The organism is Streptomyces sp. NPDC040405 (assembly GCF_055595765.1).
Genome location: NZ_JBVIVI010000002.1, coordinates 1478368 through 1528072 on the forward strand (window position 1 = coordinate 1478368; position 49705 = coordinate 1528072).

General features: G+C 70.3%; 38 protein-coding genes. 28 read left to right on the plus strand and 10 right to left on the minus strand.

Features of this window, described 5'->3' with window-relative positions:
- Nucleotides 1–23 precede the first annotated feature (23 nt).
- A complete protein-coding gene (locus ACZ59A_RS13920; protein WP_470957660.1) occupies nucleotides 24–2930 on the minus strand; it encodes a glycoside hydrolase family 3 C-terminal domain-containing protein in 2907 nt (968 codons plus the stop codon).
- Between the two features lie 265 nt (nucleotides 2931–3195).
- Here ACZ59A_RS13920 and ACZ59A_RS13925 point away from each other — a divergent pair, with 265 nt between their 5' ends.
- From ACZ59A_RS13925 to ACZ59A_RS13945, 5 genes are all read left to right on the plus strand, one after another.
- Nucleotides 3196–4878 carry an extracellular solute-binding protein gene (locus ACZ59A_RS13925; RefSeq protein ID WP_470957663.1) on the plus strand — a complete coding sequence of 561 codons (1683 nt, stop codon included), beginning with the start codon at nucleotides 3196–3198 and terminating at the stop codon, nucleotides 4876–4878.
- The gene (locus tag ACZ59A_RS13930; RefSeq protein ID WP_470957666.1) at nucleotides 4878–5873 is read left to right on the plus strand and encodes an ABC transporter permease; all 996 of its coding nucleotides are present in this window, start codon (nucleotides 4878–4880) and stop codon (nucleotides 5871–5873) included. The genes ACZ59A_RS13925 and ACZ59A_RS13930 overlap by 1 nt, the downstream gene beginning before the upstream one ends.
- On the plus strand, nucleotides 5870–6838 hold the full coding sequence (locus tag ACZ59A_RS13935; protein ID WP_470957669.1) for a carbohydrate ABC transporter permease: 969 nt from the start codon (nucleotides 5870–5872) through the stop codon (nucleotides 6836–6838). Before ACZ59A_RS13930 ends, ACZ59A_RS13935 begins: the two co-directional genes overlap by 4 nt.
- Before the next feature lie 62 nt (nucleotides 6839–6900).
- Nucleotides 6901–8892, plus strand: coding sequence for a beta-galactosidase (locus tag ACZ59A_RS13940; RefSeq protein WP_470957671.1), 1992 nt, complete (start codon nucleotides 6901–6903; stop codon nucleotides 8890–8892).
- Between the two features lie 55 nt (nucleotides 8893–8947).
- Nucleotides 8948–9652, plus strand: coding sequence for a GH12 family glycosyl hydrolase domain-containing protein (locus ACZ59A_RS13945; RefSeq protein WP_470957674.1), 705 nt, complete (start codon nucleotides 8948–8950; stop codon nucleotides 9650–9652).
- Between the two features lie 51 nt (nucleotides 9653–9703).
- Here ACZ59A_RS13945 and ACZ59A_RS13950 read toward each other — a convergent pair whose 3' ends face one another.
- Nucleotides 9704–11764, minus strand: coding sequence for a glycoside hydrolase family 31 protein (locus ACZ59A_RS13950; protein ID WP_470957677.1), 2061 nt, complete (start codon nucleotides 11762–11764; stop codon nucleotides 9704–9706).
- 90 nt (nucleotides 11765–11854) lie between these two features.
- Nucleotides 11855–12862, minus strand: a complete 1008-nt coding sequence (locus tag ACZ59A_RS13955; RefSeq protein WP_470957680.1) for a LacI family DNA-binding transcriptional regulator — start codon at nucleotides 12860–12862, stop codon at nucleotides 11855–11857.
- A gap of 213 nt (nucleotides 12863–13075) precedes the next feature.
- Between ACZ59A_RS13955 and ACZ59A_RS13960 the strand changes: the two genes are divergently transcribed.
- The 7 genes from ACZ59A_RS13960 to ACZ59A_RS13990 all read left to right on the plus strand — a co-directional run bounded on the left by ACZ59A_RS13960 (nucleotide 13076) and on the right by ACZ59A_RS13990 (nucleotide 22473).
- Entirely contained in the window at nucleotides 13076–15010 is a 1935-nt protein-coding gene (locus tag ACZ59A_RS13960) for an acyl-CoA dehydrogenase family protein (protein WP_470957683.1), read from the plus strand.
- Between the two features lie 226 nt (nucleotides 15011–15236).
- Nucleotides 15237–16502 carry a 1-deoxy-D-xylulose-5-phosphate reductoisomerase gene (gene dxr, locus ACZ59A_RS13965; protein WP_470957686.1) on the plus strand — a complete coding sequence of 422 codons (1266 nt, stop codon included), beginning with the start codon at nucleotides 15237–15239 and terminating at the stop codon, nucleotides 16500–16502.
- Nucleotides 16499–17800: a M50 family metallopeptidase gene (locus ACZ59A_RS13970; protein ID WP_470957689.1), complete on the plus strand. Its 1302-nt coding sequence runs from the start codon at nucleotides 16499–16501 to the stop codon at nucleotides 17798–17800. The genes dxr and ACZ59A_RS13970 overlap by 4 nt, the downstream gene beginning before the upstream one ends.
- A 140-nt stretch (nucleotides 17801–17940) precedes the next feature.
- Nucleotides 17941–19098, plus strand: coding sequence for a flavodoxin-dependent (E)-4-hydroxy-3-methylbut-2-enyl-diphosphate synthase (gene ispG, locus ACZ59A_RS13975; protein WP_470957691.1), 1158 nt, complete (start codon nucleotides 17941–17943; stop codon nucleotides 19096–19098).
- Nucleotides 19099–19238: 140 nt separating this feature from the next.
- On the plus strand, nucleotides 19239–20084 hold the full coding sequence (locus ACZ59A_RS13980) for a GNAT family N-acetyltransferase (protein WP_470957694.1): 846 nt from the start codon (nucleotides 19239–19241) through the stop codon (nucleotides 20082–20084).
- A 30-nt stretch (nucleotides 20085–20114) separates the two neighbouring features.
- Nucleotides 20115–20681, plus strand: a complete 567-nt coding sequence (locus ACZ59A_RS13985; RefSeq protein WP_470957697.1) for a GNAT family N-acetyltransferase — start codon at nucleotides 20115–20117, stop codon at nucleotides 20679–20681.
- Between the two features lie 82 nt (nucleotides 20682–20763).
- Nucleotides 20764–22473 carry a proline--tRNA ligase gene (locus ACZ59A_RS13990; protein WP_470957700.1) on the plus strand — a complete coding sequence of 570 codons (1710 nt, stop codon included), beginning with the start codon at nucleotides 20764–20766 and terminating at the stop codon, nucleotides 22471–22473.
- Between the two features lie 986 nt (nucleotides 22474–23459).
- Here ACZ59A_RS13990 and ACZ59A_RS13995 read toward each other — a convergent pair.
- From ACZ59A_RS13995 to ACZ59A_RS14005, 3 genes are all read right to left on the minus strand, one after another.
- Nucleotides 23460–24392, minus strand: a complete 933-nt coding sequence (locus tag ACZ59A_RS13995) for an aminoglycoside phosphotransferase family protein (protein WP_468042422.1) — start codon at nucleotides 24390–24392, stop codon at nucleotides 23460–23462.
- 39 nt (nucleotides 24393–24431) lie between these two features.
- Complete coding sequence (locus ACZ59A_RS14000; RefSeq protein WP_468042424.1) at nucleotides 24432–24905, minus strand: ferritin-like domain-containing protein; 474 nt, start codon at nucleotides 24903–24905, stop codon at nucleotides 24432–24434.
- A 61-nt stretch (nucleotides 24906–24966) separates the two neighbouring features.
- Nucleotides 24967–25530, minus strand: a complete 564-nt coding sequence (locus tag ACZ59A_RS14005; RefSeq protein WP_470957937.1) for a hypothetical protein — start codon at nucleotides 25528–25530, stop codon at nucleotides 24967–24969.
- Between the two features lie 191 nt (nucleotides 25531–25721).
- Between ACZ59A_RS14005 and rimP the strand changes: the two genes are divergently transcribed.
- The 8 genes from rimP (at nucleotide 25722) to ACZ59A_RS14045 (ending at nucleotide 33951) form a co-directional block, all read left to right on the plus strand.
- Complete coding sequence (gene rimP / locus ACZ59A_RS14010; protein ID WP_468042425.1) at nucleotides 25722–26228, plus strand: ribosome maturation factor RimP; 507 nt, start codon at nucleotides 25722–25724, stop codon at nucleotides 26226–26228.
- 2 nt (nucleotides 26229–26230) lie between these two features.
- Nucleotides 26231–27223, plus strand: a complete 993-nt coding sequence (nusA, locus tag ACZ59A_RS14015; protein ID WP_468042427.1) for a transcription termination factor NusA — start codon at nucleotides 26231–26233, stop codon at nucleotides 27221–27223.
- Between the two features lie 117 nt (nucleotides 27224–27340).
- Nucleotides 27341–27631, plus strand: coding sequence for a YlxR family protein (locus ACZ59A_RS14020; RefSeq protein ID WP_470957706.1), 291 nt, complete (start codon nucleotides 27341–27343; stop codon nucleotides 27629–27631).
- Nucleotides 27632–27784: 153 nt separating this feature from the next.
- The gene (infB, locus tag ACZ59A_RS14025) at nucleotides 27785–30931 is read left to right on the plus strand and encodes a translation initiation factor IF-2 (RefSeq protein WP_470957708.1); all 3147 of its coding nucleotides are present in this window, start codon (nucleotides 27785–27787) and stop codon (nucleotides 30929–30931) included.
- A gap of 122 nt (nucleotides 30932–31053) precedes the next feature.
- Nucleotides 31054–31350, plus strand: a complete 297-nt coding sequence (locus tag ACZ59A_RS14030) for a DUF503 domain-containing protein (RefSeq protein ID WP_468042433.1) — start codon at nucleotides 31054–31056, stop codon at nucleotides 31348–31350.
- A gap of 87 nt (nucleotides 31351–31437) precedes the next feature.
- Nucleotides 31438–31956, plus strand: coding sequence for a 30S ribosome-binding factor RbfA (rbfA, locus tag ACZ59A_RS14035; RefSeq protein ID WP_470957711.1), 519 nt, complete (start codon nucleotides 31438–31440; stop codon nucleotides 31954–31956).
- Nucleotides 31953–32873 (plus strand): tRNA pseudouridine(55) synthase TruB, encoded by a 921-nt coding sequence (gene truB / locus ACZ59A_RS14040; protein ID WP_470957713.1) that lies wholly within the window; start codon nucleotides 31953–31955, stop codon nucleotides 32871–32873. Before rbfA ends, truB begins: the two co-directional genes overlap by 4 nt.
- 121 nt (nucleotides 32874–32994) lie before the next feature.
- Nucleotides 32995–33951: a bifunctional riboflavin kinase/FAD synthetase gene (locus tag ACZ59A_RS14045; RefSeq protein WP_470957716.1), complete on the plus strand. Its 957-nt coding sequence runs from the start codon at nucleotides 32995–32997 to the stop codon at nucleotides 33949–33951.
- A gap of 97 nt (nucleotides 33952–34048) precedes the next feature.
- Here ACZ59A_RS14045 and ACZ59A_RS14050 read toward each other — a convergent pair whose 3' ends face one another.
- The 4 genes from ACZ59A_RS14050 to eccE all read right to left on the minus strand — a co-directional run bounded on the left by ACZ59A_RS14050 (nucleotide 34049) and on the right by eccE (nucleotide 40057).
- Nucleotides 34049–37045 (minus strand): SCO5717 family growth-regulating ATPase, encoded by a 2997-nt coding sequence (locus ACZ59A_RS14050; RefSeq protein WP_470957718.1) that lies wholly within the window; start codon nucleotides 37043–37045, stop codon nucleotides 34049–34051.
- Nucleotides 37046–37597: 552 nt separating this feature from the next.
- Nucleotides 37598–37828, minus strand: a complete 231-nt coding sequence (locus ACZ59A_RS14055) for a DUF397 domain-containing protein (RefSeq protein WP_358633906.1) — start codon at nucleotides 37826–37828, stop codon at nucleotides 37598–37600.
- Nucleotides 37829–37925: 97 nt separating this feature from the next.
- On the minus strand, nucleotides 37926–38714 hold the full coding sequence (locus ACZ59A_RS14060) for a hypothetical protein (protein ID WP_470957721.1): 789 nt from the start codon (nucleotides 38712–38714) through the stop codon (nucleotides 37926–37928).
- Nucleotides 38714–40057: a type VII secretion protein EccE gene (gene eccE, locus ACZ59A_RS14065; RefSeq protein ID WP_470957724.1), complete on the minus strand. Its 1344-nt coding sequence runs from the start codon at nucleotides 40055–40057 to the stop codon at nucleotides 38714–38716. The genes ACZ59A_RS14060 and eccE overlap by 1 nt, the downstream gene beginning before the upstream one ends.
- 182 nt (nucleotides 40058–40239) lie before the next feature.
- Between eccE and eccB the strand changes: the two genes are divergently transcribed.
- The 8 genes from eccB (at nucleotide 40240) to ACZ59A_RS14105 (ending at nucleotide 49563) form a co-directional block, all read left to right on the plus strand.
- Nucleotides 40240–41814 (plus strand): type VII secretion protein EccB, encoded by a 1575-nt coding sequence (gene eccB / locus ACZ59A_RS14070; RefSeq protein ID WP_470957727.1) that lies wholly within the window; start codon nucleotides 40240–40242, stop codon nucleotides 41812–41814.
- A 39-nt stretch (nucleotides 41815–41853) separates the two neighbouring features.
- On the plus strand, nucleotides 41854–43116 hold the full coding sequence (mycP, locus tag ACZ59A_RS14075; RefSeq protein WP_470957729.1) for a type VII secretion-associated serine protease mycosin: 1263 nt from the start codon (nucleotides 41854–41856) through the stop codon (nucleotides 43114–43116).
- A gap of 89 nt (nucleotides 43117–43205) precedes the next feature.
- Complete coding sequence (locus tag ACZ59A_RS14080; RefSeq protein WP_470957731.1) at nucleotides 43206–44480, plus strand: alpha/beta hydrolase; 1275 nt, start codon at nucleotides 43206–43208, stop codon at nucleotides 44478–44480.
- Between the two features lie 153 nt (nucleotides 44481–44633).
- Nucleotides 44634–45095 (plus strand): hypothetical protein, encoded by a 462-nt coding sequence (locus tag ACZ59A_RS14085; protein ID WP_470957734.1) that lies wholly within the window; start codon nucleotides 44634–44636, stop codon nucleotides 45093–45095.
- Nucleotides 45096–45449: 354 nt separating this feature from the next.
- A complete protein-coding gene (locus ACZ59A_RS14090) occupies nucleotides 45450–45923 on the plus strand; it encodes a hypothetical protein (RefSeq protein WP_470957737.1) in 474 nt (157 codons plus the stop codon).
- 1500 nt (nucleotides 45924–47423) lie between these two features.
- Complete coding sequence (locus ACZ59A_RS14095) at nucleotides 47424–48668, plus strand: S8 family serine peptidase (protein WP_470957740.1); 1245 nt, start codon at nucleotides 47424–47426, stop codon at nucleotides 48666–48668.
- A gap of 151 nt (nucleotides 48669–48819) precedes the next feature.
- Entirely contained in the window at nucleotides 48820–49194 is a 375-nt protein-coding gene (locus tag ACZ59A_RS14100) for a WXG100 family type VII secretion target (RefSeq protein WP_470957742.1), read from the plus strand.
- Nucleotides 49195–49266: 72 nt separating this feature from the next.
- Nucleotides 49267–49563, plus strand: a complete 297-nt coding sequence (locus ACZ59A_RS14105) for a WXG100 family type VII secretion target (RefSeq protein WP_470957745.1) — start codon at nucleotides 49267–49269, stop codon at nucleotides 49561–49563.
- Nucleotides 49564–49705 lie beyond the last annotated feature (142 nt).

Below are 49705 nucleotides of genomic sequence, written 5' to 3' on the forward strand. Positions count from 1 at the left end.
CGCCCCGGGCTTCTTCCGGACCCTCAGCCGGAGAAGCCGAGGCGGGCCAGCCGGAGGGCCCCGCGCAGCGTGACGTGGAGGTCGTGCACGCCGGTCGGGGAGGTGGCCGGGCCGGTGCGGACCGTGGCGTACGCGTAGCGGCCGCCGGTGGGCGGGACGGCGACGGTGGCCACGGGCGTACCGTCGGCGAGGTGCAGTTCCACCGTCGCCGCCTCCGCCCCCTCGAGGGCCGCCTCGACGGTGACCTCCGCCGCGCCCGCGCCGAAGTCGCAGGTGCGGAAGAGCAGTCGGCCGACCGCCTCGTCGCCGCAGGCCACCGCGTCGCCGCGGGCCTTGGTGCGGTCGACGAGCAGCGTGCCGTCCGCCGCGTCGTAGTCCGCGGCCGCCAGCCCGTGCGTCAGTACCGGGCGCGGGGCGGGCGGCGGGCCGTCGAGGGTGAGGTCGGCGGTGCGGCGGATGTCCGCGCTGGAGGCGCCCGCGTGGATCTCGTAACGGCCCGGGTCGACGGTCCAGCGGCCGTGGGCCACGTCCCAGAACCCCAGCGCCTCGGCCACCGGCACGGTGAAGAACAGCCGCAGCATCTCGCCCCGGCGCAAGGTCACCCGGCGGTGGGCGATCAGCCGTCGGTGCGGGCGCGGTACGCGCGCCCCCGGGGCGCTCGCGTAGATCTGCACCACCTCGTCGCCGTCGCACGGGCCGGAGTTGGTGACCGTGCACTCGACGGCCAGCGCCCCGTCCCCCGTCTGCCGCACCGACAGGCCGTCGTAGCCGAAGCGGGTGTACGACAGGCCGTGCCCGAAGGGGAAGAGCGGGGCGCCGTCGAAGTAGAGGTAGGTGGCGCGGGAGGCGATGATGTCGTAGTCCAGCAGATCCGGCAGCTCGTCCTCGGACGCGTACCAGGTCTGCGGCAGCCGCCCGGCCGGTGAGACGTCGCCGAACAGCACCCGGGCCAGCCCGTCTCCCGCCGCCTGGCCGCCGTGCGCGGCCCACAGCAGGGCGGGCAGCGCGTCGGCCGCGTCCCCGACGGCGTACGGATAGCTACTGGTCAGCACCAGTGCGGTGCGCGGGTTGGCGGCGTGGGCCGCGCGCCACAGCCGGTCCTGTCCGGCGGGCAGGGCGAGGGTGGTGCGGTCCTCGGTTTCGCGGCCGTTGATGTGCGGATCGTTGCCCAGGACGACGACGACCGCGTCGGCGCCGGAGGCGGCGCGCGCGACGGCGTCCTCGCCGCGTTCGACGACCTCGCGGTGGAAGACCTCGGCCCGGGACCGGTCGGCAACCTTCAGGCCCTCGGCGGCGACACAGACATACCCGCCCGTCCCGCCGTGTCTGAGGAGATGTCCGTCACCGTGCCGCTCCAGCGCGAACGTCTCCTGGACGACCCAGCCCCCGGGCTGCTCGGCGGCGGCGCGCACGAAGCCGTCGTCGGCGACCGTCAGATAGCGGCCGGAGGGGGCGCGCAGCGTGCACACGCCCCCGCCCCAGTCGGCCAGGGCCAGGTCGGTGGGGGTGTCGCCGAGGGTCAGCGGCGGCAGATCGGTGCGTCCCGCGGTATGCGCCGGGTTGAGCGACGCCTCCCGCGACGCCTCCCGCGACGCCTCCCGCCCCCGCTCCTCCGCCGCGTCCCCGGGCGGCACCCGCACCCAGCCCGCCGCGGCGCGCAGCCGTACGGTGTCCGTCCCCTCCGCGAACACCACCCGGTCCGCGCCGAGCCGCGCGGCCAGCGCCTCCCGCGGCGAGCTGCGGCGCAGCAGACTGCCGCTGTACCAGTCGAGTTTGCACTCGTCGGCGAGCGGGCCGACCACGGCCAGGGTGCCGGTGGCGGACGCCGACAGCGGCAGCAGGCCGTCGTTCTTCAGCAGGACGACGGCCTGTTCGGCGGCCTCCAGGGCGAGCGCCCGGTGCGCGGGCGTGTCGAAACCGGTGCCGCGCGGGTCGGCGTACGGATCGTCCGCCCCGTCGAACTCGCCCAGCGCGCACCGCATCGTCAGCAGCCGCCGCACCGCCGTGTCGACGGCGGACGCGTCGATGAGCCCGCGCTCCAGCGCGCCCCGCACCCGGCCGATCGTCTTCGAGGCGTCCTGGTCGTGGTCGGTGAAGCTGTCCACCCCGGCCAGCAGGGCGGCCGCCGCGCCCTCCTCGTGGGTGTCGAAGTAGTGCTCGGAGTCGACCAGGTTGGAGGGCGCGCCCGCGTCCGAGCAGACCACCAGCTCCCGGTCGGTCCAGGTGCGCAAGTGCTCCCGCAGATACGGGGAGACATGATTGGGCCGCCCGTTGACCAGGTTGTACGCGGGCATCACCCCGGCCACCGCGCCCGCCCGCACCGCGCCGCGGAAGGCCGCGAGGTCGTACTCGTGCAGGACGCGCGGCCGCACGGAGGACGACGTGGTGTCGCGGGCGGTCTCGTTGTTGTGCGCCAGCCAGTGCTTGAGGACGGGGGCGGTGCGCCAGCGGTCCGGGTGGTCGCCGCGCAGGCCGCGGGTGTACGCGGCGGCCAGGGCGGAGGTGAGGTACGGGTCCTCGGCGTACCCCTCCTCGTTGCGGCCCCAGCGCGGATCACGGAGCAGATTGACCGTCGGCGCCCACACGTTGAGCCCGACCAGGGGCTCGCGGGCGCGCATGGCCCGTACCTCGGTGCCGACCGCCTCGCCGATCCGCCGCAGCAGGTCCGGGCTCCAGGTGGCGCCGAGCCCGACGGCCTGCGGGAACACCGTCGCCGGTCCCATCCAGGCGACGCCGTGCAGCGCCTCCTGCCCGGTGTGGAAGGCGGCGAGGCCGAGCCGTTCCACCGCGGGGGCGTACTGGTGGAGCATCGCGATCCGCTCGTCGGGCGTCAGCCGGGCGAGCAGATCGTCCACGCGGGCGCCGACCGGCAGCCGGGGATCGCGGAAGGGCGGACGGGTCGTCGGCTCACCGGGCTCGCAACCGCTCACGGGTCTCCTCGCGGAGGTCGGAGATGGGATTCGAAGCGCTTCGATGCTGAGGGTCGGAGTCCGTCCTGTCAAGGCTCGGCGAGTTCCGGCGGCTCAACATCCCTTTTCCGCCACCCGGTTGTGAGGATGCGGGAATCCACGGACCCTCAACGACTCTTTCCCGCCCGGCCCTTGCGCGCCCCGACCCCCCGACTTAATCTCAGCGCAATATCGAAGCGCTTCGACCATCGGTCGTACGGCGGGCTCGCCACGAAGGGTTGACGCAATGCCGAACTCCCAGGCTTCGGCCTCCACTTCCCCTCCCAGCCGGAGAACCTTCCTGGCCTCCACGGCGGTCGCCGCGGCGGCCGTGACGGGAGGCGTTCCGCTGTTGTCCGCGTGCTCCACGGAGGACGGCGGGAACAAGAGCGGAACCACCTCCGGCAAGGACTTGAAGAAGCTGCTGCCGACCTATGTGGCCTCGAAGGTGGCGGACCCGGATATTCCGAGTGTCAACGGCTCCAGCCCCGGATACACCAAGGCCCCGCCCCCCGCCGCCCTGGTCGCCTCCGTGAAGGGCAAGCCCGGCCACGGCGGCAGCTTCACCATGTTCGAGCCGCTGTGGGGCACTCCGCCGCCCAAGAACAACGCCTATTACAAGGCGGTCGACGACGCGCTCGGCGCGACGATCAAACTCCAGCCGCAGGACGGCAACACCTACGGTGAAAAGCTGAGCGCGGTCCTCGCCTCCGGCGACATCGCCGACATCGTGATGATTCCGCTGTGGGAGATGGGCGGAAAGATCCATGGCGCGGTCAGCGCCAAATTCGCCGACCTCGGCCCGTATCTCTCCGGGGACAAGGTCAAGAAATACCCCAACCTGGCCGCCATTCCCACCGCCGCCTGGCAGATTTCCGTCTTCGGCGGCAAGCTCCGCGGTCTGCCGATGTCCTCCCGCCCGCTCGCCGGGGTCATCCCGTACTACCGCGAAGACCTCTTCGAGAAGAACGGATATCAGGTCCCGAAGAGCCCGGACGAATTCCTCGCCCTCGCCAAGGAGATCACCCGGCCGAAGAGCAAGGTGTGGGCCTGCGACGACATGTGGTGGTCGGCGCAGCGATTCTTCGGCTGCCCCGGTGAAAAGCCGTACTACTGGGTGGAGAAGGACGGGAAGCTCGTCCACAAGGTGGAGACCGACAACTATCTGGAGGCGCTGGAGTGGTGCCGAAAGCTCTTCGCCAAGGGCTATGTCCATCCCGACGCCATCGCGGGCAAGGCCAATGACGCGCTGACCCGCTTCACCTCCGGCCAGACCCTCATCTACAACGACGGTGACGCCAAATGGTACGGCGCCACCTTCGAACAGGCCGGGCCCAACCCCGATTTCAAGATCCAGGGAATGGACTGGTTCGGCCCCGACGGCGGCGACCCGGTCATCTATCTCGACCCGCCCGCCCAGATCTGGTCCTTCCTCAACAAGAGCCTCTCCAAGGAGCGGATCGAGGAAATCCTCGCCCTCGCCAACTTCATCGCCGCGCCCTTCGGCACCAAGGAACAGCGCCTCATCGACTACGGCGTCGAAGGCGTGCACCACACCCTGAAGAACGGCCTCCCGGTCAAGAACGCCACCGGCGTACGGGACGTCCAGGACACCTACCGCTTCATCGCGTCCCCGCAGGCCAGCGTCGCCTACCCGGACTTCCCGCAGATGGTCAAGGACTACTGCGGCTGGATGCGGCGCATGGGCGAGTTCGCGAAGAAGCCGCTCTTCTACGGCATGCAGATCCAGGAGCCCAACCGGTACGCCTCCCTCTACACCCCCTTCGAGGACCTGGCCAAGGACGTCACCCGCGGCCGCAAGTCGGTCAAGGACGCCCAGCGGGCGATCAGCGACTGGCGCAGCGGCGGCGGCGACCGGCTCCGCGACTGGTACGCCAAGCTCCTGGAAGAGAACGGCAGCGGCGCCTGATGGCGGTGGACCTCCGCGACCGGAATCCCCGCGACCGCACGGCGACCGGCGACCGCACGGAGCCCCGCGGCCGCCGCGGGGACGGCGTCCGGTGGTGGCACCGGCTGCGCCGCGACCGCGCCCTGCTGCTGATGACGGCCCCCACCGTGGGGCTGCTCGTGCTGTTCACCTACGTCCCGCTGCTGTGGACCACCGTCGCCTTCAAGGACTACGACCCGTTCACCCAGGGGCTGTGGACCAGCCCCTGGGTCGGGTTCGACAACTTCACCCTGCTCTTCGAGGACAGCCGCTTCTGGGACGCCTTCGCCAACACCCTCAGCATCACCTTCCTCCAGCTGGTGCTGTTCTTCCCGGTGCCGGTCGCGCTCGCGCTGCTGCTCAACAGCGTGCTCAGCGACCGGATCCGGGGCCTGGTGCAGTCGATCCTGTACCTGCCGCACTTCTTCTCCTGGGTGCTGGTCATCACGATCTTCCAGCAGATGCTCGGCGGCGCCGGGCTCCTCTCCCAGCGGCTGCGCTCCCACGGGTACGAGGGCTTCGACCTGATGACCGACCCGGGCGTCTTCAAGTTCCTGGTCACCGCCCAGCTGGTGTGGAAGGACGCGGGCTGGGGCGTGATCGTCTTCCTGGCCGCGCTGTCCGCCGTCAACCAGGACCTGTACGAGGCGGCCGCCGCGGACGGCGCGGGCCGCTGGCGCCGGATGTGGCACGTCACGCTGCCCGCGCTGCGCCCGGTGATCGCCCTGCTGCTGGTGCTGCGCGTCGGCGACGCGCTGACCGTCGGCTTCGAGCAGATCCTGCTCCAGCGGGACGCGGTGGGGCCGGGCGCCTCGGAGGTCTTCGACACCTATGTGTGGTGGGTCGGCATCGCCAATACGGACTACGGGATCGCCGCCGCGGGCGGCCTGATCAAGGGCGTCTTCAGCCTCGTCCTGGTGCTGATCGCCAACAAAGTCGCCCATATGCTCGGCGAGCAGGGGGTTTACCGGAAATGACGCCGGAAGTGACCGTGACCGAGCGGCCCGCCGCCCCCGCCGCGACGCCCTCCGGGCAGCCCCTGCGCCGCCGCGGCGGGGAGAAGCGCCCGGTGTGGGAGGAGGAGCCCGGCAAGGTCGGCCAGGGGCTCAAGGGCCTCACCCTCACCGGGGTGTGCCTGGCGATCCTCGGCCCGCTGTGGGTGGTGATCGTCACCAGCCTCTCCGACCAGAGGACCATCACCGACGCGGGCGGGCTGGTCATCGTCCCCGAGACGATCACCTTCCGGGCCTACACCGAGCTGCTGAGCGGCGGCACGGTCACCCGCGCGACGCTCGTCAGCCTCGCGCTCACCGCCGTGGGCACCGCGATCAGCACCGTCGTCTCCGTGCTGTGCGCCTACGGACTGTCCCGGTCGGGATCGTTCCTGCACCGGCCGATCCTGATGCTGCTGCTCGTCACGATGTTCTTCAACGCCGGGCTGATCCCCACGTATCTGCTGGTCACCGGGGTCGGGCTGGAGGGCAGCTACTGGTCGATGATCCTGCCGAGCGCCATCTCGGTCTTCAACGTGCTGGTGCTGCGCGCGTTCTTCCAGAACACCGCGCCCGAGCTGGTCGACAGCGCCCGCATCGACGGCGCGGGGGAGTGGCGGATCCTCTTCCAGATCGTGATGCCGCTGTCCCGGGCGGTGATCGCGGTGGTGTCGCTGTTCTACGCGGTCGGCTACTGGAGCCAGTGGTTCAACGCGATGCTCTACCTCAACGACCAGCAGATGTGGCCGCTGCAGATGATCCTGCGCCAGCTCGTCATCAAACAGCAGGCGCCGCAGGGCATGTCCCAGATGATCGCCACCCAGCAGATCCCGGGCCTGGCCGTCCAGATGGCCGTCATGGTGCTCGCGCTGATCCCGGTCGCGATCCTCTACCCCTTCGTCCAGAAGCACTTCACCAAGGGCATGCTCATCGGCGCCGTCAAGGGCTGAGCCGCCCGCCCCGTACCGCCGCCCGCCCCGTACCGCCAGCCGACCGACCCGAAAGAGCAGGTATGCCCGACCTGAACGACGCCACCCGCGGCCGCGTCCTCTACGGTGCCGACTACAACCCCGAGCAGTGGCCCGAGAGCGTCTGGCACGACGACATCCGGCTGATGCGCGCGGCGGGCGTCACCACCGTCACGGTCGGCGTCTTCTCCTGGGCGACGCTCGAACCGCGCCCCGGGGCCCGTGACTTCGACTGGCTCGACCGGGTCATGGACCTGCTCCACCAGGGCGGCATCGAGGTGTGCCTGGCCACCCCGACCGCCTCCCCGCCGCCCTGGATGGGCGCCCGCCACCCCGGGACCCTGCCGCGCGACGAGACCGGCTCGGTCGTCTGGTACGGCTCGCGGAACCAGTTCTGCGCCTCGTCCCCCGTCTACCGCGACTACGCGCTGCGGATCACCGAGGACCTGGCCGAGCGCTACGGCGACCACCCCGCCCTGCGGATGTGGCACGTGGGCAACGAGTACGGCACCCACTGCTGGTGCGACACCACCGCCGCCCACTTCCGCCGCTGGTTACGCACCAGGTACGGCCGCCTCGACACACTCAACGAGGCGTGGGGGACCGCCTTCTGGAGCCAGCGCTACGACTCCTGGGAGGAGATCATTCCGCCGCGCCGGGCCCAGTACCTGGGCAACCCCGGGCAGGCGCTGGACTTCCGCCGCTTCACCAGCGACGCGCTGCTGGAGTGCTTCACCGCCGAGCGCGACGCGCTGGCCGCACGCACCCCGCACATCCCGGTCACCACCAACTTCATGCCGCTGTTCATCGGCCAGGACGGCTGGGCCTGGGCCGCCGAGGAGGACGTCGTCTCCGTCGACGTCTACCCCGACCCCAAGGACCCGCACGGCGGCGCGTACGGAGCGATGATCCACGACCTGACCCGCTCCCAGGCCGGTGGGCCGTGGCTGCTGATGGAACAGGCCGCGGGCCCGGTGAACTGGCGCGGCGTCAACCACCCCAAGCCGCCGGGGCTGATGCGGCTGTGGTCGCTGCAGGCCGTCGCGCGCGGCGCCGACGGCGTGTGCTTCTTCCAGTGGCGGCAGTCCCGGCAGGGATCCGAGAAGTTCCACTCCGGCATGGTCACCCACGCCGGGGAGCACAGCCGCACCTACCGCCAGGTGCGCGAACTCGGCGCGCAGCTGCGCGAGCTGGGCGGCGCCGTCGGCAGCGACGTCCCCGCCCGGGCCGCGCTCCTGCACGACTGGCACGCCTGGTGGGCGAGCGTGCAGGACGGCCGTCCCTCCTCCCGGCTCCACTACGACCAGGTGCTGCGCGCCTGGCACCAGGCCCTGTGGGAGCAGAACCTCACCACCGACTTCGCCCATCCGCACGCCGACCTCGCCGACTACGCCCTGGTCGCCGTCCCCCATCTGTATCTGCTGACCGACGAGGCGCTGGAGAACCTGGCCGGTTACGTCCGCGGCGGCGGCACCCTCGTCTGCGGCTTCTTCACCGGCGTCGCCGACGAGGACGACCGGGTCCGCCCCGGCGGGGTCGACCAGCGGCTGCGCGACATCCTGGGCCTGCGGACCGTCCACGAGTGGTGGCCGCTGGACGAGGGCGAGACCGTGACCGCCGAGAGCCCCTCGCTCGGCCCGTTCACCGGCACCCTCTGGTCCGAGGACCTGGAGGCGGACACCGCCGAACCCGTCGCCCGGATCAAGGGCGGCGAGCTGGACGGCCTGCCCGCCGTCACCCGCAACGCCTACGGCGACGGCACCGCCTGGTACGTCTCCACCCTCCCCGAACCCGCCGCCCTGCGCGCCCTGCTGGGCCGCGCCGCCGACGACGCCGGGCTGGCGCCGCCGCTGCCCGGCATCCCCGAGGGCGTCGAGGCCGTACCGCGCGGCGACCTCCTCTTCCTCCTCCACCACGGCCGCTCCCCGGCGGTCGTCCCCCTCCCGTCCGCGCGCACCGATCTGCTGACCGGCCGCGTGTACGACACCCAGGTCAGGCTGGACCGCTTCGCGGTCGTGGTCCTGGCGCCGCTCTGATCCCCACCCGTCCCCGGGATCCCCGGAATCCCCCCACCCGAAAGGAATCGGCATCGTGCAAAGACGAGCCGTGCGTTCGCTTCTCCTGACCCCGTTACTGGCGCTCCTCACCGTCGTCGGCTTCGCCGCCGCCCCCGCCCAGGCCGCCACCTGGTCCTCCTCCGAACAGTGGGGCAACTGGTCCACCGGCGGCTACACGCTCTACAACAACATCTGGGGCTCCGGCGCGGGCGCCCAGAGCATCTGGGCCAACTCCGCCAGCGACTGGGGGGTGTGGGCCAACCACCCGAACACCGGCGGCATCAAGTCCTACCCCAACGCCAAGAAGGTCGTCGGCAAGAAGATCAGCGCCATCAACAGCCTCACCAGCAACTACAGCGTGACGGTCCCGTCCTCGGGCGCCTACAACACCTCGTACGACATCTGGGACAGCAACTACGCGTACGAGATCATGCTCTGGGTCAACAAGACCGGCGCGGTCGGCCCCCTCGGCACCTCCCAGGGCACGGTCACCCTCGGCGGCCACACCTGGACCGTCTACAAGGGCAGCAACGGCGCCAACCAGGTCTTCTCCTTCATCCGCAGCTCCAACTCCAGCTCCGGATCCGTGGACATCAAGTCCATCGTGAACTGGATCAAGAACACCAAGGGCTGGTTCGGCGATGTGACCATCGGCGACGTCCAGTTCGGCTACGAGATCACCTCGTCGGCCGGTGGCCTGGACTTCCGCACCAAGAGCTTCGGCGTCAGCGCCAGCTGACCCCCCGCGTACCGCCGCCCCACCCCGCGGCGGCGGTACGCGCCCGGGCGGTCAGTCCCGCACCGGCAGCCGGGCGCCGTCCCGCAGGAACAGCGGGATGCGGTCCAGAGGAGCGGGGACGGTCACCGACCGGCCGCCGTCGTACTCCTCGCCCGTCCAGGCGTCCGTCCAGCGCGCACCCGCCGGGAGGTACGCCGTCCGCTCGACCGAGCCCGGCTCCAGGACCGGGGCGACCAGGAGGTCCGGGCCCAGCAGGTAGGAGTCGGCGATGTCCCAGGCGGCCGGGTCGTCGGGGAACTCCAGGAAGAGCGGGCGCAGCGGCGGCAGCCCCTCCTCGTGGGCGGTGCGCATCTGGTCCAGCAGATACGGCTTCAGGCGCTCGCGCAGCCGCAGATACGCGGCCAGGATCTGTTCGGCCTCCTCGCCGTACGACCACACCTCGTTCGGGCCGCCGGTCATGTGCGGGCCGAGCGGCAGCCCCGGGGCGCGGTAGCCGTGCAGCCGCATCACCGGGGACAGCGCGCCGAACTGGAACCAGCGGATCAGCACCTCGCGGTAGGCCGGGTCGTCCGGGTCGCCGCCGTGGAAGCCGCCGATGTCGGTGTTCCACCACGGGATGCCGGACAGCGCCACATTGAGCCCGGCGGCGATCTGGCGGCGCAGGGTCGCGAAGTCGGTGCCGATGTCGCCGGACCACAGGACGGCACCGTAAGCCTGGCTGCCCGCCCAGGCCGAGCGGATGAGGGTGACGACGTCCTCCTCGCCCGCCGCCCGCATCCCGTCGTACAGCGCGCGGGCGTTCTCGCGCGGGTAGAGGTTGCCGACCTCCAGGCCGGGACCCGCGTGGTAGCGCAGATTCGCGGCGAAGCCGGGCTTCGTCTCGGGCTCGCAGGCGTCCAGCCAGAAGGCGCGGATCCCGTACGGCTCCAGATAGTTCTGCCGCACCCGGGACCAGACGAACTCCCGCGCCCCGGGGTGGGTGGCGTCGTAGAAGGCGACCTGGACCGGCTCGCCCTCCCGCCGGTCGGGCCAGTCGGCGTGCGCCACGGGTCCGTACTCGGTGCCGATCAGGAAGCCGCGCTGCTCCATGGTGGCGTGGTTCTCGCTGAGCGGCGAGACCGACGGCCACACCGACACCATCAGCCTGATGCCCAGCCCGTCCAGCTCCCGCACCATCGCGGCCGGATCGGGCCAGGCGACCGGGTCGAACGCCCAGTCGCCCAGATGCGTCCAGTGGAAGAAGTCGCACACGATGACGGACATCGGCAGCCCGCGCCGCCGGTGCTCGCGGGCGACGGTCAGCAGCTCCTCCTGGGTGCGGTAGCGCAGCTTGCACTGCCAGAACCCGGCCGCCCACTCGGGCAGCATGGGGGCGCGGCCGGTGACCGCGGTATAGCGGCGCTGGGCGGTGGCCGGGTCCCCTGCGGTGATCCAGTAGTCGATCTGGCGGGCGCTGTCGGCGACCCAGCGGGTGCCGGTCGCGCCCAGCTCGACACGGCCGATCGCCGGGTTGTTCCACAGCAGCGCGTAGCCGCGGCTGGAGGTCAGGACGGGGATGGTCACCTCGGAGTTGCGCTGGACGAGGTCGACGACGGCGCCCTTCTGGTCCAGCAGCCCGTGCTGGTGCTGCCCGAGCCCGTACAGCTTCTCGCCCTCGTACGCGCGGAAGCGCTGCTCCAGGCGGTGGTAGCCGTTGCCGGTCGCGGTCCGCAGCCGCGGCCCCGGCCACCAGAAGTGGGCGCGCTCCTCGGCCAGCAGCTCCCCGCCGTCCGCGGTCCGCACGAAGCGGATCATGCCGTCGGCGGTCATCTCGGCGGTGAGCGCGCCGTTGGTCAGCGAGGCGTGCCCGTCCGCCACCTCGACGGCCGCGGCGGACGGCGGCGGGGCGTCCCGGAGCGCCCCGGGCAGCCCGTCGAGGACCGGCCCGCCGAGCCGGGCGCGCACCCGGATCGCGTCGGGGCCCCACGGTTCGAGCCGTACGGTCTCCTGGCGGCCGCTCCACTCCAGGGCGCCGCCGCGCGCGGCGAACGAGCCGACGGTGGGGGAGGTCTCGGCGAGCGAGGAAGAGGCGGGCGAGACGGAAGAGGCGGGCGAAGACGGCGACGGGTTCACGGATGCGCTCCTCGGGGGTGCGGCGGTGAGGGGGCGTGCGGTCGGTGCGTACGGGTCGCGGCGTCGGCGGCGTCGGCGGCCTCGGCGTCGTCAGGAGGGGGCCGGGCCCGAGCTGGCCCGTACGGTCAGCTCCGGGGGCAGCAGCGCCACCTGCTCGGAGCCGTCGCCCTGCAGCTTGGCCGCCACCAGCTCGACGGCCCGCCGCCCCATCTCCTGCGCGGGGATGGCGACCGAGGTGAGCCGCACGGACGCGCTCGTGGCCACCTGGTCGGGGCAGATGGCGACCACCGAGACGTCCTCGGGGACCGCCCGCCCCTGCCGTCGCAGCAGGCTCAGCAGCGGATCGATGGCGGCCTCGTTCTGGACGATGAAGCCGGTGGTGCCGGGGCGCTCGTCGAAGATCCGGGACAGGGTGCCGTCCATCGACTCGTAGCTGCCCTCGCACGGGCGGTGCAGCAGCCGCAGCCCCAGGTCGCGGGCGGCCGTGCGCAGCCCGTCGAGGGTCCGCTCGGCGAACCCGGTGTGGCGCTCGTAGACGGCCGCCGCCTCGCCGATCACGGCGATCTCCCGGTGGCCGAGGGCGGCCAGATGCTCGGCGCACAGCGCGCCGGTGGCGGTGAAGTCGAGATCGACGCAGGTCAGGCCGATGGTGTCGGCGGGCAGCCCGATCAGCACGGTGGGCTGGCGGGCCGCGTGCAGCAGCGGCAGCCGCTCGTCCTCCAGCTCGATGTCCATCAGGATCATGGCGTCGGCGAGCCCGCTGCCGGTGACCCGGCGCACCGCCGCGGGGCCCTCCTCGCCGGTGAGCAGCAGCACGTCGTACCCGTGCGCGCGGGCGGTGGTGGCGACCGCGATGGCGACCTCCATCATCACCGGTACGTAGATGTCGGTCCGCAGCGGCACCATCAGCGCGATGATGTTGGAACGGCTGCTGGCGAGGGCGCGGGCTCCGGCGTTCGGGTGGTAGCCCAGCTCCTTGATGGACCGCTCGACGCGCTCCCGGGTGGGCGCCGAGATCGAGCGCTTGCCGCTGAGGACATAGCTCACCGTGCTGGCGGAGACTCCGGCGTGGCGGGCGACCTCGGCGAGCGTGACCATGCGGGAGACTCCATCCGGCGGGGGAGGGGTGGTGAAGCGCTTCGATGCTGACAGTAGACCTGCCCGGCGTGGGCTGTCCATAGAATGTCGAAGCGCTTCACCACGTCGCATCACCGCCGCACCACTTTGCCGACCCGGCCCACCGGAGGCACACTGAACAGCGGTACGTGCCGGTAATGTCACGAGATCGTCATTTGCGGCAAGGGAGCACCGATGACCGCATCATCAGTCCGGCCGGTGTCCGAGCGTGAAGCGCGCCAGGTCGCCGAGGCCGCCCGCGAACAGAAGTGGCACAAGCCGAGCTTCGCCAAGGAGCTGTTCCTCGGCCGCTTCCGCCTCGATCTGATCCATCCCCACCCCGCCCCCGCACCGGACGACGTGCGCCGCGGCGAGGCGTTCCTCGCCAAGCTCCGCGAGTTCTGCGAGACCCGGATCGATCCCGCCCGCATCGAGCGCGAGTCGCAGATCCCCGACGAGACCATCAACGGCCTCAAGGAAATCGGCGCGCTCGGCATGAAGATCGACACCAAGTACGGCGGCATGGGCCTCACCCAGGTCTACTACAACAAGGCCCTCGCGCTGGCTGGCTCCGTCAGCCCCGCCATCGGCGCGCTGCTCTCCGCCCACCAGTCGATCGGCGTGCCGCAGCCGGTCAAGCTGTTCGGCACCCAGGACCAGAAGGACCGCTTCCTGCCGCGCTGCGCCCGCACCGACATCTCGGCCTTCCTGCTCACCGAGCCGGACGTGGGGTCCGACCCGGCCCGGCTCGCCACCACCGCGGTCCCCGACGGGGACGACTACCTGCTCGACGGCGTCAAGCTGTGGACCACCAACGGCGTGGTCGCCGACCTCCTCGTCGTCATGGCCCGGGTGCCGAAGTCCGACGGCCACAAGGGCGGGATCAGCGCCTTCGTCGTCGAAACGGCCGCCGAGGGCGTCACCGTCGAGAACCGCAACGCGTTCATGGGGCTGCGCGGCATCGAGAACGGGGTGACCCGCTTCCACCGGGTCCGGGTCCCCGCGGCCAACCGCATCGGCCCCGAGGGCGCGGGCCTGAAGATCGCGCTGACCACGCTCAACACCGGGCGGCTCTCGCTGCCCGCGATGTGCGCGGGCGCCGGGAAGTGGTGCCTGAAGATCGCCCGCGAATGGTCCGCGGCCCGTGAGCAGTGGGGCAAGCCGATCGCCCGGCACGAGGCCGTCGGCGCCAAGGTCTCCTTCATCGCGGCGACCACCTTCGCGCTGGAGGCGGTCATCGACCTCGCCTCCCAGATGGCCGACGAGGACCGCAACGACATCCGCATCGAGGCGGCGCTCGCCAAGCTCTACGGCAGCGAGATGGCCTGGCTGATGGCCGACGAGCTGGTCCAGATCCGCGGCGGCCGCGGCTTCGAGACCGCGGCCTCGCTCGCCGCCCGCGGCGAGCGTGCGGTCCCCGCCGAGCAGATTCTCCGCGACATGCGCATCAACCGGATCTTCGAGGGCTCCACCGAGATCATGCATCTGCTGATCGCACGGGAGGCCGTGGACGCGCATCTGTCGGTGGCGGGCGACCTCATCGACCCCGACAAGTCCCTGTCCGACAAGGGCCGGGCGGCCGCCAAGGCGGGCGGCTTCTACGCCCGCTGGCTGCCGGGCCTGGTCACCGGCCCCGGCCATCTCCCGCGCGCCTACGCCGAGTTCGCCCCGCCCGGCCATCGCGACCTGTCCCCGCATCTGCGCTACGTCGAGCGTTCGGCGCGCAAGCTCGCCCGGTCGACGTTCTACGCCATGTCCCGCTGGCAGGGCCGGATGGAGACCAAACAGGGCTTCCTCAGCCGGATCGTGGACATCGGCGCGGAGCTGTTCGCGATGAGCGCGGCCTGTGTGCGCGCCGAGATGCTGCGCAGCCGCGGTGACCACGGCGCCGAGGCGTACCAGCTGGCCGACGTGTTCTGCCGGCAGGCCCGTATCCGCGCCGACGAACTCTTCGGCCGCCTGTGGACCAACACCGACGACCTCGACCGCAAGGTGGTCTCCGGAGTGCTCTCCGGCTCGTACGAGTGGCTGGAGGCGGGCGTCCTCGACCCCAGCGGCGACGGCCCGTGGATCGCGGACGCCACCCCCGGTCCGTCGGTCAGGGACAACGTCCACCGCCCCATCAGGTGACCGCGGTCCCGGCGGGCTGGATCCGGGTGACGGAATCCAGCCCGCCGGTTCACCCGCCGGTTCAGCGGGCGCGTCCCGGCAGCGGCCCGGGGAGTCGCGGGCCGGAGCCCGCCGGAGCCTTCGGCCGTCGCGGGCTGGAGCGACGGACCGGCCCCGGCGGGCCCGGAGACGCACCAGGCCCAGGGTCCGGTCATCCGCGAACAGCGGCACCGGCAACAATGGGCAGATGACGGATTCCCTGGCTGACCCGCATCTGCGCCCCCCGGCAGCCCCCGCCGACCCCGGCAGCCCCCGCGACCTCGTGATCCTGGGCTCCACCGGATCGATCGGCACCCAGGCCATCGATGTGATCCTGCGCAACCCGGACCGCTTCCGGGTGACCGCCCTGTCCGCCGCCGGAGGGCGGGCCGGGCTGCTCGCCGAGCAGGCCCACCAGCTGAAGGCGGCCACCGTCGCCGTCGCCCGCGAGGACGCGGTGCCCGAGGTGCGCGCGGCGCTGTCCGCGCGGTACGGCGCGGGCGAGCCGCTCCCGGAGGTCCTGGCCGGGCCCGACGCGGCCACCGAGCTGGCCCGCTCCGAGTGCCACACCGTGCTCAACGGCATCACCGGCTCCATCGGCCTCGCGCCCACCCTGGCCGCCCTGGAGGCGGGCCGGGTGCTGGCGCTGGCCAACAAGGAATCCCTCATCGTGGGCGGGCCGCTGGTCAAGGCGGTCGCCAAGCCGGGCCAGATCGTGCCCGTCGACTCCGAGCATTCCGCGCTCTTCCAGGCCCTGCTGGGCGGCGGCCGCCAGGAGGTCCGCAAGCTGGTCGTCACCGCGTCCGGCGGCCCGTTCCGCGGGCGTACGAAGCGCGAGCTGGCCGGGGTCACCCCGGACCAGGCGCTGGCCCACCCCACCTGGGACATGGGCCCGGTCGTCACGATCAACTCCTCGACCCTCGTCAACAAGGGGCTGGAGGTCATCGAGGCCCATCTGCTGTTCGACATTCCCTTCGAGGAGATTGAGGTGGTCGTACACCCTCAGTCGTATATCCACTCGATGGTTGAATTCACCGATGGCTCGACGCTCGCCCAGGCGAGCCCGCCGGACATGCGGATGGCGATCGCGCTCGGCCTCGGCTGGCCCGAGCGGGTGCCGGACGCCGCCCCCGGCTGCGACTGGACCAAGGCCCACACCTGGGAGTTCTTCCCCCTCGACGCCGAGGCCTTCCCCTCGGTCGACCTCGCCCGGCACGTCGGCGGCCTCGGCGGCACCGCCCCGGCCGTCTTCAACGCGGCGAACGAGGAGTGCGTGGACGCCTTCCTCGGCCGGAAGCTGCCCTTCAACGGAATTGTCGATACGGTCGCGGAAGTGGTCGCCGAGCACGGCGCCCCCTCCGCGGGAACTCAGCTCACCGTCGCGGACGTCCTCGAAGCCGAGACGTGGGCCCGTGCCCGCGCCCGTGAACTGGCCGCCCGCGCGGCGAAGGCGACCCCGGAGGGTCACGCATGACGACATTGATGACGGTCCTCGGCATAGTCGTATTCGCCGTGGGCCTGGGGATCTCGATCGCCTGGCACGAGCTGGGCCATCTCTCCACCGCCAAGTGGTTCGGCATCCGGGTCCCGCAGTACATGGTCGGCTTCGGGCCGACGGTCTTCTCCCGTAAGAAGGGGGAGACCGAGTACGGCATCAAGGCGATCCCGCTCGGCGGCTTCATCCGCATGATCGGGATGTTCCCGCCCGGCGACGACGGCAAGGTCACCCAGCGTTCCACCTCGCCGTGGCGCGGCATGATCGAGGATGCCCGGTCGGCCGCCTACGAGGAGCTGGAGCCGGGCGACGAGAAGCGTATGTTCTACACGCGCGCGCCGTGGAAGCGCGTGATCGTGATGTTCGCCGGGCCGTTCATGAACCTGATCATGGCGGTGGTGATCTTCGTCGGCGTGATGATGAGCTTCGGCGTCAACACCCAGACCACCAGCGTCGGCACCGTCTCCGCCTGTGTGGTCCCGGCCTCGTCCGCGACCGACAAGTGCCCCAAGGACGCCAAGGACTCCCCGGCCAAGGCCGCGGGGCTGCAGCCCCGGGACAAGATCGTCGCCTTCAACGGCCACCGCGTCTCGGACTGGGGCACGCTCCAGAAGGACATCCGCGAGACCACCGGCCCCGCGACGATCACCGTCGAGCGGGACGGCGCCCGGAAGACCCTGCGGGCCAACCTCATCACCAACAAGGTCGCCAAGTCCGACGGGAACGGCGGCTACGTCGAGGGCCAGTACGTCAGCGCCGGGTTCCTCGGCTTCACCCCGGCCAACGGCGTGGTGAAGCAGTCCTTGGGCCAGTCCGTGGACCGCATGGGCACCATGGTCGAGGACGGCGTCCAGTCCCTGGTCGACCTGCCCTCCAAGGTGCCCGACCTGTGGAACGCGGCCTTCGGGGACGCGCCCCGCAAGGCGGACTCCCCGATGGGCGTCGTCGGCGCCGCCCGGGTCGGCGGCGAGGTCGCCAACCTCGACATCCCGCCCTCGCAGCGCATCGCGACGATGCTCTTCCTCGTCGCCGGGTTCAACCTCTCGCTGTTCCTGTTCAACATGCTGCCGCTGCTGCCGCTGGACGGCGGCCACATCGCGGGCGCGGTGTGGGAGTCCCTGCGGCGGCGGCTCGCACGCCTGGTGCGGCGCCCCGACCCCGGTCCGTTCGACGTGGCCAAGATGATGCCGGTCGCCTATGTGATCGCCGGTATCTTCATCTGCTTCACGCTGCTCGTTCTGGTGGCCGACGTCGTGAACCCCGTGCGAATTTCCTGATGATCTGAACTGTCCCGAAGTTCGCCTTTGGGTGGACTTCGGGGCCGGAGTGTGCTCCGGCGCCACCCGGTGCCGTAATCTCGGATCCGGAGCCCGCTGATCTCGGGCCACTCAAACACCTTCTTGGGGCTACGAACCAGATGACTGCGATCTCGCTAGGAATGCCGTCCGTACCGACCAAGCTCGCCGACCGCCGGGTCAGCCGGAAGATCCAGGTCGGGGCGGTCGCCGTGGGCGGCGACGCACCGATCTCGGTGCAGTCCATGACGACGACGGTGACCGCGGACATCGGCGCGACGCTCCAGCAGATCGCGGAGCTGACGGCGTCGGGCTGCCAGATCGTGCGGGTGGCCTGCCCGTCACAGGATGACGCCGAAGCGCTGCCGGTGATCGCCAAGAAGTCCCAGATCCCGGTCATCGCGGACATCCACTTCCAGCCGAAGTACGTCTTCGCCGCGATCGACGCCGGGTGCGCCGCCGTGCGCGTGAACCCGGGGAACATCCGGCAGTTCGACGACAAGGTCAAGGAGATCGCGAGGGCGGCCTCGGACGCGGGCGTGCCGATCCGTATCGGCGTCAACGCGGGATCGCTGGACAAGCGGCTGCTGGAGAAGTACGGCAAGGCCACGCCCGAGGCGCTGGTCGAGTCGGCCCTGTGGGAGTGCTCGCTGTTCGAGGAGCACGGCTTCCGGGACATCAAGATCTCGGTCAAGCACAACGACCCGGTGGTCATGGTCAACGCCTACCGTCAGCTGGCCGCCCAGTGCGACTACCCGCTGCACCTCGGCGTCACCGAGGCCGGGCCCGCGTTCCAGGGCACGATCAAGTCGTCGGTGGCCTTCGGCGCGCTGCTGAGCGAGGGGATCGGCGACACGATCCGGGTCTCGCTGTCGGCTCCCCCTGCGGAGGAGGTCAAGGTCGGCATCCAGATCCTGGAGTCGATGAACCTGCGGCAGCGGCGGCTGGAGATCGTCTCGTGCCCGTCGTGCGGGCGTGCGCAGGTCGACGTCTACAAGCTGGCCGACGAGGTCACGGCCGGGCTGGACGGCATGGAGGTCCCGCTGCGGGTCGCCGTGATGGGCTGCGTCGTGAACGGCCCGGGCGAGGCGCGCGAGGCGGACCTCGGCGTGGCGTCCGGCAACGGCAAGGGGCAGATCTTCGTGAAGGGCGAGGTCATCAAGACCGTGCCGGAGTCGAAGATCGTGGAGACCCTGATCGACGAGGCCATGAAGATCGCCGAGCAGATGGAGAAGGACGGCATCGCCTCCGGCGAGCCCGAGGTGTCCGTCAGCGGCTGAGGCCCCTCCCAGCGGTGGCTGGGGGAAGGCTTTTCCGCCCCGGAGGCCCACCGTGCCCTCGAAAGAGGGCACGGTACAGTGCGGAGGATCGACTCCCCCTCCAGCCCGCAGGCCCCGCAACCGGTGAGGCAATCCGACACGTGCTGACGACGTCCACCACCAGGGTCCTCGAGCCCCAAGAGCTCGACTCGGCCCTCGCGGTGCTCAACCGCGATCCCGTCTCCAACGCCTTCGTCGCCGCCCGCGTCCAGGCCGCCGGGCTGGACCCGTGGCGGCTGGGCGGCGAGATGTGGGGCTGGTACAGCGGCGGACGGCTTCAGTCGCTCTGCTACGCGGGGGCCAACCTGGTGCCCATCTGCGCCACCCCGGAGGCCGTGCGCGGCTTCGCGGAGCGCGCCCGCCGGTCCGGGCGGCGCTGCTCCTCGATCGTCGGCCCCGCCGACACCACGGCCGAGCTGTGGTCCCTGCTGGAGCCGAGCTGGGGCCCGGCCCGGGAGGTCCGCTCGCGTCAGCCGCTCATGGTCGCCACGTCGATGCCCGCCGACGTCCCGCCCGATCCGCGGGTGCGCCGGATCCGCAAGGAAGAGCTGGACGTGATCATGCCCGCGTGCGTGGCGATGTTCACGGAGGAGGTCGGCGTCTCACCGCTCGCGGGCGACGGCGGACTGCTCTATCAGGCGCGGGTCGCCGAACTCGTCGCCGCCGGGCGCTCCTTCGCCCGCGTCGAGAACGGCCGCGTCGTCTTCAAGGCCGAGATCGGCGCCGCCACCCCGCACGCCTGCCAGATCCAGGGCGTCTGGGTCGCCCCCGAATACCGCGGCCGCGGGCTCTCCGAGATCGGCATGGCCGCCGTGCTGAACTACGCGCTGAACGAGATCGCGCCGGTGGCGAGTCTCTACGTCAACGACTACAACACCGCGGCCCGCGCCGCGTACCGCCGCGTCGGCTTCCAGGAGGTCGGCGCGTTCATGAGCGTGCTGTTCTGATCGCCGGACCGGGCCAGTAGGGTGCCGCCCATGCTGCAGATGCCAGGGGGCCATCCCCCGGACCCCCGAGGTGTCGTCGTCGGCCCGCTCGACCTCGCCGCGCGCGTGGACGACGCGCTCGCCGTGCAGGCCGTGGCCTTCGGGCTGACACCGGAGGAGATGGGCGTACGGCGGCACATCGTGCTGCGCCACCTCACCAGCCCCGGCGCCCGTGCCTTCGGCGCGACCACCCCGGACGGGCGGCTCGTGGGCTTCGTCTACGGCATGCCCAACGACCGCACGCACTGGTGGTCCACCATCGTCCAGCCCTATCTGAGCGCGTCCGGGTACGAGGACTGGCTGGACGACGCCTTCGTCATCACCGAGCTGCACGTCCACCCCGACTACCAGAACCGCGGCGTCGGCCGTCGGCTGATCACCGCCATCACCGACGGGGCCGTGCAGCCGCGCTCGATCCTCTCCGCCATCGACACCGACAGCCCGGCCCGCTGCCTCTACCGTTCGCTGGGCTACCACGACCTCGCCCGCCCGGTGCTCTTCCCGAGCGCGCCGAGCCCGTACGCCGTCATGGGCGCCCCCCTGCCGCTCCGCCGTTAGCGCTCCCGGATAGCGCATTTCCGGGTTGCGTCCCCGGGCGGCTAACCTCCTGACATCCGTCTCGTACGCAGGAGAAGACCCCATGGCCAACGCCGCCCACGTCCAGCGCATGTCCACCTTGATGCTGAAGACACTGCGCGAAGACCCGGCCGACGCCGAGACCGCCAGCCACAAGCTGCTCGTCCGGGCCGGCTACGTCCGCCGCGCGTCCGCGGGCATCTGGACCTGGCTGCCGGTCGGCAAGAAGGTCCTGGACAACGTCTCCCGCATCGTCCGCGAGGAGATGGACGGAATCGGCGCCCAGGAGGTGCTGCTGCCCGCGCTGCTCCCCAAGGAGCCGTACGAGGCGAGCGGCCGCTGGGAGGAGTACGGCGACCTGCTGTTCCGGCTCAAGGACCGCAAGGGCGGCGACTACCTCCTCGGCCCCACCCATGAGGAGATCTTCACCCAGACGGTCAAGGACCAGTGCACGTCCTACAAGGACCTGCCGGTGATGCTCTACCAGATCCAGACCAAGTACCGGGACGAGGCCCGCCCGCGCTCGGGCGTGCTGCGCGGCCGCGAGTTCCAGATGAAGGACTCGTACTCCTTCGACACCAGCGACGAGGGCCTGGCCGAGTCCTACCGGCTGCACCGCGAGGCATACCAGCGCATCTTCGAGCGCCTGGGCCTCGACTACCGCATCGTCTCGGCGGTCTCCGGCGCGATGGGCGGCTCCGCCTCCGAGGAGTTCCTGGCCCCCGCGGCGGCCGGTGAGGACACCTTCGTGGACTGCCCGAACTGCGACTACGCGGCCAACACGGAGGCGGTCACGACCACCGTCCCGGCCGTCGAGGGCGCCGAGCACGGGCCGGTCGAGGAGCTGGACACCCCCGACACCCCCACCATCGAGACCCTCGCCGAGCACCTGGGCGTCCCGGCCTCCGCGACCCTCAAGAACCTCCTGGTCAAGGTCGACGGCGAGATCACCGCGGTGGGCGTCCCCGGCGACCGCGAGGTCGACCTCGGCAAGCTGGGCGAGCACCTGGCCCCGGCCGTGGTCGAGCTGGTCACCGCCGAGGACTTCGAGGGCCGCCCCGACCTGGTCCGCGGCTACGTCGGCCCGCAGGGCCTGGCGGGCAAGTCCTTCCGCTACATCGCCGACCCGCGGGTCGCCCCCGGCACCGCCTGGGTGACCGGCGCCAACAAGCCGGACACCCACGCCCGCAACGTCGTCTGCGGCCGCGACTTCGAGGTCGACGACTACCTGGACGTGGTCGTCGTCGAGCCGGGCGACCCCTGCCCCCGGTGCGGCGCGGGCATCGCACTCGACCGGGCCATCGAGATCGGCCACATCTTCCAGCTCGGCCGCAAGTACGCCGACACCTTCCAGCTCGACGTGCTCGGCCAGAACGGCAAGCCGGTGCGGGTCACGATGGGCTCGTACGGCATCGGCGTCTCCCGCGTGGTCGCCGCCCTCGCCGAGCAGACCTACGACGAGTCCGGCCTCTGCTGGCCCCGCGAGGTGGCCCCGGCCGACGTCCACATCGTCGCGGCGGGCAAGGCCCTCCAGACCGAGCTGGCCCTCGACATCGCCGAGAAGCTGGGCACGGCGGGCGTCCGGGTCATGGTGGACGACCGCGCCAGCGTCTCCCCGGGCGTGAAGTTCACCGACGCGGAGCTGATCGGCGTCCCGACGATCCTGGTCGTCGGCCGCGGCGCGAAGGACGGCGTGGTGGAGCTGAAGGACCGCCGCACCGGCGACCGCGAAGAGCTCCCGATCGACGAAGCGATCACCCGCCTCACGGCCTGACCGCCCCGGCCCCCTTCTCTGACCGGAACCAAGCCCCCGACCCCCACCGGGCCGGGGGCTTCGCCGTCGCCGAAGCAGCAAGCCCCCGAGGGCACGAGGCCCGCCCCGACCGCCCCGGCGCCCCTCCCGGCGTCCCTCCCGTCGCCCTGCGCCAGACGCGCTCAGCCGGGGCGCTGCCCCGCGCCGAGGGGCCCTGCCCTGCTTCCGGCCAGGGTCCGTCTCCGCCCGGACCGGACCGGGCCCCTCGGCGGAGCGCACCGGTCCCGCATCGGGGTCCGGGGGCGGTCGGCCGTCCCGGCGCTCTCCCGTCGCCCTGCGTCCGACGCGCTCGGTCGGGGCGCTGCCCCCCCGCGCCCAGGGGGCCCGCTCTGTTCCCGGCCGGGGTTCGTCTCCACCCCGGACGGGACCGGACCTCTAGGCGGAGCGCACCGGTTCCGCATCGGGGTCCTGAGGCGGTCGGCCGCCCCGGCGCCTCTCCCGTCGCCCTGCGTCCGATGCGCTCAGCTGGGGCGCTGTCCCGCGCTCGGGGGCCCGTCCTGTTCCCGGCCGGGGTTCGTCTCCGCCCTGGACCGGGCTCCTCGGCGGAGCGCACCGGTCCCGCATCGGGGTCCGGGGGCGGTCGGCCGTCCCGGCGCTCTCCCGTCGCCCTGCGTCCGATGCGCTCAGCTGGGGCGCTGCCTCGCGCTCGGGGGCCCGTCCTGTTCCCGGCCGGGGTTCGTCTCCGCCCTGGACCGGGCTCCTCGGCGGAGCGCACCGGTCCTGCATCGGGGTCCGGGGGCGGTCGGCCGTCCCGGCGCTCTCCCGTCGCCCTGCGTCCGATGCGCTCAGCTGGGGCGCTGTCCCGCGCTCGGGGGCCCGTCCTGTTCCCGGCCGGGGTTCGTCTCCGCCCCGGACCGGGCTCCTCGGCGGAGCGCACCGGTGCCGCATCGGGGTCCAGGCGCGGAGTCCCTGGGTTCGGGGAGGGGCGGGGTGGGGGAGAGAGCCGCCTACAGCCAGCCCGCGAACTCCAGCAGGAGCTCGGCGCGTCGCCGGTCACCGGCCGCGCCGTATCGCAGGCCCGTTTCCACGGCGCGGAAGAGCGACCAGCCGCGCAGTCGGTCGCGGTCGACGTCGAGGGAGTCGGCCAGCTTGGCGATCCGGCGGCGCACGGCCGCGGCCGGGCCGGGGCCCGCGGCCAGGTCTTCGCAGCGGTCGAGGACCAGCCGCGCCAAGTCGTACGCGCGCTCACCGACGACCGGGGCCGGTCCCACCGCGAGCCATGGCGCGCGCTCCCCGGCCAGCACCTTGCCCTGCCGGAAGTCGCCGTGCAGCAGCAGCCGTTCGGGGGGCTGGGCGGTCAGCCCGGAGCGCAGCTCCAGGGCCTCGTCGGCCAGCGGGCGTACGTCGGCCGCCCAGGCGCCCGAGGCGAGTATCGGCAGCACCTCGGCGGCCGCCCCGGTACGCCCCTCGACGGAGTCGAACGGATCCCCGTCGGGCGGCGGCACCCACAGCCGCCGTACCGTGCCCGACGCCTCCAGCAGCGCCTTCGCCTCGGGCAGCGAGCGCAGCGACACGGCGGACTGGAGCCGCTCGATCAGCAGCGCGCCGTCCTCCTGCGCGGTGCGCAGGAGCCGGGCCGCGCCCCAGCCGTTCCAGTGGGCGAGCGCGGCGGCCTCGTCGCCGTCGCCCGGACCCGGCACGGGGAACTTGAGCGCGGCCGGGGTGCCGTCCGGCTGACGTACGAGCACGACGAGGGCGCTGCGGCCGCCGGGGGTGACCACGCGCTCGGGGGTCAGCTCCCATTCCCGCAGCCGCCTCCCGGCCAGCTGCGGCAGGGTGTCCAGCCAGCTCCGTACGGGCTCGGCCGGATCGTCGCCCACCGCGTCCAGCAGCCGCTTCGGCACCTGGAGTGGTCTCGTGTCCCCCGTGTCCGCTGCCATTCCCGGGCTGCCCCCTGTCGCCAACGTGCTCTCGAACTGTCAGACCCCGTCGGCGGCTCCGCTCGCCGACGCGGTCGGGGCGGCGGGCGCGGCGCGCTCGGTGAGCCCAGGGAAGGCTACGCCGCCGCCCCGCCAGCGCACCGACCGGACCGCCGCCTCGCGCAGCGCGCCCGCCGCCTGCCGCCGCAGGGCGCCGTCGGAGGTCCGTACGAGGTCGGCGTAGACGGCGGCCACCCGGTTCTCCAGCTCGGCGGCGAGCCGCACCGCGGCGGCCGAGTCGGGCACCGCGAACGGCAGCGCGTACGCGGGGGCCGCGCTCTGCGGCGTACCGCCCATGTCGCGTACGGAGCGGACGAGGTCGTCGCGGCGGGCACGGTGCGCGGCGTACCCCTCGCGCGCCTCGGCGAGACGGTCGTCGCCGATCCGGCCGCCGACGACGCCGTATCCGTACACGGCGGCGTGCTCGGCGGCGAGCGCGGCCTGCGTGGCCTTGAGCGTCGCGGCACGGTTCATCCGGGTACTCCTTCCGCGCGGAGAGGGCTGAGGAGGGGGCTGACGAGGCGGGCGGGGACCGTCATCGGTCCTGGCTGCCCTGGGTGAGGAGATACACATGGGCGGCACCGCAGGCCGCGACGGAGGCCAGCAGCCGGGCCAGCTCGGGCGGCGCGCCGGCGAGCGCCGTGGTGCGGCTGTCGGCGGTGTGCCGCTCGGCCTGGGCGAGGGCGCTGAGGGCCTTCTTCTCGTCCTCGGGCACCGTGGGCAGCCGCCGCCCGCCCGCGGCCGGTGAGCGGGAGGCGGTCGCGGAGGCGGACGCGGAGGGGGCCTTGGAGCCCAACGCCGCCATGTGCGCCGCCGTCTCCGCCCGCAGTGGCCGCAGCCGCTCCGCGAGCCCGCCGTGGGCATCGATGGTCGCGTCGTAGCGCGCGAGGAGCGCGGCCGAGTCCCGCACGCCCCGGGCGCGCAGCGCCGCGGCGTCCGCGGAACCGGATGAGCGGGGTCCGTCGTCCGAGCCACCGGAACAGGCGGCCAGCAGCGCGGCGGCCCCCGCCGAACCGCCGGCCAGCAGCAGACTTCGCCGCCGCGGGGACGTGGTCCGGGGGAGGGAGGCGGACGTGGGGCGAGGTGGGGGATTCGTGATCGACACGTTCCTCTTTCCGGGCTGCGGCCGCTCCCGGCCGCCGTTAGTGATCACAGCAGGCGAGCGTACCCGCGCGAGGCCGGAAAGCCGGGCAGCGGCCACCGAATCGTCAGCCCGCCGCCGGAACAGATAGGCTTTGAGCTGACACGCGACCTTCCCACAACAGCACACGCGGCCGAGGAGTCACCCGGATGAGCACGACCCAGAGCGAAAGGCTGCGCGGACTGCTGGAACCGCTCGTCAGCGCACGGGACCTGGATCTGGAAGAGGTCGAGGTGACACCGGCCGGGAAGCGGCGCGTCCTTCGCATCGTGGTGGACTCCGACGACGGCGTGCAGCTGGATACGTGTGCTGAGCTGAGCCGGGAGATCTCGCAGACGCTCGACGAGTCGGACGCGATGGGCCAGACCCCGTATGTCCTGGAGGTCACCTCCCCCGGCGCCGAGCGCCCCCTGACCGAGCAGCGCCACTACCACCGTGCCACCGGCCGGCTGATGAAGGCGCAGCTGGTGGAGGGCGGCGAGCTCATCGCCCGGATCGTCTCCGTGGATGACGAGGGACTGGATCTGGAAGTCCCCGGCGTGAAGGGGCGCAAGCCCACCGCCAGGCGGCTGGCCTTCAAGGAGATCTCCAAGGCACGAGTGGAGATCGAGTTCAACCGCAAGCCCGAGGGCGACGAGAGCAAGGAGGAGGCGTAGCCGTGGACATCGACATGAGTGCCCTGCGGGGTCTGGTGCGGGAGAAGGAGATCTCGTTCGACCTGCTGGTCGAGGCGATCGAGTCGGCTCTCCTCATCGCTTATCACCGCACCGAGGGAAGCCGTCGGCGGGCCCGCGTGCAGCTGGACCGCAACACCGGCCATGTGACGGTGTGGGCCCAGGAGGACGCCGACGACATCGAGGAGGGCGAGGAGCCCCGCGAGTTCGACGACACCCCCTCCGGGTTCGGCCGGATCGCCGCCATGACCGCCAAGCAGGTCATCCTGCAGCGGCTGCGGGACGCCGAGGAGGAGATCACCTTCGGCGAGTACGCCGGGCGGGAGGGCGATGTCGTCGCGGGCGTCGTCCAGCAGGGCAAGGACCCGAAGAACATCCTGGTGGACATCGGCCGCCTTGAGGCGATCCTGCCGGTGCAGGAGCAGGTGCCCGGCGAGGACTACGCCCACGGCACCCGGCTGCGTACGTACGTCGTACGAGTGGTCAAGGGGGTGCGCGGGCCGTCGGTGACTCTTTCGCGTACGCATCCCAATTTGGTGAAGAAGCTCTTCGCGCTCGAGGTGCCGGAGATCGCGGACGGCTCGGTGGAGATCGCGGCGATTGCCCGTGAGGCGGGTCACCGCACCAAGATCGCTGTCCGGTCCACCCGTTCGGGTCTGAACGCCAAGGGCGCCTGTATCGGCCCCATGGGCGGCCGGGTACGCAGCGTGATGGCCGAGCTGCACGGCGAGAAGATCGACATCGTCGACTGGTCGGACGACCCCGCCGAGCTGGTGGCCAACGCGCTGTCGCCCGCCCGGGTGAGCAAGGTCGAGGTGGTGGACCTGGCGGCCAGGTCCGCGCGGGTCACCGTGCCCGATTACCAGCTGTCACTGGCGATCGGCAAGGAAGGGCAGAACGCCCGGCTCGCGGCCCGGCTCACGGGCTGGCGGATCGACATCCGGCCGGACACCGATCAGTCCGCCGAGCAAGGCTGATCAAGCCCGATCAAGGCGGGTTCAAGCCGCGGACACCCGGGATCCGGCCGAAATCGTGTGACGGTTCGATCACTCCCCCCAAGGGGTGAGGTCGCCGCAGGGAGGTAGACTTAAGCAGTGTCTGGCCGCACGCGTGCCCGTGCCTGCCCTGAGAGAACCTGTGTGGGATGCCGGGAGCGGGCGGCCAAGAACGATCTGCTGCGCATCGTGGCGGTCGAGGGCGTTTGCGTCCCCGATCGGCGCGGTACGCTGCCCGGTCGGGGAGCTTATATGCACCCCACACGGGTCTGTTTCGACCTGGCGGTCCGCCGCCGGGCCTTTCCCCGGGCCTTCAGGGGACCGGGGGCGCTCGACACCACGGCACTGCGCCGTTATGTGGAGCATCAGGGTGACCAGTCACCCTCGTAAGAAGCTGGAAGAACGGCACGGGACACCCGTGCGGTCAGGTACCTCGCGAGTCGGAAGTAGGTCGAGATTGCGATGAGCACTCGATGAGTACGCGATGAGTACGCCCATGAAGTAGCGACGGTCCGGCGGTAACCCGGACCTAAAAGGAGCGAAGTGGCTAAGGTCCGGGTATACGAACTCGCCAAGGAGTTCGGCGTTGAGAGCAAGGTCGTCATGGCCAAGCTCCAAGAGCTCGGTGAATTCGTACGATCGGCGTCCTCCACCATCGAGGCGCCGGTGGTCCGCAAGTTGACTGATGCTTTCCAGGGTGGCAACGGCTCCGGCCGTGCCTCCGGCAAGCCCTCGGCGCCGCGCAAGGCGACGCCCAAGCCCCCGACGCCCGGTCCGGCGTCGGCGGCCCGTCCCGCTGCCCCGAAGCCCCCGACGCCCGGCCCCAAGCCGGCCGCCGCCGAGGGGCCGCAGAGCACGCCGTCCGCGGCGCCCACTCCGGGTCCGCGCCCGACTCCGGGCGCCCGCCCGACGCCCGGCCCCAAGCCGGGTCCGGCGCAGCCCGCGGCTCCGGCGCAGCCCGAGTTCACCGCCCCGCCGGCCACCCCCGGCCCCAAGCCCTCCCCGGCCAAGCCGGGCCCCGGCGCCCCGGCCAAGCCGGCCACGCCCGGCCCGCGCCCCGGTGCCCGTCCCGGCCCCGGTGGCCAGGGCGGTCAGGGCCAGGGTCAGGGTGGCCAGGGCCAGGGCGGTCAGGGTCAGGGCGGCCAGGGCGGCCGTTCCGGCGCCCCGCGTCCGGGGCAGGAGCGCCCGCGTCCGGGTGGCGGCGGCCGTCCGGCCGGTCCGCGTCCGGGTAACAACCCCTTCACCTCCGGTGGCTCCACCGGCATGGCGCGCCCGCAGGCGCCCCGTCCCGGCGGCGGTGCCCGTCCGGGCCCCGGCGGCCAGGGTGGCGCCGGTCCGCGTCCGCAGGGCGGCGGCCAGGGTGGTCCCGGTGCCGGTCGTGGTGGCCAGGGTGGCGGCGGTCCCCGTCCCACTCCGGGTTCGATGCCGCGTCCGCAGGGCGCCCAGGGCGGCGGCCCGCGTCCCGGCGGCGGCGCCGCCGGTTCCGGCGGTCCGCGTCCGAACCCGGGCATGATGCCTCAGCGTCCGGCCGCGGGTCCGCGTCCGGGCCCCGGCGGCGGCGGTCGCGGTCCCGGCGGTGCCGGTCGTCCCGGTGGCGGCGGCGGTGGCCGTCCGGGTGGCGGCGGCGGTTTCGCCGGTCGTCCCGGTGGCGGTGGCGGCGGCGGTCGTCCGGGTGGCGGCGGCGGTTTCGCCGGTCGTCCCGGTGGCGGCGGTGGCCGTCCGGGCTTCGCCGGTCGTCCGGGTGGTCCCGGCGGCCGTGGTGGCACGCAGGGTGCGTTCGGCCGTCCCGGCGGTCCGGCGCGTCGTGGCCGTAAGTCGAAGCGGCAGAGGCGCCAGGAGTACGAGGCCATGCAGGCCCCGTCCGTCGGCGGCGTGATGCTGCCGCGCGGCAACGGCCAGACGGTCCGGCTGTCGCGTGGTGCGTCGCTCACGGACTTCGCGGAGAAGATCAACGCCAACCCGGCGTCGCTCGTCGCCGTGATGCTCAACCTGGGCGAGATGGTCACCGCGACCCAGTCCGTCCCGGACGAGACGCTGCACCTCCTCGCCGACGAGATGAACTACAACGTCGAGATCGTCAGCCCGGAGGAGGAGGACCGCGAGCTTCTCGAGTCCTTCGACATCGAGTTCGGCGAGAACGAGGGCGGCGAGGAGATGCTCGTCGCGCGTCCGCCGGTCGTGACCGTCATGGGTCACGTCGACCACGGTAAGACGCGACTGCTGGACGCGATCCGCAAGACCAACGTGGTCGCGGGCGAGGCCGGTGGCATCACCCAGCACATCGGTGCCTACCAGGTCTCGACCGAGGTCAACGACGAAGAGCGCAGGATCACCTTCATCGACACCCCGGGTCACGAGGCGTTCACCGCCATGCGTGCCCGTGGTGCCAAGTCGACCGACATCGCGATCCTCGTGGTGGCGGCCAACGACGGTGTGATGCCCCAGACGATCGAGGCGCTGAACCACGCCAAGGCGGCCGACGTGCCGATCGTGGTCGCGGTCAACAAGATCGACGTCGAGGGCGCGGACCCGACCAAGGTGCGCGGTCAGCTGACCGAGTACGGCCTGGTGGCCGAGGAGTACGGCGGCGACACCATGTTCGTCGACATCTCCGCCCGTCAGGGTCTGAACATCGAGGAGCTGCTCGAGGCCGTGGTCCTCACCGCGGACGCCTCGCTCGACCTGCGCGCCAACGCGGAGCAGGACGCGCAGGGCATCGCGATCGAGGCACACCTGGACCGCGGCCGCGGCGCCGTGGCCACCGTGCTGGTCCAGCGAGGCACCCTGAAGGTCGGCGAGACGATGGTCGTCGGCGACGCGTACGGCCGCGTCCGGGCGATGCTCGACGACAACGGCAACCAGCTCCAGGAGGCGGGTCCCTCGACCCCGGTCCTGGTGCTCGGTCTGACCAACGTGCCGGGCGCGGGCGACAACTTCCTCGTCGTCGACGAGGACCGCACCGCCCGTCAGATCGCCGAGAAGCGCGCCGCGCGTGAGCGCAACGCCGCCTTCGCCAAGCGCACCCGCCGGGTCTCCCTGGAGGACCTGGACAAGGTGCTCAAGGCCGGTCAGGTCCAGCAGCTCAACCTCATCATCAAGGGCGACGCGTCCGGTTCGGTGGAGGCCCTCGAGTCCTCCCTGCTCCAGCTCGACGTCGGCGAAGAGGTCGACCTGCGCGTCCTGCACCGCGGTGTGGGTGCGGTCACCGAGACCGACATCGACCTGGCGACCGGCTCCGACGCCATCGTCATCGGCTTCAACGTGCGCGCCGATGGGCGTGCCACGCAGATGGCCGAGCGCGAGGGCGTGGACGTCCGCTACTACTCGGTCATCTACCAGGTGATCGAGGAGATCGAGGCGGCCCTCAAGGGCATGCTCAAGCCGGAGTACGAAGAGGTCGAGCTGGGCACGGCGGAGATCCGCGAGGTCTTCCGCTCGTCCAAGCTGGGCAACATCGCGGGTGTGCTCATCCGCTCCGGCGAGGTCAAGCGGAACACCAAGGCCCGCCTCGTCCGCGACGGCAAGGTCATCGCGGAGAACCTCAACATCGAGGGCCTGCGCCGCTTCAAGGACGACGTCACCGAGATTCGCGAAGGCTTCGAGGGCGGTATCAACCTCGGCAGCTACAACGACATCAAGATCGACGACGTCATCGCGACGTACGAGATGCGCGAGAAGCCGCGCGGCTGACGCGCTGCCTCTCATCCGGGGCCGGTCGGCGGAGAATTTCCGTCGATCGGCCCCGGCCCTTGCGTGTACGGTTCGAGAAGCCTGACCCTCGAAGGCCCCACGGGTGGCTTGACCCGGACTGCATGTATGTAGGGACGTTGTCCTTCGACCTGCTCCTCGGCGACGTACGGTCGCTGAAGGAGAAGCGCTCCGTCGTCCGCCCGATCGTCGCCGAGCTGCACCGCAAGTACGCGGTGAGCGTGGCGGAGGTCGGCGACCAGGATCTCTACCGCAGGGCCGAGATCGGCCTCGCGGCGGTATCCGGGGACGCGGGCCACCTACGGGACGTCCTCGACCGCTGCGAGCGGCTGGTCGCGGCGAGACCGGAGGTGGAGCTGCTGTCGGTACGACGGCGGTTCCACGGTGGCGACGACGAGTGAGGGCCGTGGACCGGCGGCCGGTCGACGACCGGCCCCCGAACGTCCCGGACCATTGACGACTGAAGCGAAGAAGAGAGAAGAAGACGCATGACCGACACCGCGCGGGCACGCAAGCTGGCGGACCGCATCCGGGTCGTGGTCGCGGAGACGCTGCAGCGGCGGATCAAGGACCCGCGGCTCGGCTATGTGACCATCACCGACACCCGGATCACCGGTGATCTGCGGGAGGCGACCGTCTTCTACACGGTCTACGGCGACGACGAGGAGCGCGCGGCCTCGGCCGCCGCCCTGGAGAGCGCCAAGGGCGTGCTGCGGTCGGAGGTCGGACGGCAGACCGGGGTGCGGTTCACCCCGACCCTGACGTTCGTCCCGGACGCGCTGCCGGACAACGCCCGTACGATCGACGACCTGCTGGCCAAGGCCAAGGCGGCCGACGCCGAGGTCCGGGAGGCGTCCTCGGGCGCCACGTACGCCGGTGAGGCCGATCCGTACCGCAAGCCCGGCGAGGAGGAAGAGGCGGCGGACGACGAGTCTCCCTCCGGCGACGAGTCCCCTTCCGACAGCAAGGGTTCCGCTTCCGACGGCAAGGGTTCCGCGGACGCATGACACGCAAGGGAAGGGCCGGATCCGGCGCGCCGGACGGCCTGGTGATCGTCGACAAGCCGGCCGGGTTCACCTCGCACGACGTCGTCGCGAAGATGCGCCGCTTCGCCGGTACGCGCCGGGTCGGGCACGCCGGGACGCTGGACCCGATGGCCACGGGCGTGCTCGTGATCGGCGTCGAGAAGGCGACCCGGCTGCTCGGCCATCTGGCGCTGACCGAGAAGGAGTACACGGCCACGGTCCGGCTCGGCCAGACCACGGTCACCGACGACGCCGAGGGCGAGATCACCGCCTCGGACGGGGCGGCCGGGACCGCGCTCGACGCCGTGCGGACCGGGATCGGCGAGCTGACCGGGGACATCCAGCAGGTGCCGTCCAAGGTCAGCGCCATCAAGATCGACGGGAAGCGGTCCTACACTCGGGCCCGGGAGGGCGAGGAGTTCGAGATCCCGGCCCGGCCGGTCACCGTCTCGTCGTTCGTCCTCCACGAGAGCCGCGAGGCGAAGGCGGAGGACGGCACCCCCGTCCTCGACCTCGACGTCACGGTCGTGTGCTCCTCGGGCACGTACATCCGCGCCCTGGCCCGCGACCTCGGCGCCGGGCTCGGCACCGGCGGCCATCTGACGGCGCTGCGCCGCACCCGGGTCGGCCCGTACGGGCTGTCGGCCGCGCGGACGCTGGAGCAGCTGGAGGAGTCCGTCCAGATCATGCCCATCGCCGAGGCCGCGGCCGCCGCCTTCCCGCGCTGGGACGTCGACGCGGACCAGGCCCGGCTGCTGGGCAACGGCGTACGGATCGACATGCCGCCCCGCGAGGGCGCCGGGCCGGGTCCGGTGGCGGTCTTCGGGCCGGAGGGGCGCTTCCTGGCCCTGGTGGAGGAGTCGAAGGGCCGGGCCAAGAGCCTCGCCGTCTTCGTATGAGGGTTCCGCGGGTCCCCCGCCGACCGGCCTCCGGTGCACGGCGGGGGCAGGCGGCATGGCAGTCTTAGATCTGCGAAAGCGATAAGTCGGCAGTCAAAGGTTCGGGCGAGGAGCGGGCATAGTGCAGCGCTGGCGTGGCTTGGAGGACATCCCCGAGGACTGGGGGCGCAGCGTCGTCACAATCGGTTCCTACGACGGAGTGCACCGCGGGCATCAGCTGATCATCGGCCGCGCGGTGGCTCGCGCGCGGGAGCTGGGCGTACCGGCGGTGGTGGTCACCTTCGACCCGCATCCGAGCGAGGTCGTGCGGCCCGGCAGCCATCCGCCGCTGCTCGCCCCGCACCAGCGGCGTGCGGAGCTGATGGCGGAGCTGGGCGTGGATGCGGTGCTGATCCTTCCGTTCACCCAGGAGTTCTCGCGGCTGACCCCCGCCGACTTCGTGGTGAAGGTGCTGGTCGACAAGCTCCACGCACGGGTCGTGGTGGAGGGCCCCAACTTCCGGTTCGGCCACCGGGCCGCCGGAAACGTCGACTCGCTGCGCGAGCTGGGCACCACCTACGACTACGAGGTCCAGGTGATCGACCTGTACGAGCGCGGCGCGGCGGGCGGCGGCGAGCCGTTCTCGTCCACCCTGGTGCGCAGGCTGGTCGCCGAGGGGGACGTCACCGGCGCCATGGAGGTCCTGGGGCGGCCGCACCGCGTCGAGGGCGTCGTGGTCCGCGGCGCGCAACGCGGCCGCGAACTGGGCTTCCCCACGGCCAACCTGGAGACGCTGCCGCACACCGCGATCCCGGCCGACGGGGTCTACGCGGGCTGGCTGACGGCCGAGGGCGAGTCCATGCCCGCGGCCATCTCGGTCGGCACCAACCCGCAGTTCGACGGGACCGACCGGACCGTGGAGGCGTACGCGATCGACCGGGTCGGTCTGGATCTGTACGGGCTCCATGTCGAGGTGGACTTCCTCGCCTTCCTGCGCGGCCAGGAGAAGTTCGACTCGATCGAGGCGCTGCTGGAGCGGATGGCGGCCGATGTGAAGCGGGCGAGCGAGCTGGTGGAGGAGTACGACGGCCGACGCTGACGAGCCCCCGACGTACCCTGGGCGTAAACAGGCGATCGCCCCGTCGGAACCGGTTGAACCACCGGTTCCGACGGGGCGATCGCCTTTGTGTACGGGCCTACTGCTGGGGCGGGGGCGGCGGCTGGTGCTGCCATGGCTGCCCCTGCTGCGGAGGCGGCTGCTGTCCCTGTTGCTGGGGCGGCTGCTGCTGAGGCGGCTGGCCCTGCTGCGGTCCGGGCTGCCAGGGCTGCCCCGGCTGCGGCTGCTGCTGCGCCTGGTTCGGCTGCTGCGGGGGGTACCAGCCCTGCTGTGGTCCGGGCTGCCCCGGCTGACCGGGGTAGCCCGGCTGTTGCGGCGGCGGTCCCTGCTGCGGATAGCCGTATCCGTACGGCGGCGGCTGCTGGCCCTGCTGCGGCGCGTACGCCCCCGGGTAGGGCTGCTGGCCGTGCCCGGGCAGCGGCGGGGCCATCTGCGGCGGCTGGGTGCTGTTGTCGGCCGTCCAGAGCCCCTGTGCCTGCTGCGCGCGGGAGAAGTCCTCGGCAACCATGGCGGAGAGGTTGAAGTACGCCTCCCGGGTCTTCGGGCGCATCATGTCGAGGTCCACCTCGGCGCCCGCCGACAGATGCTCGTCGAACGGCACGACGACCACGCCGCGGCAGCGGGTCTCGAAGTGCGACACGATGTCATCGACCTTGATCATCTTGCCGGTCTCGCGAACCCCCGAGATGACCGTGATCGAGCGCGACACGAGGTCGGCGTACCCGTGCGCGGACAGCCAGTCGAGCGTGGTGCTCGCGCTGCTCGCACCGTCGACGGAGGGCGTGGAGATGATGATCAGCTGGTCGGCGAGGTCGAGCACCCCGCGCATCGCGCTGTAGAGCAGACCGGTGCCCGAGTCGGTGAGGATGATCGGGTACTGCTTGCCCAGGATGTCGATGACGCGGCGGTAGTCGTCGTCGTTGAAGGTCGTCGAGACCGCCGGGTCCACGTCGTTGGCGAGAATCTCCAGCCCGGAGGGCGCCTGCGAGGTGAACCGCCGGATATCCATGTAGCTGTTGAGGTACGGGATCGCGGTGACCAGGTCGCGGATGGTCGCGCCGGTCTCGCGCCGCACCCGGCGGCCGAGCGTGCCCGCGTCGGGGTTGGCGTCGATCGCGATGACCTTGTCCTGGCGCTCGGTGGACAGGGTCGAGCCGAGCGCGGTGGTCGTCGTGGTCTTGCCGACGCCGCCCTTGAGGCTGATCACCGCGATGCGGTAGCACGACAGCACCGGCGTACGGATCAGCTCCAGCTTGCGCTGCCGCTCCGCCTCCTCCTTCTTGCCGCCGATCTTGAAGCGCGAAGCCGCGGCGTTGTTCTTCTTAGGCTTCTGCTTCCCGCGGATGAGCCGGTCCGAGGACAGCTCGACCGCCGCCGTGTACCCGAGTGGGGCGCCCGCGTTGCCCTGCCCGGCGCCCGGGCGCTGCCGCTGGTCGGGCGTGGCGACGGGCCAGTCGCCCGTACGGGGATCGGCCGGGGCGCCGGCGTCGGGGCGCGGGTAGCCGTAGCCGTCCTGCGGCTGCGGCAGTTGCTGCGACTGTTGGTACTGCGGCTGCTGGGGCTGCTGGGGCTGCTGCGGGGCGGGCGGCGGGTACGGCCCCTGGCCCTGGCCCTGCGGGTGGCCGGGGTACGGCGGCTGCTGGCCGGGCGGACCCGCGTCGGGGCGCGGGTAGCCGTAGCCGTCCGGCACGGGCGCCGGGGGCTGCCCGGCCTGCGGATAGCCGTACTGCGGGGCATGCGGGGCCGGGGGAGGAGCCTGGGGCCCCTGCGGGTGCTGCGGTTGCTGCTGCGGGGCCTGCGGGTGCTGCGCACTCTGCGGCCCCTGGGGACCTTGCGGACCCCGGGGTCCCTGCGGACCCGGCGCGGGAGGACCGCCCTGAGGATAACTCCCCTGCGGGGCAGCCTGATGCGGCGCCGCGGGCTGCGGCCCCGGCGCTCCGGCGTCCGGACCCGGGCCGGGCTGGCCCTGCGCACCCGTGGTCGGCGGCGCCCAGGGACCGGCCTGCGGCGGCAGCGGGCCACCGGCCGCGCCGGGCCCGCCCGTACGCTGCTCCGGGACCGGGGCCGGGCCACCGCCCGTACCGCCCGACTCCGGCGCGGCGGGCTGGAAGTCCGGTGGCAGCGGCGGCAGCCCGGACTGCGGCGCGGCGGGCGGCGCCCAACCGCCACCGGTCTCCTGCGGCGCCGCGCCGGAACCGGGCCCCGCGTCCTGCGGCTCGCCCTCGGTGCCCGCCGCCTTGGCGCGCTCCTCGGCCTCCCGGCGCAGCGATGCCGCGGAGAAGCGCATGGTGCCCTCGCTGCGCACCTCGCCGCTCCCGGCCTCGGCGTCGCCGTCCGCCCCGGCGTCGCCGGATTCCGCGTCGGCGGCCTCCTTCCGCTCCGCGATCTCGCGCTGCAGCGAGGCGGTGGAGAACCGCACGGTGGAGTTGCCCCCCACGGCGCCGCCGTCGCTCTCGTCGGCGTCACCGCCCGTTTCGGGCGTCTCGGGGGAGGCGACCGGCGGCGGAGCGGCGGGCGCCAGCGCGTAGTCGTCGTCCTCGTCCGCGGCGTCGGGAAGGTCGGACGCGTGCTGCTCGACCCGGTCGCCTCCCCGCTCGCCGTCCTCGTCTGTCCCGGCGTCAGCCGGAGCCGAGGCGGCCGGGTGCACGGCGAAACCAGGCAAAGAGGGCGTTCCATCAGTCGCGTCGTCCCGCGACCCGGCCCCCGACTCCGCGCCGCCCGCGTTCTCGGCGGCCCCGTCCGGCGCGGCCTGACGCACGGAAGCATCGACCGGCGCGGGCTCGGGGGACGGCGGCGCGGGCGGCGGCGGCCACGCCCCCTGGAAGCTGTTCGACTCCGGCGGCCCGGACATGGACACCGGGTTCCCCGTCGGCGGCGGGGGCGGCGGAGGCGTCGCCCCGCCCCCCGTGTCCGCCCCGGTCCCCGCGGCGGGTGCCGACGGCGCAGCGTTCTGCGTGTACCAGGCAGGTGGGGTGTAGTCGATGGTGAACTCGCCCGTGTGCTCGGTCTCGGCGTCGGACCGATCATCGCCGGGTGTGGTTCCGCCCGTGCGGATCTCGTCCCGATCGCTGCTCACAATGCCTCCTGGTGTGGTCGAACACCCTTGAAATTCATGGCGAGGCCGATCTGTTGCCGATCGCTACTGTCGTCCGACCGTTCGGCTTTCCCCTTTTATGGCGCCGGGGACACCTGATCAGGTTCGTCACCGTGCGCACACCAAGCCTAATCACCATGAGCGGCCCCATGGCAGGCCCGTCCCAGTACTCACCCTGTCCGCTACCTCACGGCCAGGCGGAGGGACCGTGACCTGGTTGCACTCGACAACCGCAGGACCACCAAGCAGGAGCTCATGACCTGCCGATAATCGCACGGCGCGGTTCGAGATCTCGCCGCCGCGTACTCGTCGGCACGGCGAGAGGGCAAGCTCACTCAGGAGGGAATCGCCGCGTTCAGGGGCGACAGCGGCGGAATGAGGACAACGGCTGCGGAAAGCGATGGACCGCGCATATCACCGGCAGGGATGCCGCACAGGAGGAGATGCGGGTGGCCTGTCCCCGACTCCGGCCCTTCAACAGCAAAGGGGGCGCACCCGGTGATGTCCGCCCCCTCAACACTTCACCGAACCGGCTCAGCGCACGTCGAACTCGCCGTCCCGCGCACCGAGCACGAACGCACGCCACTCGGCTTCCGTGTAGCGCAGCACTGTGCCGGGGTCGGCGGAATTCCGCATGGCCACGGCCCCGTTCGGCAGATAAGCGATCTCCACGCGTTCTTCGGTGGTGCTGTCCGGCGCGCTGTGCCACGTGACATCGGAGATGTCGAGCGCGTACAGCTCAGCCTTCTCTTTGGCGTCAGCCATCGGTGGAGAATCCCTTCCCGTTACTGCGGGCGCGCGCACCCGCACAGACCTTGCCGACAGTCTCATCCACCCTGCACCCGGCGGCAATCGAACACTGTCAGTCCATCCGCCGGGCCGCCCCCAGCAGGCCGGATTCCATGTCAGTTGGATGCGTCGCCACGTACACCCGTGACTGACGATCACACCAAAGAGTGACTCCGTCCGGCAGGGAGGACAGCGACTCGACGTCTGCCGACGGCAGCCTCATGATCCGCCCGACTTGAGCGGCCTCGTCAGGAGACACCCGCTGGACGCCGACCAGGTCGGCGTTCTCCATCAACCGCGGGGCGGCCGAGCTGAGGTACGGCAACAGGGTCAGCACCGATTGCCAGGGAGCCGATGTCACCCGCCCGCGGGGCGGCCGCATGCCCGCGTCACGGATCACCAGTACCGGGCTGCCGATCGAGGGCCCCTGCGGTGGCACCCGGCCCACGTCATGAAGCGTGAGGCTCTGATGGCCGCTGTTCGCCGCCTGCGCCAGCGATGTCCACATGTGCTGGCGACCGGTCTCGACGGTGACCCGGGCGCCCGTGGCGACCGTGCGCATCCCGATCACTTGCGCCGTCCACAGCCCCCCGATCAGCACGACGTTGAAGGGCTCGGGGCGGTGCAGGCCGAGCACCGCGGGTTGGTCACGAGCACCGACCCCGATGATCACGCCGTCGTCGCCGACGGGCAGCGCCAGCGCGTCGAACTGCTCGGGGGACAGTTCGTGCCGCTGCCGCCGCGGCCCGATGAGCCCGAATCCCCTCCGCTGCCTGCGCGGCGTGGTGGTCGCTTGACCAGGGACGGGTCCTGTTGCCGGTGCGGGCGACAGCCCGTTGAAGACGCTCGTGGGCGTGGCCATCAGCGAGTCCCTCCCAGAGGCAGAGTGGCGAGCACACCGGGCACCTGCTCGCGATCCAGCCGTACGAGCCCCATCCGCACCCCTCGAGCGGTGCGCTGAAGCTCCCGCCGCAAAGCGACCAGGTCGTCCGCGCTGCGGCCGGTGATCCGTACGTGCCCGGCCACCGTCGGGGCGTGCCGACCGCCCTGCGTGCTGCCCCGGCGCAGAGTGAGGCTCAGCGTCGTCGCGAGGGCGGGCAGGGAAGTCAGCAGTGCCGCCAGTTGCGGCAGCGGCGCGCCGCCCGCCCCCAGCTGTGGCCAGCGGCCGATCCAGTACGTGGTGTGCCAGCGGTCGTCGCAGCGCCAGGCCCGTGCGCTTTCCAGCGTGCGCCGGTTGTGTGTGTTGGTCTGCCGAGCCTGGGCGGTTGCCCTCGGATTCACGCTCGCCGCGGTCGCGACCGCGGCGGTCACGCCTTCCTCCGACAGGAGTGTCACGCGGAAACCGGCCCCTTGGAGCCTGCTCGACAGCTGATCCGCAGCACGCAGCACGCACCGCTGTGCGCCTTCCAGGCCCCCGCCGCGCGCGGCGACGGCCTCCGGGCAGAGCTCCGGATCGAATTTCAGAGCCACCCAGGTCAGGCGGACTGAGGGCGCGCCGGTCTGCTCCTGCAGCGGCGCGTAGTTGCGCACGGGGACGGTCTGCGCCGACAAGTCGGGCGTGGGCGCGGGCAGTACGTGCTGCACGACCTGCACCGACTCCAGCAGAATTCCGTCCACGTCCATGGCGTCGCGCAGCAGCGCCAACGGCAGAGGACGCTGCGCGCGCTGCGGGCGCAGCGGCGATTCCGTCGCCTCGACCTGCAGCACGATGGTCAGGAAGGTGCCGTCCCCGACCAGGCCCACTGCCCGTCGCTCCCGATCGGTGAACGCAAGGGTGTGCAGGGCCGGTTCGCACTCCACGGCGGGCGTGAAACCGGGGTCCGTGTCCGCGTCGACCGGCTTCGAGGCCTGTCGCTGCCGCTTGCGCAGCGCGCTCGCGGTGCTCAGCCACTCCGGTACCGGCTGCTGATGGCGGCGGACCACGGCGAGGAGGACGAGGACCACGCCGATGACCGCGGCGGGCACCAGGAGCAGCTTGTCGATGACCCAGGCGACGAGCACGAGCGCGGCGGCCACTTCCACCAGCACCAGCTGCTGCAGCCGCAGGGGGCCCATGCTGCCGGGCCGAGACGTCAGTCGCGGAGTGACGGGGGCTGCGGCCGCGCCCTCCGGGGGAGCCGGGGCAGGTGAACCCGAACCTTGTCCGCTCGGTGTTTGTCGGCCGGACGCGCTCCTCGCGCTACGTCCGCGCGTGGCGGCAGCCATCCCCGTCAGCCCCTTAAAGTCCGAAACCCGCCCGAGCAGCCCGGTCGTTGGTTGTTCCCACGAGCGTCCCCGGGCGACATGAGTTAATTCACTACCGGCATAGTAGAGGGTCGGTACGACACCAGGACCGAGGGCAGGCCACCTGACTACCGAGGCCGAAAACCGGGGAGAAGCGGCTAAACATGGCATCACGGCGGGATGAACTCAACGCCTATACCTTTGCGAAGAAGCGGACAGTCGCGGCATTTCTGCAACCGACGCCCAGCGGAACCGAGGAGGGCGCGCCGCGTCCACTGCGGGCGGCCCTCCCCAGTGTCATCGTCGGTGCCCTGATTCTCGCGGGATTCGGGGCCTGGGGGATGTTCAAGCCTGTCGCGCCCAAGGGCTGGGATGATGTCGCCTCCCATGTCATCGTGGGCAGTGAGTCGACCACCCGGTACGTCGTCCTCAAGACCGACGGGAAGGTCCAGCTCCATCCCGTACTCAACTTCGCCTCCGCCAAGCTCCTCCTCGAGCCCGGGAAATCGTCGTCCACGATCCTCAAGGTGAAGGAGTCCGAGCTGGACAACGGACACATCCCGCGCGGCCCCACCATCGGTATCCCGTACGCACCGGACCGTTTGCCGGCATCCGATGAGGCGAAGAAGCAAAAGGCGTGGGCGGTCTGTGAACAGCCGGGTGGCAATGGGAAGACCACGCAAAAGGCGGTCTTCGTCTTCTCGGAACGAGACCCCAAGCTGAAGAAGCTACGTGGCCCACAGGCGCTGCGGGGCGGTCAGGCCCTCTACGTGCAGGGCCAGGACGGCGCCCGTTACCTGGTATCCCCGAACGGCACCAAATACCTAATCGGCGGGCCGGACTGGAAGCAGAAGTCCCCCTCGGACACGAGTCTTCTGCTCCGCTCCATTTTTCAGGACGGCGCACAGCCCCAGCGGGTGACCAGCGACTGGCTGGCCACCCTCCGGGACGGATCCCCCATCGACTTCCCGCAGGTCCCGGGCTCGATCGGCGGCGACGCCGGAATCCCGAGCCTGGGCGACAAGGCCAATCGGGTCGGCATGGTCATCGAGGCGCCGAGCGGAACCGGAACGCAGAAGTACGTGGTGCTGCAGGGCAAGGTGCAGCGCGTCTCGGAGTTCGTCGCCAAGCTCCTCATGCGCAGCCAGAGCTCCGTCAATGACGCGAGCTCGGCGGTGCGCGTGAAGCCGGGCTCGTTCAACCCGGACACCGGGGACGGGTTCTACGACAAATACCACTGGCCCGAGGAAATCCCGGACCAGTCCAACTCCGTCAACGGCGCGGCGGGCGGGAGCGCCCGCGACACCAGCTGCAACATCTTCAACGGGGTGACCCCCAAGGGCGATCCGAAACTCACCACTTGGGCCGGTACGAACTTCCCCGCCACCATCCCGGACGGCGCCACCAGCGCCTACGTCACCCCGGGGTCGGGGCTCCTGTACCGCCAGGTCACCGGTCGTCAGATCAAGGATGGACCGGTCTTCCTGGTGACGGACACCGGGCTTCGCTACGCGGTTCCCTCCAACAACGACAGCGATTCGGGGAAGTCCAAGATCGGCGGGGAGGACAAGGCCGGGAAGGCCTCGACCGCCGAGTCCCAGCAGGATGTGAACAGGGCTCAGCGGAATCTCGGTTACGAGGGCGCGAAACCGGTTCCGGTGCCCGCCAACTGGTCCGCGTTCCTCCCGACGGGGCCACGGCTCGACTACAACAGCGCCAGGCAGCCGCAGGGGTCGTGAGACATGGGGCACTCGATGAACACGAAGTCGGTGTGGGGCATGACCAAGCCATTCGCTCTGTCGGCGGCCTTGCTCCTCACAGCGCTGACCACGGCAGCCGGCCCGCCCCCGGCCCCGGCCCCGCGCGCCCAGGACGTGTCCCTCGCGGGCAGCGGTGAATGCACCTACCCCGCCAAGCAGATCAAGGGCACGCCCTGGTCGCTGCAACGCGTTCTTCTCGACCAGTTGTGGCAGGACACCAAGGGGAAAGACGCCAAGGGCCGTCCCGTCAAGGTCGCGGTGATCGACACCGGGGTGGACAACACCAATCCACAGCTCAAGGACGCGGTCGACACGAAGGACGGCAGCGAGGTCCGCAAGGGCGGCAAGAAGAGTCTGTCCAAGGGGAAGAAGGGCGACGGCACGGACGATTCGGTCGGCCATGGCACCAAGGTCGCGGGCATCATCGCGGCACGTCCTCACCCTGGCACCGGATTCGTCGGCATCGCACCCGAAGCCAAGATCATTCCGATTCGGCAGAACGACGAAAAGGGCTCCGGCACGACCGACACCATGGCCACCGCCATCGACCGGGCGGTCCAGGCGGGGGCCGGCGTCATCAACATCTCCCAGGACACCGTCAAACCGCTCGAGGCCAACAACAACCTGCAGCGGGCGGTCCAGAGCGCGCTGGAGGCAGATGTCGTCGTGGTCGCCTCGGCCGGAAACGACGGACTCGACGGCAAGGTCAAGGAGACCTACCCGGCCGCCTACGACGGCGTTCTCGCCGTCGGCGCCTCGGACCGCAACAACGAGCGCGCCCCCTTCTCCCAGTCCGGTGACTTCGTCGACGTGGCGGCGCCCGGTGTCGAAATGGTCTCCACCGTCCCCAAGGGCGGCCAGTGCGTCGACAACGGCACCAGCTTCTCCGCCCCCTACGTCGCCGGTGTCGCCGCGCTGATCCGGGCGAAGCACCCCGACTGGAAGCCGCGCCAGGTCGTCGCCCAGATCGGACAGACAGCCGAACGGGTGGTCAACCACCATGATCAGTTCATCGGATGGGGTGTCGTCGACCCCGTCCGCGCCCTCACCGAGGACGACGCTCCCATCGACCGCGTCACCCTCGACAAGGGAGCCACCGACAACGTCGACGCCCCCGATGCGGCGCCCATGGTCCTGGGCGAGACCCCCCAGGAGCGGCAAGAACGTCTCGCGACCTACTCCTTGGGCGGCGCCGCCGTCCTCGTCGCCTTCCTCGCGGGCTGCGCGGCGGTCGTCAACGAACGGAACCGCCGCCGCCGTTCGTCCGCCGCATCTGAGTAGGACTACTCATGGGCTTGTCGGACTTCGGTCATACACGGGGCGCTTTGTGGTCATCATGACCTGTCCGTGATGGGGGGAACGGGGAAAACATGTCGACATTCGAGGCGGAATGGGCGCAGATGAAGCGCCAGGCATCCGGCGACACCGGGATGAGCCTCGCGAGCGCTGACAAGAAGCCCGGCTGGAGCCAGAGCGGCTCCGATGGCTCGGTCAGCTACCCAGCGGGTGGCGACAAGGTCGACGGCAAAGTGCCGGAGGGTGGCACGGTCACGGGCAGCGCGAAGGGAAAGCCGTCGAACAAGCCGATCGACCCGACCGGTGACGAGAACGACACGGCCAAGGCTCTGGAGCGCCAGGCGTCCAACAGTCACCCCAATCCCCACTACGGCCACGCGGTGGCCTACGCCAACCGCATCGCCCAAGCCGTCTACGAGGCCACGCAGGCCGATGAAAAGTGGGCCCCGAAGCTACGAAAGCTCAAGGCCGACGATGATCTGACCGTCTCCGCGGAGGACTGGGCCGACGCCAAGAAGGACACTTCTGGTGTCCGCGGCGGCGCGAAAGATCAACTGGACGCCATTAGGCATCCACCCAAGGACGGCAGCACCAAAGACAACGCCAAGTGGTGGAAGGGACTCTCAGAGGAAGAAAAGCCCGAGTATGCCGCTATGTACCCTGCCTCTCTTGGTAAGTTGAACGGAATTCTTTCGGATGTTCGCGACGAGGCCAATCGTGTGGTATACGAGGAAAAGCGAGCCGAGTTCAGGCTTAAACTTCAGAATATACCCGACGAGCCGAAGCCGAAATGGATTGCCAACGACCCAGCGGAGGGTGGGAAACATTACAACCCGGACTGGGTTCGATGGCAGTACAAGCATGAAGATGAGCGGAATAGACTGAGGACCGCTCTGCATGCCATGGCGGGTATACAGAAGCGCTTCGACCGAACGGGAGAGGAAGGTCTGCCTCCGGCATATCTTCTCGGGTTCGACCCCGAAGGCGGCGGACGATCAATCGTGGCGAACGGAAACCCGGACAAGGCCGATCACACCGCAGTCCTCGTTCCGGGCACTTTCACTAATCTGGATAAGTCGGATAAGTACATCGGTCATATGGGCAACCTCTGGAGAGAAAGTCAGGTGAAGGCTCCGGGCCAGAACGTATCTACAATCTCATGGATCGGATATGACGCCCCCCAGAGCATCGCGCCAGAGGCAATGTCTCCTTCGTATGCGGAGCGCGGTGCACCTGAGCTGAATGATTTCCTCCACGGACTGGAAACCGCTCAGGGTGGCTCGGACGCAAGCCATACCACGGTAATCGGCCACAGCTACGGAAGCACAGTGCTGGAGGCCTGGTTCTAAGAGCCTGGCCAACCAGGCGTCTGTGGTCACCGAGAACTATGGCAAAGTCAAGGACGGGTAGCGAAAAAATTGATAGGTCAAACCTGGCGACGAGTCGTTGTCGCTTCAATCGCTGCCGTGGCTATCGGATCAATCTCTGCGGGGTGCTCGAACGTGAACGATCTCGGGTATGAGCCGACGAAGCTGGAGGTCGATGCGGCCAGGCAAAAAACCAAGAGTATATCGAGTGCTCTCCTGGAATTGATAGACCTCAAGGGAAAGGTTACCGAACCGGGCCCGGGGATCGCTCGTTGTGAAGATGCGCCTGATTCTGAAAACTTGTATATAGCGCGTCATCCGTGGTCGGTTTACGGACTTTCCGAAGAGCAGGTCCAGCAGGGGATGGAAAATCTCCGGAAGGAACTTCCCCAACATGGCTGGAAAATCATTAAGGACGGGAAGGCTCGTAGCAAAGATCAGGATCCGGAGATCCTCGCGGAGAACAAGAAAGAGAAGTTCGCCGCGAACTTCACAGGGCTGAAGAAGACGGCCAGCGGCGACACCATGATCAATGTGACGGTGGTCTCGGCATGTTATCGGGCTCCGGAGGGAACCGATCTCGACCGCGAGTTCTGAGTGGCGTCGGTTCGACAATCCATTCAGGCAAGATAAGTATGGATGCTCAAGCATGCCTATGTCTCCCTCACTAGGGTTGTCTGTTCAGCCAATTGCCCTCCGTTGAGAGGGTGAAGCCTCGGACGTGCTTCGTGCGGTCGAATCTCCGGGTGAGCAAATGCCGTAAAGCTGGACAGTTGAGGGTGTATCTGAAGAGTCTGGCGTCTCTCAGTCGCCCCGGCTCGGCTCTGTCACGGAATCGCCAAGATTCCGAGACCGTTATGTAGTTGGGGGACATGCACTCCAGGGCTAGAGTGGTAGTTGAGCTGGCGTACGTCGTAAGGGGAGGGCGGAAAGCGATGAACGGGGGGAGTCGTGGGTGAGGCGGGGGTGCGGCCTGGGCTCAACGCGGGCTCGGGCATATCGAAGAAGGCCGAGACGCTGGCCTACTTCAAGAAGCAGCTCGACAAGATGCTGAAGGACCTCGAAGAGTCACCGGCGGCGAGGAGCAAGATCAGCGAGCACCGGATCGCGGCGGCGGCCTACGGGAAGTTTCCAGCGGCTGAGGAACTGGCCGGGAGCTACCAGAGGGTCCACACCCGTCTCGAGGAACTCTCGCAGATCCTCGGTGACCAGCTCGAAGCGCTCGGTGTCACTGTCCAGATCTCCGATCGTGGCTACGACGGCGTCGACGCAGAGCAGGCAGCTCGACTGCGAGAGATCTACAAGCGCGGACAGAACTACTACGACAAGACGGATCCTCAGCGCGAGCAGTCGGCCGACGGCGATGCCAACGCTGCCGGTACGGGCACGGGCAAGAGCGGTACGTCGGACGAGACCTTCGGCTAGTAGCGGGGAGTGGGGGAATGGCAAGCTCGGAATTCGAGGGCATGTCTCTTGCGGAGCTGCACGCGTTGGTCGCTGATGCCGATCCGGACAAGCTGACCAGCGCGGGGAGCGCGGTAGGTGACGCAAGTCCCAGGATCGACGCCATCGGGCTCGGCCTGCGCGGGTACGCGGAGCGCGTGGAGTGGGAGGGCGAGGGCGCGGAGGGGTTCCGCGACTGGACGCGTGAGTTCGCCGGCGAGGTCATGAAACTCGCTCAGTACGCCGCAGTCGTGGGTGATCAGATGGCCGCGTCGGGCCAGGCGTTGAGGGAGGCACAGAAGGCCATCCCCAAGCCGGTGGACGTAGCCAAAGCCCACGGGGACCCCGACCTGGACGACGCGCTCCAGAAGGACGCGACGACCAACAAGCAGGCGGCCATTCATCAGCTGGAGCGGGTGACCTCGTACTACCGGTTTGCGAATGATGAGATCAAGGCGCGGGAGGAGCCCAGGTTCAAGCCGTTGCCCGTCCCCAGTCGCCTCCGCGAGCAGGTTGGCCAGGCAGACGGCTCATCTCCCGGGGCCGAAGGCTACGCGACAGCTTCGGATGCCAAGGCTCAGCCGGATGGGTCCAGCGTCCCCGAACCTCGGACTCGTGTTGCGCAAGAGGGCGGCCAAGACACCCGCACTGCCATTGACGGGGCGAAATCTGTGATGCCGCCGGACACCGCCGATCGGCGTATTGGCGACGCTCCGCCGACCAGCGCTCCTCCAGAGGCACGACGGGAAGCGACGTTGCCGCCCGCGCCGGTGAGGCCAGGGCCATCCACTCCAACCGTAAAGCCGAATTCGCCGCGTATCGGCCCTACCCCGAGGAGCCTTGGCCCTTCGGGGGGAAAGCCCCTGACCAGTACGACAACCCCCAGGGGCCCTGTCCTGCCTCGAACGGGGAACAACGAGGGAATCGTCGGCGGGAAGCAACGTCCGTTGACCAGCGGGCCGAGATTGCCTCGCGCAACGGTGATCGGGGAAGAGAGAACGCCGACGCCGCGAGGGCCGGTGGTGGGTGGCAGCCCCCCCAACACCCGGGGCGGGCAGTCGATCACTGGTAACTCCACGCCGGAACGTCGACTTTCCTCGGAGTCCGGTGGACGAGTGAATCCGCCGCGGACTCCGTTCGTCTCTGAAGGAGGCAGGCACGGCAATCCGACGGCTGCTCGGCAGGGGACAGAACGTCGCTCGGTATTGGAATCCGGAGGTTCCGTCGCGGCGCCTCGCCACTCCAATCAGCAGCGAAGTGAATTCACTCCCGGTGGCGCGGGCCTTGTCAGGGGAGGCCAGGCAGGTGTGCCAGGGCCCTCATCGCGCACCAGCACAACCAGGGCCAATCAGGAGACGGGCGAGGCGCCCGACTACCTGGTCGAAGATGAAGAGACCTGGACTTTGGGACGGCGAGACACTGTTCCTCCAGTTGTCGACTAGCGACATGAGTCCCGCAGGAAGTTGAGGAGAACCACACGTCATGCCGATCCCGATTCGCGCCGCGCGGAGTAACGCACAGCGCTCACTTGTATTGCTTACGGCGGCGCTGACTTGTTGGGCTGGAACAGTTCCGGCGGCATCGGCTGAAGACGTGCGGTCACGTCAGTGGTATCTGGACGCCATGAAATTTGAGCAGATGCAGGAGGAAGCGACAGGAAGTGGCGTGACTGTCGCTGTTGTGGACAGTGGCGTTGATAATGAGGTTCCGGAGCTTCGCGGACGTGTTTTGAGCGGGAAAAACATGGCGGGTGATTCGGCGAAAGCGACTGATGATTCCGAGGGGCACGGAACGGGAATGGCCTCCCTTATCGCAGGAACGGGAGCCGGTGGTGGAATTCAGGGCTTGGCTCCAGATGCAAAAATTCTCCCCCTGAAGAATCGACTGGGGAATGTGTTTGCCACAGATGAAGTAATGGGCAAATCGATCCGGTTTGCGGTCGACAACGGGGCCAAGGTGATCAATATTTCGATGGGCGTTTCGGGGGCCAGTGATGACGCCCCCTACACCAGGCGTGCGGTTGATTATGCCATTTCAAAGGGAAATTTGATCTTTGCTTCGTCGGGGAATGATGGAGACGAGAACAACACATCCGGTTATCCTGCAAACATTCCCGGAGTGGTCGGCGTGGGGGCAGTGGATTCCAGCGGCACTGTGGCAAAGTTCTCCACCTATGGTTCTCAAGTAGCCTTGGCTGCGCCGGGAGAAGATATTCCAGGGCGTTGTGAGGACATGAAGGCGTTCTGTCGCACTACTGGGACAAGCCCGGCCGCTGCCCTGGCGTCCGCATCCGCCGCACTCATCTGGTCGAAGCATCCCAGCTGGACTAACAACCAGGTCCTCCGGGTCATGATGCAAACTGCTAATAAGCCCAAGGGAAAGATCCCGAGCCGGTACCTCGGATACGGCATCATCCGACCCGCTCAGGTCTTGCTCGACGGTAAGGGGAAGCCGGGCCCGGCGGACGTGAACCCTCTGCTCAAGCGCGAGGGTGCGACCACGCCAGACCCGTCCCCTTCCGCTTCGAAGTCCGGCGGCAACCAACATCAGCCCGCCGACTCGGACAAGCAGGCTTCCGATCAGCAGGCAGGTAAGGAAACCGCCGCTGACGCCAAGTCGAGCGAGAGCGGCAATACCGGTCTTTGGATCGCCTTGGGGGCAGGAGCTGCCGTCGTGATTGCTGCCGTGGCCGTTGTCATGGTGAGGCGCCGTGGCAGCCAGTACTGACAGCGCCTCGCTTACCACCCGTGAAACACGTGTGGATGACGAGCGAGGGGTTGCTGCTTCCCGCCGGACTCGGTAGGAAGCTCTGACAGGGTGAGTTGAGAAGAGAAAACCCCATCTCGACTCACCAACACATCATGGGGGAAGGTGGAATATGTCGGGCTCTCAGCACGTTAGCGACGCAGCATTCCAGAGCTTCGAGGCGTCAATCGAGCAGATTGGCTCCGAGCTCGCGACCAACTTGAAGACTCTGGCGAATGCCGTTGCCACGGTAGAGGCAGCCTGGAAGGGCGCCGGTGCCAGTGCGTTTCAGAAGGCGCAGTCGGACCTGAATCTCGACCACGAGGCCCTGCAGAAGTTGATCAAGGGCGTTCATGAGGCAGTGGTCCTCACCCACCGCTCCAGTGGTGCCAACGACAGCGAGATCGCAGGAAGGCTCCAGAAGGTCGACGTCAACGGTAGCGCCGCCGGTGGACAGCTCGACCCTGGCAGCTCGTCCGGCATCAGCAAGGTCGATCTGTACCAGTAAAGATTGAACGCGGTCGTCGGGGTCCTCCAGGGCCAGGTCGATCAACGCATCTGACACAACACCGGAGATGGTATGGACCTCAAGGTCAATTACAGCTCACTGGACTCGACCGCCAGCGACATCGAAAAGGGCGCAAAGGTGGTGCGCAAGCAGATCGATGACATCGTGGCTGCGGTGAAGAAGGTTACCGACGGCTGGGAGGGCGAAGCCCACACGATGATGCTGGCGGCTGAGAAGCAGTTCAGGGCCAGGGCTGCCCACATCGATCACACCCTGACGCACGTCGCGAAGCTCATCCACGAAAGTAAGGTGGATTACCACCTTACTGACAAGAAGTCGGCCCAGATGTTCGAGGACATCACCTTTTGAGCCTGTCTGGGAGGGGGTGGGGAAACACCGAGCGGTTGTCCCCCCCCCCTTTCTCCATTTGTCGCCCTCCCCCTCCCTCCCCTCCGGTGTCTTGGATCCTCCTCCGCCCTTGAAACTTGAGGACCACTTAGAAAAAAACCTC

Coding starts and splice junctions, on each gene's coding strand:
- ACZ59A_RS13970 (WP_470957689.1), top strand. CDS start 16,499: ATGACGACATTGATGACGGTCCTCGGCATAGTCGTATTCGCCGTGGGC.
- rbfA (WP_470957711.1), top strand. CDS start 31,438: ATGACCGACACCGCGCGGGCACGCAAGCTGGCGGACCGCATCCGGGTC.
- truB (WP_470957713.1), top strand. CDS start 31,953: ATGACACGCAAGGGAAGGGCCGGATCCGGCGCGCCGGACGGCCTGGTG.
- ACZ59A_RS14095 (WP_470957740.1), top strand. CDS start 47,424: ATGCCGATCCCGATTCGCGCCGCGCGGAGTAACGCACAGCGCTCACTT.
- ACZ59A_RS13955 (WP_470957680.1), bottom strand. CDS start 12,862: ATGGTCACGCTCGCCGAGGTCGCCCGCCACGCCGGAGTCTCCGCCAGC.
- rimP (WP_468042425.1), top strand. CDS start 25,722: ATGAGCACGACCCAGAGCGAAAGGCTGCGCGGACTGCTGGAACCGCTC.
- ACZ59A_RS13995 (WP_468042422.1), bottom strand. CDS start 24,392: ATGGCAGCGGACACGGGGGACACGAGACCACTCCAGGTGCCGAAGCGG.
- mycP (WP_470957729.1), top strand. CDS start 41,854: ATGACCAAGCCATTCGCTCTGTCGGCGGCCTTGCTCCTCACAGCGCTG.
- ACZ59A_RS14080 (WP_470957731.1), top strand. CDS start 43,206: ATGTCGACATTCGAGGCGGAATGGGCGCAGATGAAGCGCCAGGCATCC.
- ACZ59A_RS13930 (WP_470957666.1), top strand. CDS start 4,878: ATGGCGGTGGACCTCCGCGACCGGAATCCCCGCGACCGCACGGCGACC.
- ACZ59A_RS13960 (WP_470957683.1), top strand. CDS start 13,076: ATGACCGCATCATCAGTCCGGCCGGTGTCCGAGCGTGAAGCGCGCCAG.
- ACZ59A_RS14055 (WP_358633906.1), bottom strand. CDS start 37,828: ATGGCTGACGCCAAAGAGAAGGCTGAGCTGTACGCGCTCGACATCTCC.
- ACZ59A_RS13940 (WP_470957671.1), top strand. CDS start 6,901: ATGCCCGACCTGAACGACGCCACCCGCGGCCGCGTCCTCTACGGTGCC.
- eccE (WP_470957724.1), bottom strand. CDS start 40,057: ATGGCTGCCGCCACGCGCGGACGTAGCGCGAGGAGCGCGTCCGGCCGA.
- ACZ59A_RS14060 (WP_470957721.1), bottom strand. CDS start 38,714: ATGGCCACGCCCACGAGCGTCTTCAACGGGCTGTCGCCCGCACCGGCA.
- ACZ59A_RS13925 (WP_470957663.1), top strand. CDS start 3,196: ATGCCGAACTCCCAGGCTTCGGCCTCCACTTCCCCTCCCAGCCGGAGA.
- ACZ59A_RS14000 (WP_468042424.1), bottom strand. CDS start 24,905: ATGAACCGTGCCGCGACGCTCAAGGCCACGCAGGCCGCGCTCGCCGCC.
- eccB (WP_470957727.1), top strand. CDS start 40,240: ATGGCATCACGGCGGGATGAACTCAACGCCTATACCTTTGCGAAGAAG.
- ACZ59A_RS14105 (WP_470957745.1), top strand. CDS start 49,267: ATGGACCTCAAGGTCAATTACAGCTCACTGGACTCGACCGCCAGCGAC.
- ACZ59A_RS13990 (WP_470957700.1), top strand. CDS start 20,764: ATGGCCAACGCCGCCCACGTCCAGCGCATGTCCACCTTGATGCTGAAG.
- ispG (WP_470957691.1), top strand. CDS start 17,941: ATGACTGCGATCTCGCTAGGAATGCCGTCCGTACCGACCAAGCTCGCC.
- ACZ59A_RS13935 (WP_470957669.1), top strand. CDS start 5,870: ATGACGCCGGAAGTGACCGTGACCGAGCGGCCCGCCGCCCCCGCCGCG.
- ACZ59A_RS14030 (WP_468042433.1), top strand. CDS start 31,054: ATGTATGTAGGGACGTTGTCCTTCGACCTGCTCCTCGGCGACGTACGG.
- ACZ59A_RS14100 (WP_470957742.1), top strand. CDS start 48,820: ATGTCGGGCTCTCAGCACGTTAGCGACGCAGCATTCCAGAGCTTCGAG.
- dxr (WP_470957686.1), top strand. CDS start 15,237: ATGACGGATTCCCTGGCTGACCCGCATCTGCGCCCCCCGGCAGCCCCC.
- ACZ59A_RS13985 (WP_470957697.1), top strand. CDS start 20,115: ATGCTGCAGATGCCAGGGGGCCATCCCCCGGACCCCCGAGGTGTCGTC.